The organism is Microbacterium xanthum (assembly GCF_034531355.1).
Classification (GTDB): Bacteria; Actinomycetota; Actinomycetes; order Actinomycetales; family Microbacteriaceae; genus Microbacterium; species Microbacterium xanthum.
In genome coordinates, this window is the sequence record NZ_JAWHUE010000003.1 from 112,992 (window position 1) to 168,989 (window position 55,998).

53 protein-coding genes and 2 tRNA genes (1 of these 55 cut by a window edge) are annotated in these 55,998 nt (G+C 69.4%); 12 read left to right on the forward strand and 43 right to left on the reverse strand.

What is annotated here, in order from left to right:
* From RZO50_RS10580 to smc, 3 genes are all read right to left on the reverse strand, one after another.
* Positions 1 to 452: the 5' portion of a DUF2004 domain-containing protein gene (locus RZO50_RS10580; RefSeq protein ID WP_322599698.1), read on the reverse strand. The gene continues 49 nt to the left of window position 1, outside the view; 452 of the gene's 501 nt are visible here — the first part of the coding sequence; it begins with the start codon at positions 450 to 452; its stop codon lies off the left edge, out of view.
* Positions 453 to 513: 61 nt separating this feature from the next.
* Positions 514 to 1,386 carry a signal recognition particle-docking protein FtsY gene (ftsY, locus tag RZO50_RS10585; RefSeq protein ID WP_322599699.1) on the reverse strand — a complete coding sequence of 291 codons (873 nt, stop codon included), beginning with the start codon at positions 1,384 to 1,386 and terminating at the stop codon, positions 514 to 516.
* A gap of 46 nt (positions 1,387 to 1,432) precedes the next feature.
* Positions 1,433 to 4,999, reverse strand: coding sequence for a chromosome segregation protein SMC (smc, locus tag RZO50_RS10590; RefSeq protein ID WP_322599700.1), 3,567 nt, complete (start codon positions 4,997 to 4,999; stop codon positions 1,433 to 1,435).
* A 454-nt stretch (positions 5,000 to 5,453) separates the two neighbouring features.
* On the opposite strand from smc, the gene RZO50_RS10595 reads away from it, so the two are divergent.
* On the forward strand, positions 5,454 to 5,699 hold the full coding sequence (locus RZO50_RS10595) for a hypothetical protein (protein WP_322599701.1): 246 nt from the start codon (positions 5,454 to 5,456) through the stop codon (positions 5,697 to 5,699).
* A gap of 28 nt (positions 5,700 to 5,727) precedes the next feature.
* On the forward strand, positions 5,728 to 6,831 hold the full coding sequence (locus RZO50_RS10600; RefSeq protein WP_322599702.1) for a GNAT family N-acetyltransferase: 1,104 nt from the start codon (positions 5,728 to 5,730) through the stop codon (positions 6,829 to 6,831).
* A gap of 3 nt (positions 6,832 to 6,834) precedes the next feature.
* On the opposite strand, the gene mutM is transcribed toward RZO50_RS10600, so the two are convergent.
* From mutM to RZO50_RS10630, 6 genes are all read right to left on the reverse strand, one after another.
* On the reverse strand, positions 6,835 to 7,743 hold the full coding sequence (gene mutM / locus RZO50_RS10605) for a bifunctional DNA-formamidopyrimidine glycosylase/DNA-(apurinic or apyrimidinic site) lyase (RefSeq protein WP_322599703.1): 909 nt from the start codon (positions 7,741 to 7,743) through the stop codon (positions 6,835 to 6,837).
* Entirely contained in the window at positions 7,736 to 8,449 is a 714-nt protein-coding gene (gene rnc / locus RZO50_RS10610) for a ribonuclease III (protein WP_322599704.1), read from the reverse strand. The genes mutM and rnc overlap by 8 nt, the downstream gene beginning before the upstream one ends.
* 17 nt (positions 8,450 to 8,466) lie before the next feature.
* A complete protein-coding gene (gene rpmF, locus RZO50_RS10615; RefSeq protein ID WP_045297913.1) occupies positions 8,467 to 8,676 on the reverse strand; it encodes a 50S ribosomal protein L32 in 210 nt (69 codons plus the stop codon).
* Positions 8,677 to 8,715: 39 nt separating this feature from the next.
* The gene (locus RZO50_RS10620) at positions 8,716 to 9,189 is read right to left on the reverse strand and encodes a YceD family protein (protein WP_322599705.1); all 474 of its coding nucleotides are present in this window, start codon (positions 9,187 to 9,189) and stop codon (positions 8,716 to 8,718) included.
* A gap of 114 nt (positions 9,190 to 9,303) precedes the next feature.
* Positions 9,304 to 9,801 carry a pantetheine-phosphate adenylyltransferase gene (gene coaD / locus RZO50_RS10625; RefSeq protein WP_322599706.1) on the reverse strand — a complete coding sequence of 166 codons (498 nt, stop codon included), beginning with the start codon at positions 9,799 to 9,801 and terminating at the stop codon, positions 9,304 to 9,306.
* A gap of 27 nt (positions 9,802 to 9,828) precedes the next feature.
* A complete protein-coding gene (locus tag RZO50_RS10630; protein WP_322599707.1) occupies positions 9,829 to 12,000 on the reverse strand; it encodes an ATP-dependent DNA helicase RecG in 2,172 nt (723 codons plus the stop codon).
* A gap of 52 nt (positions 12,001 to 12,052) precedes the next feature.
* Between RZO50_RS10630 and RZO50_RS10635 the strand changes: the two genes are divergently transcribed.
* Positions 12,053 to 12,613 (forward strand): RsmD family RNA methyltransferase, encoded by a 561-nt coding sequence (locus tag RZO50_RS10635; RefSeq protein WP_322599708.1) that lies wholly within the window; start codon positions 12,053 to 12,055, stop codon positions 12,611 to 12,613.
* A gap of 13 nt (positions 12,614 to 12,626) precedes the next feature.
* On the opposite strand, the gene thiL is transcribed toward RZO50_RS10635, so the two are convergent.
* Entirely contained in the window at positions 12,627 to 13,607 is a 981-nt protein-coding gene (gene thiL / locus RZO50_RS10640; protein WP_322599709.1) for a thiamine-phosphate kinase, read from the reverse strand.
* Between the two features lie 52 nt (positions 13,608 to 13,659).
* Between thiL and RZO50_RS10645 the strand changes: the two genes are divergently transcribed.
* A complete protein-coding gene (locus tag RZO50_RS10645; protein ID WP_322599710.1) occupies positions 13,660 to 14,148 on the forward strand; it encodes a DUF3515 family protein in 489 nt (162 codons plus the stop codon).
* A gap of 15 nt (positions 14,149 to 14,163) precedes the next feature.
* Here the strand turns inward: RZO50_RS10645 and RZO50_RS10650 are convergent, their stop codons facing one another.
* From RZO50_RS10650 to RZO50_RS10680, 7 genes are all read right to left on the reverse strand, one after another.
* The gene (locus RZO50_RS10650; protein ID WP_322599711.1) at positions 14,164 to 15,246 is read right to left on the reverse strand and encodes a D-alanine--D-alanine ligase family protein; all 1,083 of its coding nucleotides are present in this window, start codon (positions 15,244 to 15,246) and stop codon (positions 14,164 to 14,166) included.
* On the reverse strand, positions 15,152 to 16,258 hold the full coding sequence (locus tag RZO50_RS10655; RefSeq protein ID WP_416211593.1) for an NAD(P)H-dependent glycerol-3-phosphate dehydrogenase: 1,107 nt from the start codon (positions 16,256 to 16,258) through the stop codon (positions 15,152 to 15,154). Before RZO50_RS10655 ends, RZO50_RS10650 begins: the two co-directional genes overlap by 95 nt.
* Positions 16,259 to 16,271: 13 nt before the next feature.
* Positions 16,272 to 17,033 carry a lysophospholipid acyltransferase family protein gene (locus tag RZO50_RS10660; RefSeq protein ID WP_322599713.1) on the reverse strand — a complete coding sequence of 254 codons (762 nt, stop codon included), beginning with the start codon at positions 17,031 to 17,033 and terminating at the stop codon, positions 16,272 to 16,274.
* 4 nt (positions 17,034 to 17,037) lie between these two features.
* Complete coding sequence (gene murA / locus RZO50_RS10665) at positions 17,038 to 18,408, reverse strand: UDP-N-acetylglucosamine 1-carboxyvinyltransferase (RefSeq protein WP_322599714.1); 1,371 nt, start codon at positions 18,406 to 18,408, stop codon at positions 17,038 to 17,040.
* A gap of 67 nt (positions 18,409 to 18,475) precedes the next feature.
* Positions 18,476 to 19,072, reverse strand: a complete 597-nt coding sequence (gene leuD, locus RZO50_RS10670; protein ID WP_322599715.1) for a 3-isopropylmalate dehydratase small subunit — start codon at positions 19,070 to 19,072, stop codon at positions 18,476 to 18,478.
* A gap of 1 nt (position 19,073) precedes the next feature.
* On the reverse strand, positions 19,074 to 20,558 hold the full coding sequence (gene leuC, locus RZO50_RS10675) for a 3-isopropylmalate dehydratase large subunit (RefSeq protein WP_322599716.1): 1,485 nt from the start codon (positions 20,556 to 20,558) through the stop codon (positions 19,074 to 19,076).
* Positions 20,559 to 20,713: 155 nt separating this feature from the next.
* On the reverse strand, positions 20,714 to 21,826 hold the full coding sequence (locus RZO50_RS10680; RefSeq protein ID WP_322599717.1) for a TerC family protein: 1,113 nt from the start codon (positions 21,824 to 21,826) through the stop codon (positions 20,714 to 20,716).
* Positions 21,827 to 22,057: 231 nt separating this feature from the next.
* Between RZO50_RS10680 and RZO50_RS10685 the strand changes: the two genes are divergently transcribed.
* Both RZO50_RS10685 and RZO50_RS10690 read left to right on the forward strand, forming a co-directional pair.
* Complete coding sequence (locus RZO50_RS10685; protein ID WP_322599718.1) at positions 22,058 to 22,612, forward strand: RNA polymerase sigma factor; 555 nt, start codon at positions 22,058 to 22,060, stop codon at positions 22,610 to 22,612.
* Positions 22,609 to 23,748 carry a DUF4349 domain-containing protein gene (locus RZO50_RS10690; protein ID WP_322599719.1) on the forward strand — a complete coding sequence of 380 codons (1,140 nt, stop codon included), beginning with the start codon at positions 22,609 to 22,611 and terminating at the stop codon, positions 23,746 to 23,748. The genes RZO50_RS10685 and RZO50_RS10690 overlap by 4 nt, the downstream gene beginning before the upstream one ends.
* 12 nt (positions 23,749 to 23,760) lie before the next feature.
* On the opposite strand, the gene RZO50_RS10695 is transcribed toward RZO50_RS10690, so the two are convergent.
* On the reverse strand, positions 23,761 to 24,408 hold the full coding sequence (locus RZO50_RS10695) for a response regulator transcription factor (RefSeq protein WP_322599720.1): 648 nt from the start codon (positions 24,406 to 24,408) through the stop codon (positions 23,761 to 23,763).
* Complete coding sequence (locus RZO50_RS10700; RefSeq protein ID WP_322599721.1) at positions 24,396 to 26,093, reverse strand: sensor histidine kinase; 1,698 nt, start codon at positions 26,091 to 26,093, stop codon at positions 24,396 to 24,398. Before RZO50_RS10700 ends, RZO50_RS10695 begins: the two co-directional genes overlap by 13 nt.
* Positions 26,094 to 26,232: 139 nt before the next feature.
* Here RZO50_RS10700 and RZO50_RS10705 point away from each other — a divergent pair, with 139 nt between their 5' ends.
* Complete coding sequence (locus RZO50_RS10705) at positions 26,233 to 27,831, forward strand: serine hydrolase (RefSeq protein WP_322599722.1); 1,599 nt, start codon at positions 26,233 to 26,235, stop codon at positions 27,829 to 27,831.
* Positions 27,832 to 28,077: 246 nt separating this feature from the next.
* On the opposite strand, the gene RZO50_RS10710 is transcribed toward RZO50_RS10705, so the two are convergent.
* Positions 28,078 to 28,150: transfer RNA gene (locus tag RZO50_RS10710), tRNA-Glu, on the reverse strand.
* A gap of 107 nt (positions 28,151 to 28,257) precedes the next feature.
* Between RZO50_RS10710 and RZO50_RS10715 the strand changes: the two genes are divergently transcribed.
* Positions 28,258 to 28,893 carry an MBL fold metallo-hydrolase gene (locus RZO50_RS10715; protein WP_322599723.1) on the forward strand — a complete coding sequence of 212 codons (636 nt, stop codon included), beginning with the start codon at positions 28,258 to 28,260 and terminating at the stop codon, positions 28,891 to 28,893.
* Positions 28,894 to 28,951: 58 nt separating this feature from the next.
* On the opposite strand, the gene RZO50_RS10720 is transcribed toward RZO50_RS10715, so the two are convergent.
* From RZO50_RS10720 to RZO50_RS10730, 3 genes are read right to left on the reverse strand one after another with little or no spacing between them, the layout of a single operon-like run.
* Positions 28,952 to 30,994, reverse strand: coding sequence for a PTS fructose transporter subunit IIABC (locus RZO50_RS10720; RefSeq protein WP_322599724.1), 2,043 nt, complete (start codon positions 30,992 to 30,994; stop codon positions 28,952 to 28,954).
* A gap of 27 nt (positions 30,995 to 31,021) precedes the next feature.
* Positions 31,022 to 31,966 (reverse strand): 1-phosphofructokinase family hexose kinase, encoded by a 945-nt coding sequence (locus RZO50_RS10725; RefSeq protein ID WP_322599725.1) that lies wholly within the window; start codon positions 31,964 to 31,966, stop codon positions 31,022 to 31,024.
* Positions 31,963 to 32,736, reverse strand: a complete 774-nt coding sequence (locus RZO50_RS10730; RefSeq protein ID WP_322599726.1) for a DeoR/GlpR family DNA-binding transcription regulator — start codon at positions 32,734 to 32,736, stop codon at positions 31,963 to 31,965. The genes RZO50_RS10725 and RZO50_RS10730 overlap by 4 nt, the downstream gene beginning before the upstream one ends.
* A gap of 121 nt (positions 32,737 to 32,857) precedes the next feature.
* Between RZO50_RS10730 and RZO50_RS10735 the strand changes: the two genes are divergently transcribed.
* The gene (locus RZO50_RS10735; RefSeq protein WP_322599727.1) at positions 32,858 to 33,184 is read left to right on the forward strand and encodes a YchJ family protein; all 327 of its coding nucleotides are present in this window, start codon (positions 32,858 to 32,860) and stop codon (positions 33,182 to 33,184) included.
* Between the two features lie 12 nt (positions 33,185 to 33,196).
* Here RZO50_RS10735 and RZO50_RS10740 read toward each other — a convergent pair whose 3' ends face one another.
* The 3 genes from RZO50_RS10740 to gltX all read right to left on the reverse strand — a co-directional run bounded on the left by RZO50_RS10740 (position 33,197) and on the right by gltX (position 35,569).
* The gene (locus tag RZO50_RS10740) at positions 33,197 to 33,829 is read right to left on the reverse strand and encodes a hypothetical protein (protein WP_322599728.1); all 633 of its coding nucleotides are present in this window, start codon (positions 33,827 to 33,829) and stop codon (positions 33,197 to 33,199) included.
* An 85-nt stretch (positions 33,830 to 33,914) separates the two neighbouring features.
* Positions 33,915 to 33,989 (reverse strand) — tRNA-Gln (locus tag RZO50_RS10745).
* Positions 33,990 to 34,060: 71 nt separating this feature from the next.
* Positions 34,061 to 35,569 (reverse strand): glutamate--tRNA ligase, encoded by a 1,509-nt coding sequence (gene gltX / locus RZO50_RS10750; protein ID WP_322599729.1) that lies wholly within the window; start codon positions 35,567 to 35,569, stop codon positions 34,061 to 34,063.
* A 66-nt stretch (positions 35,570 to 35,635) separates the two neighbouring features.
* Between gltX and RZO50_RS10755 the strand changes: the two genes are divergently transcribed.
* A complete protein-coding gene (locus tag RZO50_RS10755) occupies positions 35,636 to 35,947 on the forward strand; it encodes a hypothetical protein (protein ID WP_322599730.1) in 312 nt (103 codons plus the stop codon).
* On the opposite strand, the gene RZO50_RS10760 is transcribed toward RZO50_RS10755, so the two are convergent.
* Genes RZO50_RS10760 through RZO50_RS10780 form a run of 5 tightly spaced genes read right to left on the reverse strand, consistent with a single transcriptional unit; the run spans position 35,913 to position 41,776 of the window.
* Positions 35,913 to 37,184 carry an MFS transporter gene (locus RZO50_RS10760; RefSeq protein ID WP_322599731.1) on the reverse strand — a complete coding sequence of 424 codons (1,272 nt, stop codon included), beginning with the start codon at positions 37,182 to 37,184 and terminating at the stop codon, positions 35,913 to 35,915. The two genes, RZO50_RS10755 and RZO50_RS10760, sit on opposite strands and share 35 nt — an antisense overlap.
* Positions 37,177 to 37,944 carry a fumarylacetoacetate hydrolase family protein gene (locus tag RZO50_RS10765; RefSeq protein WP_322599732.1) on the reverse strand — a complete coding sequence of 256 codons (768 nt, stop codon included), beginning with the start codon at positions 37,942 to 37,944 and terminating at the stop codon, positions 37,177 to 37,179. The genes RZO50_RS10760 and RZO50_RS10765 overlap by 8 nt, the downstream gene beginning before the upstream one ends.
* A gap of 27 nt (positions 37,945 to 37,971) precedes the next feature.
* Positions 37,972 to 39,078: a branched-chain amino acid aminotransferase gene (locus tag RZO50_RS10770; RefSeq protein ID WP_322599733.1), complete on the reverse strand. Its 1,107-nt coding sequence runs from the start codon at positions 39,076 to 39,078 to the stop codon at positions 37,972 to 37,974.
* A 43-nt stretch (positions 39,079 to 39,121) separates the two neighbouring features.
* Positions 39,122 to 40,174, reverse strand: a complete 1,053-nt coding sequence (locus RZO50_RS10775) for a 3-isopropylmalate dehydrogenase (RefSeq protein WP_322599734.1) — start codon at positions 40,172 to 40,174, stop codon at positions 39,122 to 39,124.
* A gap of 54 nt (positions 40,175 to 40,228) precedes the next feature.
* Positions 40,229 to 41,776 (reverse strand): MFS transporter, encoded by a 1,548-nt coding sequence (locus tag RZO50_RS10780; protein WP_322599735.1) that lies wholly within the window; start codon positions 41,774 to 41,776, stop codon positions 40,229 to 40,231.
* Positions 41,777 to 41,850: 74 nt separating this feature from the next.
* Here RZO50_RS10780 and RZO50_RS10785 point away from each other — a divergent pair, with 74 nt between their 5' ends.
* Positions 41,851 to 42,399, forward strand: a complete 549-nt coding sequence (locus tag RZO50_RS10785; protein ID WP_322599736.1) for a TetR/AcrR family transcriptional regulator — start codon at positions 41,851 to 41,853, stop codon at positions 42,397 to 42,399.
* Positions 42,400 to 42,405: 6 nt separating this feature from the next.
* Here RZO50_RS10785 and serA read toward each other — a convergent pair whose 3' ends face one another.
* From serA to RZO50_RS10830, 9 genes are all read right to left on the reverse strand, one after another.
* A complete protein-coding gene (gene serA, locus RZO50_RS10790; protein WP_322599737.1) occupies positions 42,406 to 44,010 on the reverse strand; it encodes a phosphoglycerate dehydrogenase in 1,605 nt (534 codons plus the stop codon).
* A 164-nt stretch (positions 44,011 to 44,174) separates the two neighbouring features.
* On the reverse strand, positions 44,175 to 44,531 hold the full coding sequence (locus RZO50_RS10795; protein ID WP_322599738.1) for a hypothetical protein: 357 nt from the start codon (positions 44,529 to 44,531) through the stop codon (positions 44,175 to 44,177).
* The gene (locus RZO50_RS10800) at positions 44,528 to 45,118 is read right to left on the reverse strand and encodes a DNA polymerase III subunit gamma/tau (protein ID WP_322599739.1); all 591 of its coding nucleotides are present in this window, start codon (positions 45,116 to 45,118) and stop codon (positions 44,528 to 44,530) included. Before RZO50_RS10800 ends, RZO50_RS10795 begins: the two co-directional genes overlap by 4 nt.
* A 392-nt stretch (positions 45,119 to 45,510) precedes the next feature.
* Positions 45,511 to 46,536 (reverse strand): ketol-acid reductoisomerase, encoded by a 1,026-nt coding sequence (ilvC, locus tag RZO50_RS10805; protein ID WP_322599740.1) that lies wholly within the window; start codon positions 46,534 to 46,536, stop codon positions 45,511 to 45,513.
* A gap of 88 nt (positions 46,537 to 46,624) precedes the next feature.
* A complete protein-coding gene (gene ilvN / locus RZO50_RS10810) occupies positions 46,625 to 47,134 on the reverse strand; it encodes an acetolactate synthase small subunit (RefSeq protein WP_322599741.1) in 510 nt (169 codons plus the stop codon).
* Between the two features lies 1 nt (position 47,135).
* Positions 47,136 to 48,938, reverse strand: coding sequence for an acetolactate synthase large subunit (locus RZO50_RS10815; protein WP_322599742.1), 1,803 nt, complete (start codon positions 48,936 to 48,938; stop codon positions 47,136 to 47,138).
* 42 nt (positions 48,939 to 48,980) lie between these two features.
* A complete protein-coding gene (gene ilvD / locus RZO50_RS10820) occupies positions 48,981 to 50,687 on the reverse strand; it encodes a dihydroxy-acid dehydratase (protein ID WP_322599743.1) in 1,707 nt (568 codons plus the stop codon).
* 26 nt (positions 50,688 to 50,713) lie between these two features.
* Entirely contained in the window at positions 50,714 to 51,484 is a 771-nt protein-coding gene (gene otsB, locus RZO50_RS10825; protein WP_322599744.1) for a trehalose-phosphatase, read from the reverse strand.
* Positions 51,481 to 52,908 carry an alpha,alpha-trehalose-phosphate synthase (UDP-forming) gene (locus tag RZO50_RS10830; RefSeq protein ID WP_322599745.1) on the reverse strand — a complete coding sequence of 476 codons (1,428 nt, stop codon included), beginning with the start codon at positions 52,906 to 52,908 and terminating at the stop codon, positions 51,481 to 51,483. The genes otsB and RZO50_RS10830 overlap by 4 nt, the downstream gene beginning before the upstream one ends.
* Before the next feature lie 128 nt (positions 52,909 to 53,036).
* Between RZO50_RS10830 and RZO50_RS10835 the strand changes: the two genes are divergently transcribed.
* A complete protein-coding gene (locus RZO50_RS10835) occupies positions 53,037 to 53,297 on the forward strand; it encodes a hypothetical protein (RefSeq protein ID WP_322599746.1) in 261 nt (86 codons plus the stop codon).
* Positions 53,298 to 53,318: 21 nt separating this feature from the next.
* Here RZO50_RS10835 and RZO50_RS10840 read toward each other — a convergent pair whose 3' ends face one another.
* Genes RZO50_RS10840 through RZO50_RS10850 form a run of 3 tightly spaced genes read right to left on the reverse strand, consistent with a single transcriptional unit; the run spans position 53,319 to position 55,961 of the window.
* Positions 53,319 to 54,503, reverse strand: a complete 1,185-nt coding sequence (locus tag RZO50_RS10840; protein WP_322599747.1) for an acetyl-CoA C-acetyltransferase — start codon at positions 54,501 to 54,503, stop codon at positions 53,319 to 53,321.
* The gene (locus RZO50_RS10845; RefSeq protein WP_322599748.1) at positions 54,500 to 55,183 is read right to left on the reverse strand and encodes a CoA transferase subunit B; all 684 of its coding nucleotides are present in this window, start codon (positions 55,181 to 55,183) and stop codon (positions 54,500 to 54,502) included. The genes RZO50_RS10840 and RZO50_RS10845 overlap by 4 nt, the downstream gene beginning before the upstream one ends.
* Position 55,184: 1 nt before the next feature.
* Entirely contained in the window at positions 55,185 to 55,961 is a 777-nt protein-coding gene (locus tag RZO50_RS10850; RefSeq protein ID WP_322599749.1) for a CoA transferase subunit A, read from the reverse strand.
* Positions 55,962 to 55,998: the final 37 nt, after the last annotated feature.

The following is a 55,998-nucleotide window of genomic DNA, read 5'->3' on the forward strand; positions in this document are numbered from 1 at the left end:
ACGAGCAGGACGTCGTCGGTCGCATCGGGGTCCAAAGCGTACTCGAGCACCGCGAACGGGTCCTTCCCGCCGAGCTCGTCGGCGAGGATCGTCATGCTCATGATCTGCAACGACCGGATGATGTCCACATGGGTGTCCCCGCTGATGTCCACGAGCATGTCCTCGAGGTCATCGCCCAAGGTCTCCTGCTGTTGCAGGATGTATTCGATGACCTCGCTGGTGCGATCCCCCAGCTCGGAGACCATCGCGCCACGCGCCTTGAGGTCCACCGTCTCGAGCGCGGCGATGAGGGACGCCGCCACATCCAGCGCTGTCGGTGACACGTCATCCTGATCGGGCGCGGTCAGATCCACCGTCACGGCCTGGTCGCCGAGCTCGACGACCTCCGACCAGAAGAGCGACCCGTCGGGGCCGGACTCGAGAAGGCCGAAATAGTCGTGCTCGATCGCCATGACTCCATGAAACCAGCAGGCCCGCCTCGGCGATAGTTCTGCGAGTCGTGTGTCGGACCGATCACTCCACGAGCGCGGCGGCGAACACGTGCGGGGTGAACCCGGTGAGGTCGCCGATCCCCTCGCCCTGGCCGAGCAGCTTCACGGGGATACCCGTCCGTTCCTGGACGTTCAGCACGAAACCGCCCTTGGCCGACCCGTCGAGCTTCGTGATCACCAGACCGGTGACGCCGGCGTGCTGCAAGAACGCTTCGGCTTGCATGACGCCGTTCTGTCCCGTGGTCGCGTCCAGCACCAGCAGCACTTCGCTGATCGGAGCCTGCTTCTCCACGACCCGGCGGATCTTGGTGAGCTCGTCCATGAGGCCGCCCTTGGTGTGCAGACGCCCGGCGGTGTCGATGAGCACGATCTCGGTACCGGTCTGCTTGGCATGGTCGATCGTCTGGAACGCCACCGATGCCGGGTCCTGCCCCTCCTGCTGCGGGCGCACGATCGTCGCCCCGCCGCGCTGAGCCCACGTCGCGAGCTGATCCACCGCCGCCGCGCGGAACGTGTCGGCCGCTCCGACGACCACCGAACGCCCGTAGCGCTGGAGGAACTTCGCGAACTTGCCGATCGTCGTCGTCTTGCCCACCCCGTTGACGCCCACCACGAGCACGACCGCAGGTCGCTCGGTGAGCTTGAGGGTCGTGTCGAACTTCGCGAAGTGCTCCTCGAGGGTCTCGCGCAGCATCCGCTGGAGATCCCGCGGATCGGTCGTGCGGTAGCGCTCCACCTTCTCGCGCAGCTCATCGACGATGCGTTCGGTGATGTCGGGGCCGAAGTCGGCTGTGATCAACGCGGTCTCGAGGTCATCCCACGTCGTCTCGTCGATCGTCGGCTTCACGAACATGCCGCGCAGGGCGCGGCCGAGCGACCAGGAACTCTCTGCCATGCCTCCAGCCTAGAACGCCGCACGCCCGGGACGCGGGCCCGAACGCTCAGACGGAGGTGCGTTCGCGGACACGCTGGCCCACGACCGCCGACACCCCGTCCTGACGCATCGACACGCCGTAGAGCGCGTCTGCGATCTCCATCGTCCGCTTCTGGTGGGTGATCACGATCAGCTGGCTGCTCTCGCGCAGCTGCTCGAACACCCCCAGCAGGCGACCGAGGTTCGCGTCGTCGAGCGCCGCCTCCACCTCGTCGAGGATGTAGAACGGGCTCGGACGCGCCTTGAAGATCGCCGTGAGCAGCGCGACCGCCGCCAGCGACCGTTCCCCGCCCGACAGGAGAGACAGTCGTTCGATCTTCTTGCCGACGGGCCTGACCGCGACCTCGATCCCGGTCGTGAGGGGCGCATCCGGGTCGGTCAGCGAGATACTGCCGGTGCCGCCCGGGAACAGGATCGGGAACACCTCGCCGAATGCCACGCGCGTGTCCTCGAAGGCCTCGAGGAAGATCGATCGCATGCGCTCGTCGAGCTCCTCGATGATCGTCAGGAGATCCTTGCGGGTGCGGGTCAGATCGTCGAGCTGGTCGACCAGGAACTTGTGGCGCTGCTCGAGCGCGGCGAACTCCTCGAGGGCGAGGGGGTTCACTCGGCCGAGCTGCGCGAGCTTTCGCTCCGCGTCCCTGAGTCGCTTTCGTTGCGCATCGCGGTCATATGCGATGGAGGGCATGTCGCCGTCATCGGCCGCGGCGCGCCCGTCTCCTGCACCGGCCTCGGCGGAGGACAGCAGCGCGGAGTCGTCGGGGATCATCTGATCGGGGCCGTATTCCGCAACCAGGATGCTCTCGTCGAGGCCGAGCTCGCCGGCAACGCGGTCGAGAAGACCTGTGACGTGCAGCTTCTTTTCGTGGATCTTCAGCTCGAGGCCGTGGACGCTCTCGGTGAGTCCAGCGAGGCGCTCGCGGGTGCTCGACTCGGCACGGCGCAGATCCGTGAGTTCGGCCGTCACCGCGGTGCGTGCCGACTCCGCGGCGGCGAGCTCCACACGGGCCTGACTCAACGATCGGTCCACGGCGTCCAGGACGGCGGGCAACGCATCGGACACGCCCTGAGCCTGGCGTCGCTGCGCGCGCCGGACGACGGCGCGACGCGCTGCCTCCTCCGCGGCTGCCCGCTCCCGCTCGCGCTGACGCTGAAGCTGCTGGACACGGCCCTCACCGGCACGGACCCGCTCTCGAAGAGTCTCGACGTCCAGGCGCGCCCGCATCTCCGCATCGCGCGCAGCCTCGAGCGCCGCCAGGAGACCCTCGCGCGCCGAGGCGTCGAGGATCGGACGCGGTGCCTCCAGCGCGTGCGCGAGCTGATCGTTCGCGGAGCGGGCGGAGGCCTCGGCGTCTTCGACCGCCGCCTCGGCCTGCCGCAGCCCGACGCTCAGCCGGTCACACTCGGCCGAAGCGGACTCATGCCGCACGGTGGCTCGGTTCACCTGCTCCGCGTGCGCCGCAAGGGCGGCATCATGTTCACGGAGTGCCGCCAGGGTGGCCTTCGTCTCGGCGCGCGCCTGGGTGAGCGATCCCGACGCGTCCGAGAGCGCCTGACGGAGCGATTCGACGACGACGGTCATCTCGGCCCGCCGCTCGGCGGCCGCGTCCCGCTCAGCGGCCAGCTCCAGCCGCGATCTCCCTTGGCCGGATCCCGCGCGCAGCGTCGACCCCGTGAACAGCTCGCCATCGCGCGTGACGATCGTCATGCGCGGATCCATGCCGCCCTCCACAGCAGTCGCGCTGCGAACAGCGTCGAGGTCGTCGGCGATCACGACGCTGCTCAAGACGCGGCGTACTCCGGGCGGCGCCACCACCACCTCCGTGGCGGGCCGCATGCTTGCCGGCACAGGAGATGCCATCGAGGTCTCGGCCGCGTCCGCGACGACGATGTCGACGACGCCGAGGTCGCGCCCTCGAAGCTCCGCGGCCAGCGAGAAGGCGGCGTCGTGGTCGGCGGCGAGCACCCCTTCGGCCAGGGGGCCGAGCACCGCCGCGATCGCGGCTTCGAAGCCGGGCGTGACCTGCACCGCGTCACCGACGAGACCCATGAGGCCCGTCGCTCCTTCGGACAGGAGTTCCGATGCGGCGTTACGCACATCCAGCGCGCGCGAGAGCGCTGTCGTCTGGGCCGAGAGCGCCTCCACTTCACGTTCCGCGGCGTGGAGCCGATCACGGAGGTCGGCGACGTCGACTTCGAGGTCCGCGGCGGAGCGCTGGGCGCGATCGTACGCGGCGGCATGCTCGTCAGCGGTTGTCGTCGGTGCATCGGCGGGGTCGATCCCGGCCAGCTCCGCCTCTGCCTCGGCGCGACGGGTCAGTGCCGCGTCGAGCGCCCGCTGCTGTCGTTCGACGGCGCCCCGCACCGCGGCCAGCGCGGAGTCGGCGGCCTCCGCCGTGCCACGCATCGCGGTGATCTTCATGTCGTGCTCCGACACGAGCGCGCTCTGTTCGGCGATGTCGGCGTCGAGCGCGTCCAACTCGGCGCGCGCGCGGACGACATCCCGCGCGGCGGCCTCTGCGGCGTCCTGTGCGTCGCCGAGCCCGGCCGCGATGTCGTCGATCTCGGAACGTGCCTCGTCGATCACCGACTGCGTGATGGTGGTCGCGTCAGCCGTTTCCCCCTGCTCGGGCTCCGCGAGCAGCGCCAGTCGCTGGCCCGCGAGCGCGTAGAGGGATCGGAGCCGCTCCTGCACACGTTCGAGCCCATGTGCGACGCGACGCGCCTCATCGACGGCCTCGGAGCGCTGCTCGGCCTCCAGTCGGGCGATGCGCGCGCGCACGGTGTCGAGCTGTTCCTGCAAAGCACCGCGCTCGGTGTGACGTTCCTGTTCGGTGCGGGCGAACCCGTCGAGCTCGGCCCGCAGCGCGACGAGGTCGTCGGCGAGCAGCCGCGCCTTCGCATCGCGCACGATCGCCGCGATCGACTGTGCCTGCCGGGCGATCTCGGCCTGCCGACCGAGCGGTTTGAGCTGACGACGCAACTCCCCGGCCAGGTCGCTGAGCCGGGTGAGGTTCGCCTCCATCGCCTCGAGCTTGCGGAGGGTCTTCTCCTTGCGACGCCGGTGCTTCAGGATGCCGGCGGCCTCTTCGATGAAGCCGCGTCGATCCTCCGGCGACGCCTGGAGCACCGCGTCGAGCCGCCCCTGGCCGACGATGACGTGCATCTCCCGACCGAGGCCGGAATCGCTCAGAAGCTCCTGCACGTCGAGGAGCCGGCACCCCTCTCCGTTGATCGCGTACTCGCTGGATCCGTTGCGGAACAGCGTGCGGCGGATGCTCACCTCGGAGTACTCGATCGGCAGCGCACCGTCGCTGTTGTCGATCGTCAGCTGCACTTCGGCGCGCCCGAGCGGACCCCGGGTCGCGGTGCCCGCGAAGATGACGTCTTCCATCTTGCCGCCGCGGAGGGTCTTCGCGCCCTGCTCCCCCATGACCCAGGCGAGGCCGTCGACGACGTTGGACTTGCCCGAGCCGTTCGGGCCGACGATGCAGGTCACACCGGGCTCGAGCTCGAAGGTCGTCGGTTGCGCGAACGACTTGAACCCTTTGAGCGTCACGCTCTTCAGGTGCATGGGTGCGTCCTCCGGCCTGTGTGGATCACCGAGCAACGCTACCCGACCGGCGGTGCTCTCTCCGCGCGACAGGCAGGCTGCCGGCCCGATCGACACGCCCACTCGCCGCCGAAACCGGGAATCCTCTTGACGTCGACGACGAGGGGCACTAGCGTTCTGTTCGCATCTCACGGAAGGAGGTCACCGATGATGAACATGATCGCGACGTTCGCGCCCACCACCCGCGCCGGGATTCGTTCCCCGTACCGCGCCGCCGCTCCGGTGGCCGGATTCCGCGGTGTCATCGCCCCCATCGCGGGCTGACCGCCGCCGACGAATCCTCATGCGCCTTCCGTGCGCGCCGTTTCTCGGCACCTCGGCCGGACCTCATCCCCGCCTGTCGGCGGATCGATGCTCCACAGCCGATCGATGATCCCGCGCGCTCCGCGCGAACCCTTCTGGAAGAACCTCACCCGTGATCACCCTCAACACGACCGTGCACCGGCACGATCGCAACACCCTCACCGCCCCGGCGGACATCCGACACCTGACCGCCCTCGACCGGATCGAACTCCGCATCGGCCTGTGGCTCCTGCTGCGGGGCGCGCGGAGGCGAGAAGCCGCCGCCGCGCGTCGGCGTCGGCGCACCGTCCTCGCCGCCTGCGCCGAGCGCGAGTGGCAGGCGCACCGCGCGCATCTCACGCGATTCCCGCGTCTGTGACCGCGCACGAGACGAAGGAGACGCCCTCATGTCCGATCCATACGACGGCATCGCCGCCGTCGCCGGTGCACGCGCGCGCCGCGTCGGGATCCCCCGTTCCGTGGCGGATGCCGACGCGGCGGACTTCCTGGCCACTGCCGAGGTCCGCAACATCGTCTACCGCGAGTCCTCGGGCACCGACGACCACACGCGAACCCCGGCGGAGCTGCTGCCCCACTACCAGGCAGACCGCTACGAGATCCGCCACCTCTGGCTCCTGACCGATGCACACGATCGCCCGATCGGTCGCATCGGGGTGGACATCCCGCTCGAGTCCGGTTCGACCGTGGCCTTCTGGCAGATCGAGCTCGTGCGCCGGGTGTGGGGTCACGGTATCGGTTCGGCGGCATACGACCTCGTCGAGCGCACCGCGCGCGAGCACGGCAGGACGGTGCTGCAGTCGTGGGCCGACCACCCCGATGCGCCGGGCGAACGACTGACCCCGCCGACGGGAGCGGGCAGCATCCCCTTCGACCATGTCGCACGGTTCTACCGCCGCCACGGGTACACCCTCGAGCAGATCGAACGGTGCAGCGCCTACGACCTCACGACGCCGACCGATCGTCTCGCCGAACTCTTCGCCGATGCCGAACGCGCGGCTGCGGGCTATCGCGTGGTGCACTGGATGCTCCCCACACCGCCCGATCGAATTCCGGGGTATGCGTGGATGAAGTCGCGCATGTCCACCGATGTCCCGGCGGCGGCGTTGACCGTCGACGAGGAGGTCTGGGACACCGCGCGCGTCGAACGCCACGACGCCCTGTGGGTCGACGGCGGCCACCAGGTCCTGGTCACGGCCGCCGAGCAATCGGCGACCGGGGAACTGTGCGCCTTCAACGAGCTGGTGCGCAGCGGCACACCCGGCTCGGTGACGTTCCAGGAGGACACGCTGGTGCTCGCAGAGCACCGCGGCCACCGGCTGGGGATGCTCGTCAAGTGCGCGGGCCTGCTGCAGTGGCGCAGCCTGGCCCCCGACTCCCCCCGCGTGATCACGTACAACGCCGAAGAGAACCGCCCGATGCTCGACATCAATGAAGCCCTCGGCTTCGCGCCGGTGATGTACGACGGCGCCTGGAAGAAGACGCTCGTCTGAGGGTCAACCGGCCCGACGTTGACATCGCGCGCAGTAGTGACTGCTGCGGTTGGTGAACGAGACCCGCACGATGGGGTGACCGCAGCGCGGGCACGGGCTGCCGGTGCGTCCGTAGGCGTTGAGGGAGTGGGCGAAGTAGCCGGCCTGCCCGTTGACGTTGACGTACTGCGCGTCGAAGCTCGTGCCGCCTTCCGCCAGGGCTTTCGCGAGCACGGCACGCACCTCGTGCAGCAACCGTCGGACCGCTCGCGTCGACAACGCCTTCGCTTCGGTCTCGGGATGGACTCGCGCCGCCCAGAGCGCCTCGTCCGCGTAGATGTTCCCGATGCCGCTGACGACCGTCTGGTCCAGGAGCACGCGCTTGATGGCGGAGCCCTTGCGCGACAGCGCCTCGCGGAACGCCCCGTCCTCGAACGCGGGATCCAGTGGATCGCGCGCGATGTGTGCGACCTGGGTCGGCACGGCCGCCGCCGGCCAGCCGGCGCCGGCGGGCGCACCGTCTGGAGTCGGTATCACCGTGTCCCACGAGAGAGAGCCGAAGGTGCGCTGGTCGGCGAAGACGACGGCGAGGTCGCCGTGCGCCGGGTGGTGCACATCGAGTCGGACGCGCTCGTGGCGTTGGGTCGCCGCGCCGGCCTCGCGCAACAGCAGCTGTCCGCTCATACCCAGGTGCGCCACCACACACGCACGATCGTCGTCGCCCAGCGGGCCGAGCGGCAGCCACAGGAACTTTCCCCGTCGGGCGGCGGCCTGAAAGGTACGGCCGGTCAGACGCGTCTCGAAGTCCAGCCCCGTCCCGGGGTGTCGGGTCAGAGCCCGCTCGTCCAGCACACTCACGCCGGTGACCACGGCGCCGGTGACCGCGGGCTCGAGACCTGCTCGAACGACCTCGACCTCGGGAAGCTCAGGCACGCGCGCTGAGCTCGCGCCACGCGGTGAGGGCCGCAGCCATCTCGGCCTGCTTCTTGCTCGTCCCGGCCCCCGTGGACGAGTGGTCGCCGACCGTGACGACGGCGGTGAAGACGCGGTCGTGATCAGGGCCGGTCGAATCGACCGCGTACACCGGAGCGGGCCGGTCGAGGCTCGCAGCAAGCTCCTGCAGCCCGGTCTTCGGGTCCATCGCGACCCCGTACCGCTCGGGATCGGCCAGCAGGGGTTCGACCAGACGCAGCACGAGGGAGGTCGCGGCGTCGGGTCCGGCGGACAGATAGGTCGCGCCGATGACCGCCTCCATCGTGTCCGCGAGGATCGAGTCCTTGTCGCGACCGCCGGTGCGATCCTCGCCCACGCCGAGACGCAGGTAGTCCCCCAGACCGATCGTGCGGGCGACCTCTGCGAGAGCGACCGTCGAGACCACGCTTGCGCGACGCTTGGCCAGGGCGCCCTCGTCGAGATCGGGATGCCGCGTGTACAGCCGCACGGTCACGGCCTGCCCCAGCACGCTGTCGCCGAGGAATTCCAAGCGCTCGTTGTGGGGTACCTGGCCGTTCTCGTACGCCCAGGAGCGGTGCGTCAGCGCGAGCGACAGAAGCTCGGGGTCGATCTCGGCCCCGAGCTTCTCGAGAAGGGACGCGTCAGACGATGTCGAGGACGACGCACGCGTGCCGCTTTTCGCCATGATCAGCCGAGGGCCGATCAGACGTCGGCGACCTTGCGGCCCTTGTACTCCAGGAACAGCTCCGTGCCCTGCGAGTCGGTGACGACCTTCGCCTGGTGCGGACGGCTGTAGACGGTCTTGCCGTTCTCGACGGTCTTGACGAGCGTGGGGGCCTCGGCCTTCCACTGCGCGCGACGCGAGCGCGTGTTGGAACGGGAGACCTTCCGCTTCGGGGGGTTACCTGCCATGGCTGACTCTCTTCTGTGTTCTCGCCGACCCGCCGACCCTCACGGGCGCGACGTGTCGTCGTGGTCTGTGGTGTAGTCCTGCAACGCGGCCCAGCGCGGATCGATCGGAGCGGGCTGCTCCTGAACGGTGCGCTCCGTCAGCTTCTCGCCCGTGACCGGGTCGAGCCCGGGGCAATCCGGCTGACAGACCGGCTGGAACGGAAGCGACAAGACGATCGCCTCCCTGACCGGAGGTTCAAGATCCACGTGGTCGTCTTGAACCTCGAAGTCAGTTTGCTCCGAACCAGGATACGCGAAAAGCTCCTGAAACTCGACTTCGAGCGGCTCCGACACGTCCGTGAGGCAGCGACCGCATACTCCGCGGTAGTCGGTGTCGATCTCAGCGGAGACGAGAATGCCTTCGTGCACCGACTCCAGACGGACGTCGACGGTGACCGGTTCACCCTGCGGGATCGCCACGAGCCCCTCGCCCCACTTCTCGGGGGCTGCCACGTCGATCTCGAACTCGCGCATCTCGCCGGGGCGGTGCGTGATGTCACGGACGGGGAGGACGAAGGGTCCTTGAGTGTGCTTGACCACGGTCGACCATGCTACCCGCGCCACACCGGATGCGGGTCGCAGACAGCGTCAGATTCCCCGCGCTCCCGTGTCGAGGAAGCGAGCCACCGGTCCGGGGACGAAAGGCGACACATCGCCCCCGAGGGAAGCGACCTGCCGCACGAGCGAACTCGAGACCATCGCATGGGCGGGGTCGGGCAGGAGGAACACCGTCTCGATGTGCGCGAGATGGCGGTTGACGATCGCCATGGGCGTCTCGTAGGCGACGTCGACCTGCGAACGGATCCCCTTGACCAGGACCCCGGCACCGACGTCGACGGCGTAATCGACCAGCAGCCCCACGCTCCACGCCGCGACCACGACGTCCCCGTCCACGTCCGCCTCGGCGATCGAGTCCTCCAGGAGCGTCAGCCGCTGGGCGATCGGAAGCATCGCCTCCTTGTCGGGGTTGTGCACGACCAGCACGTGGAGTTGGTCGTAGAGCCCGGCTGCGCGCCGGATCACATCGAGGTGTCCGAGGGTCGGCGGATCGAACGAACCCGGGACGACGGCGATCCGGCTGCTCATGGGCCCAGCCTAGCGGTCGACGCGAGCTCAGTTCTTGGCGAGAGCGGCGCGTTCGGCGCGTCCCACCCGCCGCTCGATCGCCTCCAGCAGTGCCGGGTGACGCAGGAGCGCCGGGTCGTCTTCGAGAAGACGCTCTGCGGCCTCGCGCGCCTCGGCGATCATGTCGGCGTCGGTGATGACGCGAAGCAGCCGCAGGGACGAGCGAACACCCGATTGGGCGTCGCCGAGCACGTCGCCCTCGCCGCGCAGTTCCAGGTCGACCTCGGCCAGTTCGAACCCGTCGAGCGTGCGCGCGACCGCCTCCACACGGGCGCGGGCGGGGGTGCCGGGGTCGGACTCGGTGACGAGCAGGCACAGGCCCGGCACACCGCCGCGCCCCACGCGACCGCGCAGCTGGTGGAGCTGAGAGACCCCGAAGCGGTCGGCTTCGAGGATCACCATCGTCGAGGCGTTGGGGACGTCGACCCCGACTTCGATCACCGTGGTCGCCACGAGCACATCAACCTCTCCTCGCGCGAAAGCCTGCATGATCGCATCCTTGTGCTCCGCGGGCATCTTGCCGTGCAGCGTCTCGACGCGCAGCGATCCGTACGCGGGGTGCCCGGACAGCAGTTCGGCGACCTGCACGACCCCCCAGCGAGTCCGGGTGGGGGCCGCGTCCGCCGGCTCGGAGGCTGACGGCGGACCATCGGCATCGTCGCTGAACCCGCTGCCGCCCCCCGCATCGGCGTCGATCGCGGGACACACGACGAATGCCTGGCGGCCCTGGGCCACCTCCTCGGCAACGCGGTCCCACACCCGCGCGAACCAGGCGGGCCGTTCGGCGACGGGCGCCACATGCGTCTGGATACCGGCTCGACCGGCGGGCAGGGAACGGATGGTGGACACGTCGAGGTCCCCGAAGACCGTCATCGCAACCGTGCGGGGGATGGGCGTCGCCGTCAGGACCAAGGCGTGGGGCGAGGACCCCTTCGCGCGCAGGGAATCCCGCTGGTCGACGCCGAACCGGTGCTGTTCGTCGACGACGACCAGACCGAGGTCGGCGAAGGTCGTACTCGCGCTGAGAAGCGCGTGCGTACCCACCACGATGAGCGACTGGCCGGATGCCACCCGCAGCGCGGCCCGCCGCCGCTCTGCGGCGGTCAGCTGGCCGGTGAGGAGAGTCGGCATGAGGCGCGGCGCGAGGTCCGGGCCGAGCATGCGCGTGATCGAGCGCAGATGCTGCGCGGCGAGCACCTCGGTCGGGGCGATCAGGGCTGACTGCCCCCCGGTCTCGGCGACCTGCAACATCGCCCGCAGCGCGACGAGCGTCTTTCCCGAACCCACTTCTCCCTGGACCAGGCGGTTCATCGGCCAGGCGCCGGACAGATCCGCGCGGATGCGTCGTCCGACGTCGACCTGGTCGACGGTCAGCTCGAACGGCAACCTGGCGTCGAAGTCGGCCAGCAGCTCCCCCGGCTCCCGGGAGGTCGCCGACATCGCGCGCACGAACTGACGCTGTTGCAGCAAGGCGGCTTGAAGCACGAACGCCTCGTGCATGCGCAGGGTCCGTCGCGCGGGTTCGATCTGCTCGTCGAAGTCCGGGCGGTGGATGCGTTCGAGCGCTGTGCCGAGCGGCAGGAGCCCGGCCGTGGTGCGCAGGTCCTCCGGGAGGGGATCCGGTACCGGGTCGAGCACATCGAGGGCGTGCTGGACCAGTTTGGTGATCTGCCAGCTGGTGAGCGCGCTCGTGGCCGGATAGATCGGGATCGGGAGCCGTGCCCACGCCTCGGCGGACATCAGAGCCGTGTCGATGTCGTCGAACAGCTCGTAGGCAGGGTGCGCGAGCTGCAGCGAGCGGCGGTATTCGCCGACCTTTCCCGAAAAGGTCCCTCGTCGCCCCGGGCGCAGCTCCTTGGCCCGCCAAGCCTGGTTGAAGAAGGTCAGCGACAGCTCGCCGTTGCCGTCGCTGATGACCACTTCGAGCAGGCTTCCGCGGCGGTTTCGCATGGGCCGGTCGCTCACGGAACGCACTTCGGCCACGATGGTCACCGACTCCCCCACCGGCAGCGACGCGATCGGGGTGAGTTCGCCGCGCCGGGCATAGCGGCGCGGGTAGTGCCCGAGCAGATCCGCCACGGTCTTCATGCCGAACGCGCGGTCGAGGGTCTTGGCGGCGGTGCCGACGACCCCGTCGAGGCGAGAGTCGAGCGTGGGCATGTCAGAAGTCTAGGCACCACCGCCGACGTCCCCCGCTTTGTAGGGTGGAGCCGTGACCCGCATCATCTCCGGTGGCGCCGGATCCCTCGCGCTGGAGGTTCCCGGCGCCGGCACCCGCCCGACATCCGACCGTGTCCGCGAGTCGGTGGTGGGCGCGCTCGAGTCGGCAGGGGTCGTCGAGGCAGCCGCGGTCCTCGATCTCTTCGCCGGATCCGGAGCTCTGGGCCTGGAGTGCCTGTCGCGAGGGGCAGCCTCAGCAGACCTCGTCGAGAAGTCCCCGAAGGCCGCTGCCGTGACCGCTCGCAACGCACGCAAGGTCGCGAGCGCCCTCGGCGGCGCGCCCGCACGCGTGCACCGCGCCAGCGCCGATGCGTTCCTCCGCGGCACCACACAGCGCTTCGACCTCGTTTTCCTCGATCCCCCGTACGATCTGGCCGACGGGGACCTCGCCGAAACCCTCGGCCTGCTGCGCGCGGCCTTGTCGGAGGATGCCGACGTGGTCATCGAACGAGCGACGCGCTCGGGGGAGCCCCCGCTTCCCGCCGGGCTGCGATGGGAGAGATCGCGCAGGCACGGCGACACCACGATCTGGTGGGCACGCACCGACCGATGATCGGCCGGCACGTTCAGCCACGCGCCGCGTCCCAATCCGCATAGGGGTCCCATCCACCGCGGCCGAGGGGCCGCTCCCCCTCCACGAGGACACGGTCGGCGCCGGGTGGTACGACGCGTCCGATGCGGCGGAACATGTCGAGGAGGGGCACGTCGGCCGGGAATGTCGCCAGCAGGGCATGGTCCTCGCCCCCGGAAAGGGCCGGTTCGCCGCCGATCGCCGCCCCGTCGAGGTCGAGCGAGACCCCGGAGGCGGTCGCCAGGCGTGTCGCGTCGAGGATGAGCCCGTCCGAAACGTCCATCATGGCCGTCGCTCCCGCCTCCGCCGCCGCGACGCCCGCGGCGATGGGCGGCACGGGGCGGAGCTGTCGGGAGAGATCGAGGCGTTCGGCGGCGTCCAGCGTCTCCTCACGGACGGCGACGGGCGTGCCCTCCGCATCCCGGAAGCGTTCGAACAGGAGCGCGAGCCCACGCGCCGCCGGCCCGAGCTCGCCGGCGACGGCGACGATGTCACCCGGCCGTGCACCGGCGCGTCGCACCGGCTCGCGACCGTCGAGCGCGCCGAGGGCGGTCACGGCGATGGTGAGGGTGTCGGAGGCCGCCAGGTCGCCGCCTTCCACACGACACCCGGGCGCGAGGGCGTCGCAGGCGTCGCGGAGACCGTCGGCGAGTGCCTCCACGGTCCCGATGGGAGTCTCATCGGGCATCGCGAGCGCGACGAGGAGCGCAACGGGCCGGGCACCCATCGCCGCCACGTCCGCGAGGTTGACCGCGGCGGCCTTCCAGCCGAGGTCGTAGCCGCTGGACCATGCGAGACGGAAGTCCGGGCCGTGCACGAGCGTGTCGGTGGTGGCCACGACCCGCGGGTCGGCCAGCGCCAGCACGGCGGCGTCGTCGCCGGGCCCCACGAGGGACTCGGAGGGTCCGAGGCGGTCGAGGATGCGCGCGAGGACATCCGCCTCGCCCATCCTCCCCACGACAGGGCTCTGGGTCATCCCTCCACGCTAGCGTCGGGACGCTCCACGCATCGACGGGTAGCGTGGTGGAGTGGCACACCCCTTCACCGCGGTCCGGACCGCTCTCGCCCTCGCAGCCATCGCCGCGACGGCGGCTCTTCTGGCGGGCTGCACCGCGTCGACGGTGTCCCTCGACCCTGCACCGGATGCGAACGACCCGCTGTGCGCCGACATCATCGTTCGCCTGCCGGACGCCGTCGACGGCCAGGAGCGTCGATGGACCGACGCACAGGCGACGGGCGCCTGGGGCGATCCGGCGGCGGTGCTCCTCACGTGCGGGGTCACCCCGCCCGGGCCGACCGAGGCGCAGTGCATCGAGATCGGGGGCGTCGACTGGATCGTCGACGACTCCCAGGAGCCGAACTACCTCATCACCACGTACGGTCGCACACCGGCGGTGCAGCTGTTCGTCGACAACGAACGGGTCTCACCGAACGACGTGCTGGCCGCCATGGCGCCCCACGTGGTCGAGTTCCCGCAGGACGCCGCCTGCGTGGGCACCCAGACCCGGCTGCCGTGATCCCGTCACCGGTGTTCAGCGGTCGCGCGCTCCGTCGATGAGCTCGGTGATGAGGTCCGTGTAGGTCATGCCCGTGGCGATCCAGCACTTCGGGAACATCGAGATCGGTGTGAAACCGGGCATCGTGTTGACTTCGTTGACGTAGAAATCGGTGCCGGTGAAGAAGAAGTCCACGCGCGCGAGCCCCTCGCCACCGACGGCCTCGAAGGCGCGGGCCGCGACCCGCTGCATCTCCGCGAGCTCGCCGTCGTGCAGTTCCGCGGGACACACGAGGTCGATGCCCGGGGCGCCGAGGTACTTCGCTTCGAAGTCGTAGAACTCCCGACCCGAGATGACGATCTCGCCCGGCAGGCTCACCCTCGGCAGCCCACCGTCCCGCCCGGGGAGGACACCGCACTCGATCTCACGCCCTGTCACCGCCTGCTCGATGAGCACCGTATCGTCTTCCGCGAAGGCGACCTCGAGCGCGGCATCGAGATCGGACAGCGCCGCGACCTTCGTGACGCCGACACTCGACCCCGCACGCGCGGGCTTGACGAAGACCGGCAGCCCCAGGGCCCGAACACGATGCTCGATCTGCGGCCGGTCCCGAGCGAGGTCCGCCCGGGTCACCGTCACCCACGGCACCACGGGCACGTCCGCCGCCTTCAGCACACTCTTGGTGGTGTGCTTGTCCATGCCGATCGCCGACATGAGGACCCCGGCACCGGCGTAGGGGATGCCGAGCAGTTCGAGGAAGCCCTGCACGGTGCCGTCCTCGCCGAAGCGCCCGTGAAGAATGGGCAAGACGACGTCGACGGAGCCGAGCGAGCGCTCGCCGGCGGCGTCTGAGACCCGCAGCTCGCGGCTCGCCGTCGAATCCGGCCAGACGATCCGCGTGCCGTTGTCCACGACCTCCGGCATGCTCTCGGGATCCAACGCGAACTTGTCGGGGTCATCGTCCTCGAGCACGTAGGCGCCCTCGCGCGTGATGCCGACCGGGATCACGTCGAACCGGTCGCGGTCAATCGCGCGGAGGACGCCGCCCGCCGTCGCGGAGCTGATCGAGTGCTCGCTGGAGCGACCGCCAAAGAGCACCACCACTGCCCGCTTGTCCATTCTGGGTCCTCTCCCCCTGGGGGTCATCGTCGTCCGTCGTCAGATGCGGCGCGATTTCGCGCGGGTCCATCGTCCCGTCGAGCACACGCTTGACCTGTTCGACGATGGGCATCTGAATGCCGGCCTCGCGTGCCAGCTGGAGTACGGGAGCCACCGATGCGAGACCTTCGGCGGTCTGCTCCATCTGCTTGACCACGTCTTGAAAGCTGTAGCCCTGTCCGAGCAGTCGGCCGGCGGTGTTGTTGCGGCTCAGCGGCGACTGGCAGGTCGCGATGAGATCGCCGAGGCCGGCCAATCCCTGCAGCGTCTCGGGCTGCGCACCCTGCGCGACAGCGAAGTCGGTCATCTCCACGAGTCCGCGGGTGATGATCGACGCCTTCGTGTTCTCGCCGTACCCGACACCGTCGACGATGCCGATGGCGACGGCGATGAGGTTCTTCAGCACCCCGCCGAACTCGGTGCCGATCACGTCGGTGTTCACGAAGCTCCGGAAGTACCGGTTCCGGGATCGCCGCGCGACAGCGTCGGCGGTCTCCTGACTGATCGAGGAGATCACCGCTGCCGTCGGCTGCTCGCGCGCGATCTCCAGCGCCAGGTTCGGGCCGGAGGCCACCGCGATGCGCGCGGGATCGCATCGCAGCTCCTGCTCGATCACCTGACTCATGCGCAGACCGCTGCGTCGCTCGACCCCCTTCATCAGCGACACGATCGGGACATCGGTCGCCGCCACGAGAGGACGAAGCGCCTTGAGATTCTGCCGCGCGGACTGGCTCGGGATCGACAGGTAGATCTGCTCGGCGCCCTCGACGGCTTCGGACAGGTGCGGCGTCGCGCTCATGTCGCGGGGCAGGTTGACCCCCGCCAGGTATCGGCTGTTGCGCTTGCCCTCGTCGATCTCGTGCGCCAGCTCGGCGCGGCGGGCCCACATCGTCACGTGCGCTCCGCCGTCGGCGAGGATCTTTCCGAAGGTCGTGCCCCAGCTGCCCGCTCCGATGACGGTGACGCGCGGCAAGGACGCGTCGTGTCTACGACTCAAGGCGCCCGGTCTCTTTCTGCCCGTGCGCGCTCGGGTCCCACCGCGTGGCCGGCGCCGGCTCGCCGCGGAGCTGGGCGAGAAGCTCGGAGATCTCCCCCATCACGACGTCGGTCGCGGCCACCAGGGCCGGCGACTGCCCGTCCTTCCCGATGTAAGCGGAGAGGTCGACCGGATCTCCGACGATCACCTGCACGCGCCGGCGGAGGGGCCACAGCTTCAGCTTGCCGTAGCGCGGAAGAATCTGCTGCGTGCCCCACTGCGCCATCGGGATCACGGGGATCCCGCCGGCCAGCGCCAGCCGCACCGCGCCGGTCTTGCCTCGCATCGGCCACAGGTCCGGGTCACGCGTCAGAGACCCCTCCGGATAGACGATGACGCCGCGGCCGTTCTCGACGATCTCGGTGGAGGCGTCGAGGGTCGCGCGCGAGGCGGATGCCGATGCGGACCGCGCCACCGGCACCATCCCGGTCGCGCGGAGCGCCCACCCGAGCACCGGCACGCGGAACAGGCTCTCCTTGGCCATGAAGCGCGGGGCGCGTCCCATCCGCCACGTCGCCACGGCGACGATGATCGGATCGAACTCGCTGTTGTGGTTGGGAGCGAGGACGTACGCGCCTTCGCGCGGAAGCTTCTCGCCGCCGATCACCTCGATCTTCGCGATCAGGCCGGTCAGCGGCACGATGATGGCCGCGAGGGGCCAGAACACACTGGGACGCGACTTCTCCGTCGAGGCGCGCGGGCGGGGGGTCACCGGGTCATCCGATGATGTCGTAGTCGGCGCCGAGCGTGTCCAGCTTGGCGAAGAGCTTCTCGTAGCCGCGACGCAGGATGTCGACGTTGCGGACGATCGACTCGCCCTCGGCGGCCAGCGCAGCGATGAGGTAGCTGTACCCGCCGCGAAGATCGGGCACGACGACATCGGCGCCGTGGAGGGGGGTCGGACCGTTGATGACGGCGGCCTGCTCGAGCGCACGGCGGGGAACGCGGCGGTCCGGGGTGTCCAGACCGTCCGGGTGCACGACGATGTCGGCCCCCATCTGGTTGAGCGCGGCGGTGAAGCCGAGCCGGTTCTCGTAGACGGTCTCGTGCACGATCGAGCGGCCCTCCGCCTGCGTCAGCGCGACGATCAGCGGCTGCTGCCAGTCGGTCATGAACCCGGGGTGGACATCGGTCTCGACCATGACGGGCTTGAGGGATCCGTCCCGTCGGAACAGGATGCCGTCTTCGTGCACGTCGAACCAACCACCCGCCTTGCGGAAGACGTTGAGGAAGACGAGCATCTCCTGCTGCTTGGCACCGCCGACGAAGATCTCGCCGTCGGTCGCGAGCGCCGCGCACGCCCACGAGGCGGCCTCGTTGCGGTCGAAGATGCACCGGTGATCGTACCCGCGCAGGGTGTCGACGCCCTCGATCAGGATGACGCGGTTGGGCTCGTACGAGATGATCGCGCCCATCTTCTGCAGCACGGCGATCAGGTCCATGATCTCGGGCTCGATCGCGGCGTTTCGCAGTTCCGTCGTGCCCTTGGCGCGTACGGCGGTCAGCAGCACCTGCTCGGTGGCGCCGACGCTGGGGTAGGGCAGTTCGATCGACGCGCCGTGGAGACCCTCGGGTGCCGTGATCCGGATGCCCTCATAGCTCTTGTCGACCACCGCACCGAAGGCGCGCAGCGCATCCATATGGAAGTTGATGGGCCGATCACCGATGCGGCATCCGCCGAGGTCGGGGATCAACGCCTCGCCGAGGAGGTGCAGGAGCGGTCCGCAGAACAGGATCGGGATGCGCGACGCGCCGGCGTGGGCGTCGATCTCCTCGAAGTGCGCCGCGACCGCGCCGCGCGGATCGAAGGTGAGGCTGCCGGGCTCCGGTCCCTCCTCGACGGTCACACCGTGGACCTCGAGGAGCGAGCGGACGACCTGGACGTCGCTGATGTCCGGGACATCGCGCAGAACGCTCGTCGTCTCACCGAGCAGAGCCGCCACCATCGCCTTGGTGGCGAGGTTCTTCGCGCCCTTCACCTCGACGCGGCCGCGCAACGGTCGGCCGCCGGTGATCCGCAGCGTTTCTCCGGTCATGTGCTTCTCTCCTGACGTGGGCTCGGCCGTGTCGTTGAGAAGTGTCTTCATCCGGTGAACCTCACTTGCGTGTTCGAGGGGCGCTTGTCGCCGGCTCCCCGATCGGGGGAACCCGGGCTCAACGGACGGGTGTCGTCCGCGGCCGCCACGCCTCGCGGCGAGCCTCGAACTCTGCGATCCGGTGTTCGTTTCGCAGGGTGAGCCCGATGTCATCGAGCCCCTCGAGAAGCCGCCACCTAGTGTAATCGTCGATCTCGAATCGAGCTTCGAGATCGCCGAGTACGGCGGTTCGCGCCTCGAGATCGACTGTCATCTGCGCTCCCGGCTCCGCTTCCATGGCCGCCCAGAACGCCTCCAGCTCGGCCTCGGTGATCACGCCGGTGAGCAGACCCTGTTTGCCGGAGTTGCCACGGAAGATGTCGGCGAACTTGGTGCTCAGCACCACCTTGAAACCGTAGTCCCGCAACGCCCAGACCGCGTGCTCGCGGCTGGATCCGGTGCCGAAGTCGGGGCCGGCGACGAGGATGGAAGCCGCGGTGTAGGCGGGCTGATTGAGAACGAAATCGGGGTCCTGACGCCAGTTGGCGAACAGCGCGTCGTGGAAGCCGGTCTTGGTGACCCGCTTGAGGTAGACGGCCGGGATGATCTGGTCGGTGTCGACCGCTGAACGGCGCAGCGGTGCGGCGACACCGGTGTGGGTGGTGAACGTGTCCATGTCAGGCCTCCGCTCCGGTGGTGGCAGGCACGCTGTCGGCGGCGCCCTCCAGATCCGACGGGCTGGACAACGTGCCGCGGACCGCCGTCGCCGCCGCCACGAGGGGGGAGACGAGGTGCGTTCGCCCGCCCTTGCCCTGACGACCTTCGAAGTTGCGGTTGCTCGTCGACGCGCAGCGTTCGCCCGGGCTGAGTTGATCGGGGTTCATGCCGAGGCACATCGAGCACCCGGCGAAACGCCACTCGGCACCGAAGTCGGTGATGATCTTGTCCAGACCTTCGGCTTCCGCCTCCAGGCGGACACGCGCCGAGCCCGGAACGACCATCACGCGGACGCCCGGGGCTTTCGTGCGTCCCTGGATCACCGACGCGAACTCCCGCAGGTCCTCGATACGGCTGTTGGTGCACGATCCCATGAACACGGCGTCCACGGGGATCTCCTTCATCGGAGTGCCGGCGGCCAGATCCATGTACTCCAGCGCGCGTTCGGCCGCGATGCGTTCGTTCGGGTCGGTGAAATCGGCGGGCGTGGGCACACGGTCGTTCAGCGAGACGCCCTGACCGGGGTTGGTCCCCCACGTCACGAACGGTTCGAGCTCGGCGGCGTCGAGGAAGACTTCCGCGTCGTACACCGCCCCCTCATCCGAGGGCAGCGTGCGCCAGTAGGCGACCGCGTCGTCCCAGTCCTGCCCGGTCGGGGCGTGGTCGCGTCCCTTCAGATAGGCGAAGGTCGTCTCATCGGGGGCGACCATGCCGGCGCGCGCGCCGGCCTCGATGGACATGTTGCACATCGTCATGCGCCCTTCCATCGACAGGCCTCGGATCGCGCTGCCGCGGTACTCCAGCACGTATCCCTGACCGCCGTTGGTGCCGATCCTGGCGATCACGGCGAGGATGATGTCCTTTGCCGTCACGCCCGGCTTGAGCTCTCCTTCGACGGTGATCGCCATCGTCTTGAACGGCTTCAGCGGCAGCGTCTGGGTGGCCAGCACGTGCTCGACCTCGCTCGTGCCGATGCCGAAGGCCATGGCCCCGAACGCGCCGTGGGTCGAGGTGTGCGAGTCACCGCAGACCACCGTGATACCGGGCATCGTCAGGCCCAGCTGCGGGCCCACCACATGAACGATCCCCTGCTCTTTGTCACCGAGCGAATGCAACCGCACGTTGAATTCCTCCGCGTTGCGGCGCAGCGTCTCGATCTGGGTGCGGCTGGTGAGATCGGCGATCGGCTTGTGGATCTCGAGGGTCGGCGTGTTGTGATCCTCGGTGGCGATCGTGTGCTCGAGACGCCGGACCGGACGCCCCTCCGCCCGCAGACCGTCGAAGGCCTGGGGACTGGTGACCTCGTGGACCAGGTGGAGGTCGATGTAGATGAGGTCGGGCTGTCCGTCCTCGCCCTTGACCACCAGGTGGTCGTCCCACACCTTCTCGGCGAGGGTGCGCGGGCGATCGGGGATGACGGACGCGTCAGGGGTGGGTGTGCTCATAGCGTTCTCCTCGGGATGGGGGATCAAGCCCGCGACGAAACTCCGCGACGAGTGAGGCCTGGTTACGAGGACTCGCCGCGGCCGCTAAGGAGAAGGCGAGCGATCCGCACAGAGCCAGGCTACCACCGCGCCTCGGTGTCCTCGACGATGGCGCGTCAGCCCCGATCGTTCTGAGGCGGCTCGACGGTCGGGGGCATCGCGTGCTCGCCGGCGACGTCGGAGGCGGCTCTCTCCGCGCCCGACTCGCCGCTTCCATCCGCAACGCTGGGGCTCTCGGCGAACGACACAGGCGGGTCGCGGCGCGCAGCGATCACGCTCGCGACGGTGGCCACGAGCATCGAGAGCACGATCACGGCCAGCGAAACCCACGTGGAGATCTCCGGCGCCCACTCGACGTGCTCGCCGCCGTTGATGAACGGGAGCTCGTTGACGTGGAGGGCGTGCAGGAAGAGCTTCACACCGATGAAAGCCAGGATGAAAGCGATTCCGTAGTGCAGGTAGCGCAGCCGGTCGAGCAGGCCCCCCAGGAGGAAGTACAGCTGGCGCAGCCCCATGAGGGCGAACAGGTTCGCGGTGAAGACGATGAACGCGCTCTGGGTGATGCCGAAGATCGCCGGGATCGAATCGATCGCGAAGACGAGATCGGTGAAGCCGATCGCGACGAACACGAGGATCATCGGCGTCCACACCTTCTTACCCCCGACGAGCGTGCGCAGCTTCGGCCCGTCGTAGGTGTCGGAGATGTTGAAGAAGCGCCGCATGAAGCGCACCAGGCCCGTTTCGGTCTGCGCGTCGTCCTCGTGCTTTCCGGGGAACGCCTGGCGCCACGCCGTGTAGACGAGGAACAGGCCGAACACATAGAAGATCCAGCTCAGGTTCTCGATGAGCACCGCACCGAGCATGATGAAGATCGCACGGAGGACCAGCGCGATGATGATCCCGACCATCAGCACCTCTTGCTGATAGCGCCGTGGCACCGCGAATTGACTCATCAGCAGGACGAAGACGAAGAGGTTGTCCACGGACAGGCTGTACTCGGTCAGCCAGCCGGCCACGAACTCGCCCATGGCGTCGTGGCTGCCGGTGACCCACAGCAGCACACCCGCGAACACCAGTGCCAGACTCACGTAGAACACGACCCACAGCGTCGCCTCTCGCATCGACGGGATGTGCGGGCGTTTGAGGATGAGCAGGAGGTCGGCGATCAGGATGATCACCAGCACCGACAGTGCCGCGATCTGGAACCACGCGGGGATCTCGTAACCCATGGGGGCCTTTCGAAGGGAGGACGAAGCATCGAAAGTCTCTCCCCCGCAGACGCGGCGCGCGCCCGGGGTCGCTCCCGACCCGTGATGACGGACGCGCGAGGACGGGATACTCCCTCTCGCGCCGTCAACGATACCCGCCGACGAGGAGGGGTCCGATCCGTGTGAGACGATCACGCTCGCGCCGACACTCTCTCTGTGAAGGACACCTCGGCCCCGAAGGAGCCAGACCGGATGACCCCGCCCGCACCCACCGACGCCACGCTCGTCGCCCGCGCGTCCAGCGGCAGCGAGCATGCCTTCCGTACGCTGTACCGCGCGTACGCGACGCCGCTGTACCGGATCGCCTACGCGCTTCTGGGTGATGCCGCGGACGCCGAGGACGTGCTGCAGGAGACGTTCCTCGTCGCGTGGCGGAAGCTGCCGACGCTGCGGCTGGCGGGTGAATCGCTGTTGCCGTGGCTCGTCACGATCTGCCGGTGGCAGTCGGCGAACCGCATGCGGTCGCAGCGCCGCGATCGCGAGCATCGCGGCGAGCTGACCGACGCGGCGCCCGCCGGCACCGACGTCGAGCAGCAGGTCATCGGCGCCGACCTCGCCCGACGCATCGGTGACGAGGTCGACGGGCTCGGCGAGTTGGACCGCGGGATCTTCCTGCTGTGCGCCGTCGACGGGCTCGACTACGCCGCCGCCGCCGCGCGACTGGGCGTGACCCACGGGGTGGTCCGCAATCGCCTGTCCCGCATCCGCGCACGATTGCGGGCGACTGTGAAGGAGAGCACGCCATGACCGCCAACGACCCCCTTCCCGACCTGTCCGCGCCGAGCCTGGACCGCATCGAGGATTCGGTGTTCGCCCGGATCGGCGACGAACGTGCGCGACGTCGCACCCGTCGGGCGCGCTGGTGGGCCGGTGGGACCGCCGCGGTGGCTGCGATCGTGGTGGCCGCCGTCGTCGGCCCCGCCGTCGTGACCGCGACCGCTCCCTCCACGGGAGGCGGTGCGGTGATCGCGGGCGAGGCGATGGAGCGCGTCGAGGGGGACGACGCAGATCACTCCGCCGGCGAGGAGTTCGAGTCCGGCGTGGGCGCCGCGGACGCGGCGACGTCTCAGATCATCGGCGAGCCCGACCGCGAGGTCGTCGCCTCCGCCTCAGCCACCCTCGACGTCGAGGATGCCGTCGTGGCCGCCGAGGCGATCGCCGAGAGGGCCCGCACCCGCGACGGCTGGGTCGAGTCCGCCGCGATCACACGCGAGCACAGTGGCGATGCGACCGTCGACCCCGCCACCTCCGAGATCGTCGATACCTCCTTCCCGGTGCCGTACGCCGCCGGTTCGTGGATCACGGTGCGCGTGCCGGCCGCTCAGCTGGATGCGATGGTGGCCGACCTGTCCGAGATCGGTGAGGTGCGATCGACCTCGATCGACAGCTACGACGTGACCGAGCAGACCGTCGACCTCCGCGCCCGCATCGATGCGACGGAAGCATCCGTCGAGCGGCTCTCCGAGCTACTGGATGAGGCCGGCGACCTCTCCGATCTCATCGCGGCCGAAGCGGCGCTCGCCGAGCGGCAGGCGATTCTGGAGTCGTACCGGGCGCAGCTCGAGGACCTCGAGACGCGCGTGGCGACCTCGAGTCTCACCGTCACGCTGGTGGAACCGGCAGAACAGGTCACCGCGGACCCCGCGGGGTTCGGCGACGGGCTCGCGGCGGGGTGGAACGGATTGGTCGCCACCCTCAACGGCATCGTCGTCGGACTCGGGTTCCTCGTGCCGTGGCTCCTTGTGATCGGAGTGGCCGTCGGCGTGGTGTGGCTGGTCCTCGCGCTGGTCCGTCGGCACCGCGGGACCGCCGCCGGAACGTCTGAGGTCGAGGGGACCGAGAACGGCGGCGCGGAGGGGGCCGATGACTCGCGCGAGTCCTGACGCGCACCCGACTCAGTGCGTCAGGTAATGGATGACCGCGAGCACCCGGCGGTGGTCGTCGGCGTGCACCGCGAGTCCGAGCATGTCGTAGATGTTCGAGGTGTGCTGCACGATCGCCTTCTCGGAGAGCCCGAGCTCCGCCGCGATCGCGGCGTTGCTGCGCCCCTGCGCCATGAGAGCGAGGACCTCGCGCTGACGCGGAGTGAGGGCCTCCACTCCCCCGCCGAGCATGCGGGCGCGGGCGACCATGATCTCCACCACATCGGGGTCCAGTGCCGTGCCGCCGCGCACGACCCGCCGGAGGTCGGCGGTGAACGTGCGCACATCGGCGATGCGCTGCTTGAGGAGGTATCCGACGCCCGCACCCCCGTGGCGGACGAGCTCTTCGGCGTAGCGCCGCTGGACATGCTGCGAGAGGACGACGACCGGCATCGAGGGTCGCCGTCTCCGGATCCGGACCGCCGCCGCCAACCCCTCATCGGTGAACGAGGGCGGCATGCGGATGTCGGTGATGACGAGGTCAGGCTCGTGCGCGTCGACAGCCGCTTCGAGGTCGGCGCCGTCGGCTGCCGCGGCGACCACGTCGAAACCGTCCTGTTGCAGCAGCAACGCGAGGCCCTGCCGAAGCAGCGCTTCGTCTTCTCCGATCACGACGCGCATGGCAGCCGCACCTCCACCCGTGTGCCCCCGCCTGCCGGCGAGGACAGGAACCATGCGCCGCCTATGGCGTCGACGCGGTCCGCTAGACCGCGCAGGCCGCGGCCGTTCGCATCTGCGCCTCCGGCCCCGTCATCGACGACGGTGATGTGCAGCGTCGGCCCGTCCTGCGAAAGCGTCACGGTCGCCCGTTCGGCGTCGGCGTGCTTGATGGCGTTGGCCAGCGTCTCGGCCACGACGAAGTAGGCGGTCGTGCCGGTCGCGTCCGGCAGCGCTCCCGGCTCCACGTGCGCGGAGAGCGTCGTCGGGATCGGCATCCGATCGACGAGGTCTTCCACAGCGGGGATGACGCCGCCCTCCATCAACGGCATCGGCAGGACGTCGTGGACGAGGCGGCGCAGGTCTCCAGCGGCATCGTCGATGCGGCGTCGCAGCGCGGTGGCGGCCTCGGCCACCTCGGCGCTGACCTCCCCCGCGTGCGCGATCTGCTGGGCCTCGACGCCGAGGAGGACGAGCCGAGCCTGCAGCCCGTCATGAAGATCCCGTGCGATCCGGAAGCGTTCGCGGTCGGCGGCTTCGACGATGCGGATGCGGGAGGCCATCACCTCGCGACGGCTCTGCCGGAGCTCGGCACTCAGGCGGGCGCGGTCGATCGCGACCGCGATGATCCGTCCCGCGCGGCGCACCCGCGCCTCGTCGATCTCGGATCGTCTGTCGTACTCGATCGCGCCGACGGTGCGCCCGTCGACGTCGACGTCGACGACGCCGCGGTCGGGGTGCGCCGAGACCCGGGCCGGATCGCCGTCCTCGTCGACGAGGCCCTCCCCGGACCGCAGCAGCACCCGCAGCGAGGGGTCGCCGAGTGTCTCGGCGACCGCGTCCGAGAGCGATCCGTCCCCCGGTGTCGTCGTCGACAGCCTCTCGCCGAGGTCGGCCAGTTCGCGCGTCGCGGCGAATCCGCCGGCGAGCACACCGATCAGGAAGGCGATCGGAACGCCGAGCAGGAGCAGCAGCTGCAGGCCCGCCCGGAGGACGGCCTGGTCGCTCGGCAGGAGAGCCGGGAGCGCCACCAGGGCCGGGACGGCCACGATCCCGTACGTGTACAGCGGCAGCAGCACCCGCCGTGCACGTCGGTCGGCACCCCGGAGCCGGACGGCCAGCAGAGCGGCGGTCGCGATCATCAGGACCAGCCCGGCCGCGCTCTGCACGATCGCGACCGCTTCCGCCCCGGTGCCCAGCACGAGCGACGGGAGCGGGACGAGGATCGCGATCGCATATGCCGCGCCGGCAAGCACCCGCGGGACCGCCCCGTTCAGTCGCCCGGTCGGGAAGGCCAGCAGCAGGTGCACGATCACCGCGAGCACGGCGGTGGCGAAGACGTCACCGAGCGCCGCAAGCGCCGCCACGGGCGCGTTGGCGAGGTTGGCGGCGGTCAACGCCACGCCACCCCACACCAGCAGCACCCCGATCGCGTTCGCAGGGCGTCGCAGCCACGCGACACCCCCGGCGATGAAGTAGACGACCGCCACGACGGCGAACAGCGCGATCGCCACAGCTCCGCCCCCGGCGTCGGGCAGCACCATCGCCGATACGACCATCGACAGCATCGAGCCGAGGAGGACCAGGATGCTCAGCGCCCACCACAGCGAACGGATCGAGGGTGCGCGATAGCGCGTCGACGTCGACATCCGTCCTCCCGGTCCTCGTGGCGGATTCGACTATCCTCCCGCATCCTCCGCGTGCGGAATGGACCTGGGTCCATGTCCCTTCCGTGCGGGACCGGGAAGACTGAGACTGCCCCTTTTCTGTCTTTTCTCAGGAGGCCCCATGCCCCGTGTCCTCGCCCCCGCCGCCGCACTCGTCGCCCTGGGTGTCGCCCTGGCCGCATGCGCGCCCGAGCCCGCCGACGAGAGGGTCGGGGTCGAGGTCGCAGCGGCACCGCCCGCGGACGCGATCGCCGTCGTCGGTGGCGACGTCGATACCGCGATCGCCGACGCACTCGGCGCCCTTCCGGAGATCATCGACGCCGACCTCGAGGAGACGGGCGTTCCCGGACTGGCCGTCGCCGTCGTGCACGACGGCGAGGTGATCTACGCCGAGGGCTACGGGGTGAAGACCGCCGGGGGCGAGGACGCGGTCGATGCCGAGACCGTCTTTCAGATCGCGTCGGTGTCGAAGGCGATCTCCTCGACGGCGGTCACGGCCGCGATCAACGAAGGAGCCTTGACCTGGGAGACCCCGGTCTCCTCCCTCCTGCCCGACTTCGCCCTCGCCGACCCGTATGTGACCGACAACGCCACCGTCGCCGACTACTTCTCCCACCGTTCGGGTCTTGCCACCGGCGCGGGAGACGACCTCGAAGACCTCGGCTACGAGCGGACGTACGTGCTGGACCACCTTCAGCTGCTCCCGCTGGATCCCTTCCGGTCGACGTACCACTACTCCAACTACGGCATCACGGTCGGTGCCGAAGCAGCCGCAGCGGCCGTGGGGTTGCCGTGGGAGGACGCCGTCGACGAGCTCGTGTACGAGCCGCTCGGGATGACGCACACCAGCTCGCGCTACGACGACTTCCTCGCCCGGGAGAACCGGGCCGACATCCACGCCTTCGTGGACGGCGGCTTCGAGCCCGAGTTCGCACGAGACCCCGACCCTCAGGCGCCCGCCGGAGGGGTCTCCTCGAACGTGCTCGACCTGGCCGTATGGATGAACACCGTTCTGGCCGGCGGGGAGCACGACGGCAGGCAGATCTTCGACCCGGACGCCCTGATCGCGGCGACCACCGGCGAGATGGTCTCCGGACACCCGATGGACAACACGTGGCGCACCAGCCTGTACGGCTACGGATTCAACACCGAATCGGCCGCGGGAGGCCGCACGGTGATCGGCCACTCGGGCGGATTCGTCCTGGGCGCCGCCACGAACATCCGCATGATCCCGAGCCTCGACCTCGGGATCGTGACACTCAGCAACGGTGCGCCGTACGGGCTTCCCGAGGCGGTCAACGCGCAGTTCCTCGACCTGGTCCAGTACGGCGAGGTGACGCGCGATTGGGTCGACGACTATCGCGGTGCGGTCGCGAGTCTCACCGCGCCGGTGGGCGACCTCGTCGACGTCGCCCCGCCGTCCGACCCGCAGCCTTCCGGCGCCGCGTCGGAGTACACCGGCACATACGCCAATGACTACTTCGGAGAGCTGACGGTGTCCGAGGCAGCCGAGGGTCTCGCGGTGGCGATGGGTCCCGGTAAGGACTACGTCATCGAGTTGGCGCCCTGGGACGGCGACGTGTTCTCTTTCGCGCCGACCGGGGAGAACGCGCCCGAGGGCTCCCTGTCGTCGGCGACCTTCGGTCGGGGCGGCGACGGGGTCGCGACGCTCACCCTCGACTTCTTCGACCATCAGGGGCTCGGGACGTGGAGACGCTGACGTCGCCGTCCGCCGGTGCGGTCTGCGCGATGCCGCGGTGAGCAGCCCGTGATCGGGCGCGGGGCGCCGTCGATCGGGGGTGAGCCGGAACTGGGGCCGGCTCACCCCCGTCGCCGCGTCCCCAGCGGCCCGACCGATACGCCTCACGGCGTGTGCACGGGTACCGGTGGACGGCAGCGGAAAAAGAACGAAGCCCCTCGGAGAACCGAGGGGCTTCGTGGTTGCCGGAGACGATCTCTCGTCTTGTGACCCCAGCGGGATTCGAACCCGCGTTACCGCCGTGAGAGGGCGGCGTACTAGGCCGCTATACGATGGGGCCGGAAGGCAACCGTTCGATTATGGCACGGGTTTTCCCGTTCCGACAAATCGAGGCCGGAAGACCTCGGCGCGCTTGCCCAGGCACCCCGGCGAGGGTTGACTCGAAGCATGCGAGTGACCAAGTTCGAGCATGCCACGCTCACTCTCCGTGAGTCCGGGAAGACCCTCATCGTCGACCCGGGCTCGTTCACCTCTCCGCTGACCGACCTCGAGGACGTCGTCGGCGTGGTGGTCACCCATGAGCATCCCGACCACTGGACTCCGCAGCACCTCGACCGCATCCTGAAGGCGTTCCCCGGGACGCCCGTCTTCGGCCCGCAAGGCGTGTCGGACGCGGCAGCGGACCACGACATCACCGTGGTCGCGCCCGGCGACGTCGTGGCGGCGGGGCCGTTCGCACTGCGGTTCTTCGGCGGCCGTCACGCGGTGATCCACGAGTCGATCCCGGTCATCGACAACGTCGGGGTCCTGGTCAACGACACGGTCTATTACCCGGGCGATTCCTACGCTGTGCCGGATACGCCGGTGAAGCTCCTGGCTGCTCCCGTCGGTGCGCCGTGGCTGAAGATCGGCGAGGCCATGGACTTCGTGTTGGCCGTGAAGCCGCGCAGCGCCTTCGGAACGCACGACATGACCCTCTCGGTGGCCGGACGCCAGATGGGCCGGGCACGCCTGACATGGGCTGTCGAACAGAACGGCGGAGAGTTCTTCGAACTCGACCCGGGTGATTCCGTAGACGTGTGAATCCGACGAGCGGCCGGCCCCGCAGGGAACCGGCCGCTCGTTGCGGTGGGAGGACGGATCAGGCGCGGGCCATCTCCGGCTCGGCGGCAGCCTCGGCCTGCTGCAGCTCCTTCCGGCCGACGAAGCGCTTCAGCCCCACGACCGCGAACGCGGTGACGACGGTACCCGCGGCGAGGGCGATCAGGAAGCCCCACACCGGGCTGATCGCGAAGAACACGAAGATGCCCCCGTGCGGTGCAAGCGACTGCACCCCGAACGCCATCGTCAACGCACCGGTGACCGCACCGCCGAGCATCGACGCCGGGATCACGCGCAGCGGGTCCGCCGCCGCGAAGGGGATGGCCCCTTCGCTGATGAAGGCGGCGCCCAGCAGCCAGGCCGCCTTGCCGTTCTCCCGCTCGACGGGCGTGAAGGATCCGCGGGCGAGCACGGTCGAGGCCAGTGCCATCGCGAGCGGCGGCACCATGCCCGCGGCCATCACGGCGGCCATGATCAGGTACGGCGTGGGATTCTCCGGGGAGCCCGCCGCAAGGCCGGCGGTGGCGAATGCGTACGCGACCTTGTTGACGGGACCGCCCAGGTCGAAGCACATCATGAGGCCGAGGATGATGCCGACCACGATGATGCCCGACGTGCCGGCCAGCTCGTTCAGGCCGGTGTTCAGCGCATCCATGAGAGAGGCGATCGGGCGGCCGAGGAACAGGATCATCAGCCCCGAGGCGACGATCGAGGCGATGAGGGGGATGATCACGACCGGCATGAGACCGCGCAGCCAGCGCGGCGCGTCGAGGCGCCCCAGCCACCAGGCGACGAATCCGGCGAGCAGACCGCCGATGATGCCGCCGATGAACCCGGCGTTCATGAGCACCGCCACCGCTCCGGCGACGAAACCGGGGGCGATCCCGGGGCGATCGGCGATCGCGAAGGCGATGTAGCCGGCCAACGCCGAGACGAGGAAGCCCATCGACGTGGCACCGATCATGAAGAAGACCGAGCCGATGTAGAGGCCGACGTTCCCCAGCAGCAGGTCCTCACCGCCGGTGGGAAGATTCCACAGCGCGTTCTGGGTGATGATCGTGCCGGCGTTGTCGGTCACGTCGTACCCGCCGAAGAGGAAGCCCAGGGCGATCAGCAGACCGCCTCCGGCCACGAACGGGATCATGTAGCTGACACCGGTGAGCAGGATCCGCTGGATCTTCGCGGGCCAGGACATCGATTCCGCGGCGGGCGCGTCCGAGGCGGTCATTTCGGCGGTGACGGACACGCGGTTCGCGTTCGGGTCGGATGCGGCGGAGACGGCCTCGGCGATGAGCTGGTCGGGCTGCTCGATGCCGCGCTTGACCCCGGATCGGACAACGGGCTTGCCGGCGAACCGCTGGGACTCACGAACGTCGACGTCGGTGGCGAAGATCACCGCGTCGGCGCGCTCGATGACCTCGCGCGGGAGCGCCTTGTATCCACTGGAGCCCTGCGGCTCGACGACGAGCTCGACTCCGTCGGTCTTGCCACCGGCGGCGGAGAGGGCATCGGCGGCCATGAACGTGTGGGCGATGCCGGTTGCGCATGCCGTGACGGCGACGATGCGCAGCGGCTCGCCGGCCGTCGTCGGCGCGTCGGCAGGCGCGGGGGCCGCCGAGGAGGCCGCCTCCTCCTCGCCGATCGCGACGCGGACGATCGAGACGATCTCTTCGGCCGTGGTCGCTGCGCGAAGGCTGTCGGTGAAGGCCTCCTGCATGAGGTGGCGCGCGAGCTTGGACAGGACCGCGAGGTGCGCCTCCGCGGCGTCGTCCGGGGCGGCGATGAGGAACACCAGGTCGGCGCCGCCGTCGGGTGCACCGAAGTCCACCCCCGGCGACAGGCGTGCGAACGCGAGGGACGGCGTGGTCACGGCCGAGCTCTTGGCGTGCGGGATGGCGATACCGCCGGGCAGGCCGGTCTCGTCTTTCTCTTCACGGGCCCACGCGTCGTCATAGAGCTTTCCGGCGTCGGTGGCGCGGCCCTGCGCGGCGACGCGGGCGGTCAGCGCGCGGATGACGGCGGCCTTGTCGCCGCCGAGGGGCTGGTCGAGGCTGACCAGCTCCGGGGTGATGGTGTCGATCATGGTGGTCTCCGTTGATCAGGGTGGGGGTCAGGAAAGGACTGTGACGGTGACGGCGACCTCGGGGAGGTCCGCCGGGGTCGGCGGGAGGGTCCCGGGGAGCGTCGCGGCGGCGGCGCCGTACCGGATCGCAGACAGCAGGCGCTCCTCGGGGCTGCGCCCGGCGACGTCGGCGATCAGCAATCCGGCGAGCGAGCTGTCGCCCGCCCCCACCGTGCTGGCGACGCGGATGCTCGGCGCCGTGGCGAATCGCGCGCCGTCCGCGTCGACGAGGACAGCACCGCGTGAACCGAGCGTGATCAGCGCGGCCCCGACGAGGTCGGGCACGAGCGAACGCGATGCCTCGCGCACCGCACGCGGAAGGTCTTCGCCCTCCAACGAGGAGCCGACGAGGTCGGCCAGCTCTTCGTCGTTCGGCTTGATGAGGTCGGGATACCCCTGCCTCACGACGGCCTCGAGAGCCGCTCCCGACGTGTCGACGGCGATGCGCGGGGAGCTCTGACCGTGCGCGGCCCGGACGGCGCGGATGATCTCGACGTAGAAGTCCTCGGGCGCTCCCGGGGGCAGAGATCCCGCCAGCACCAGCCAATCGGCTCCGGCACAGACCGACACCGTCGCGTCCACCAGCGCGGAACGCTCCGCGTCCGACAGGACCGCTCCCGGGAGGTTCAGTTTGGTCGTCACCCCGTCGGGATCGGTGATCGTCAGATTCGCACGGGCGGCACCCGCCACCGGAACCCGTGTCGCCTCGATCGCGCCGGCTCGCAGCGCGGCATCGAAGGGGTCACCTTCGGCCACCGGCACGACGGCGCGCGTGGACACCCCGGCCGCACGGAGCACCCGCGCGACGTTCACGCCCTTGCCCCCGGCGTCCTCCCGCGAGGCGGCGGCAGGTTGCACGTCCCCCACCCGCAGCGGGCCGTCGAGGGCGACGGCGCGATCGAGGGAAGGGTGGGCGGTCACGGTGACGATCATGCGATCCACACCTCCACACCGGCGTCCTCGAGCGCTGCGGCCAGAAGCGGGTCGGGCGACGCGTCGGTGACGAGCACGTCGATGTCGGCGAGAGCAGCGAATCCCACGAGTCGGTCGGCACCGAGCTTCTCGGCGTCGGCCAGCACGATCACCCGGCGGGCGCTGCGGACGATCTGGCGCTTGACCGAGGCTTCGTCGGGGTCGGGGGTGCTCAGGCCGAAGTCGGCCGAGACGCCGTTGGTGCCGACGAAGGCGACGTCGGGACGGAGGCCGGATATGGCATCGACGGTCGCGGCTCCGACGGCGGCGCCGGTGACGCCGCGGACGCGGCCCCCGATGACGGTGAGGTCGATCTCCTGGGACCCCGAGAGGGTCTGTGCGATCGACAGGGCGTGCGTGACCGCCTCGATGCGGGCTCCCGAAGCGTCCAGGCGCTCCGCGACGGCGGCCGTCGTCGTGCCGGCATCGAGGTAGACGGAGCCGCGAAACTCCCTCCCCAGGGCCGTGATCGCCCGGGCGGCGATCGCCGCCTTCGCGTCGGCAGCTCTTCCGAGTCGCTCTGTCAAGGTCGGCTCGACGGTGCTCCCCCGATCGCTCTTGACAGCTCCACCGTGGACACGTCGCAGGGAACCGGCGCCTTCGAGCTGCGCGAGATCGCGGCGGACCGTCTCGGTGGTCACCCCGAACCGGCGCGCGAGGTCGACGACGCTGACGCGTCCGTCGTCGGTGAGCAGTCGCTCGATGAGCTCGTGGCGCTCCGTTGCGTACATGTCGTGGCACTCCTCTGTGGATTTCCACAGATTACAACACGAAACCACATAAAACAAGATTCACAACAACATGTCCCCACAACCCCCTCGGCACCCGCGCGCCTCGTGGTGAGATGGGCACGTGAACGTCCCCCGCGTCGAACCGACGACAGCAGTGCACCTCATGCGTTCACGCTTCGAGGCCTTCCGGAGCGGCGACGTCGAGTGGCTTCTGCGCACGTGGCACCCGGACACGCGTCCGCCTCGGCTGGACCTCGGCGACATCCGCTGGCGGGGTCTGCAGATCGTCGACGTCGTCGCCGGCGGCCCGGATGACACGCGCGGCACGGTCGAATTCCGCGCGACCTACCTCACCGACGACGGGCTGGGCATCCTCCACGAGCGCTCACGATTCGTGCGCGCGGACGGCCGGTGGTTCTATGTGGACGGCGAAGTGACGGCGTCATGATGCGCGGCGTCCTCAGTAGGAACCCGTCCTGGTCTCACCCTCGATGACAGCCACCCACCCCTGCAGACCGGACTCGCTCTCCCACGTGTAGCTGACGGCACTCCCGGGCGGCAGCCCCGGGCCGATGCGGGGGTCGACGGCAGAGAACCCGGACCCCGCCGCGGGCGCGGTCGAGGAAGAGCCGGTGTCGGGCGGCGTCTCGGACGGGACGACAGGCAGCCCCGTGGTCTCGACATCGGGAGCGACCGAGTCCAGTGCGACGCCCGGGGGCGGCGCGGACAGCGCCCAGGCTCCCGCCACGAGTGCGGCTCCGACGGCGCCACCGCCGGCCGCCCACAGCCAGCGACCGCCGGTTGCAAGACGTTCGCGGGGCGGGTCGCCCCCCACGACGTCGAGGACGACCCCCTCGGTCGCGACCGGAGGGGACTCTCCCGCCGCGCGATGCTCCGCCGATGGCGCGCGTGGCGTCGAGTCCCCCACGCCCGTGGAGGGAAGCAAGGACGCGGCACGCTCCATGACGACGCGCTCTTCGAGACCCTGCAACAGCACTGCCTGCTCCGCGGTGAACTCAGACGCCGGGCCGTACACACGCCGCCGCAGGTCGGCGAACTCCTCCGGTGTCGACGAGGGCGACTGTGCGCTCATCTCCCCATTATCCAAGGCACAAGGAGGACGCGGGCCGCTTGTCGGAACAACGCGAAAACCCCCGCTGAACGGGGGTTTTCGAACGTGGCTGGGGTACCTGGACTCGAACCAAGAACAACTGAACCAGAATCAGCCGTGTTGCCAATTACACCATACCCCACCGGTTTCGACCGGGGTCGTGCCGAAGATCGAGTCTAGACGACTCGGGGCCCGGTGACAAACCGACCGGCGTCAGCGACGGTGCGCCACCAACGCCTCCAGGCGCCGCAGGGTTTCCGCCTTGCCCAGCAGTTCCATCGACTCGAACAGCGGCGGCGAAACGCGCCGTCCGCTGAGGGCCACACGGAGCGGCCCGTAGGCCACGCGTGGCTTCAGCCCCAGACCCTCGACGAGTGCGGCCGCGAGCGCCTCCTGGATGGCCGCCGCGGCGAACTCTGCATCGGCGATGAGCTCGAGGGCACCCACCGACGCGACCAGAACCTCGTCGGCGTTCTCGGGAAGCCCCGCGAGCGCGTCCTCCTGGTAGCCCACCTCGTTGACGAACAGGAAACCGAGCAGACCCGGCGCATCCCCGAGGAGCGGCATGCGCTCCTGCACGAGAGGCGCCGCGGCCGAGATCAGACGGTGCTGTTCCTCGGTCGGCGGGTCCGAAACCAGGCCGTCGGCGACCAGGTAGGGAACGATCCGCGCGGCGAAGTCCGCCGGCTGCAACATGCGGATGTGGTCGCCGTTGATCGACTCCGCCTTCTTCTGGTCGAAACGGGCGGGGTTGGGGTTGACGTCGGCGATGTCGAACGCGTCGACGAGCTCATCGAGCGTGAAGACGTCGCGATCGGGCGCGATCGACCACCCGAGCAGAGCCAGGTAGTTCAGCAGCCCCTCGTGGGTGAAGCCCTTCTCGCGCTGGAGGAACAGGTCCGCGCGCGGATCGCGCTTGGACAGCTTCTTCGTGCCCTCACCGAGCACGAGCGGCATGTGCCCGAAGCGCGGGATGAAGTCGGTCACACCCGCGTCGACGAGCGCACGGTACAGAGACAGCTGACGGGCGGTGGAGGGCATCAGGTCCTCCCCCCGGAGGACGTGGGTGATGCCCATGAGGGCGTCATCGACGGGGTTGACGAAGGTGTAGAGCGGCACGCCGCCGGCCCGGACGATGACGAAGTCCGGGAAGGACCCGGCCGGGAAGGTGACCTCACCGCGGATCAGGTCGACGTAGGTGAGGTCCTCGTCCGGCACGCGGAGCCGATATGCCGGCTCGCGTCCCTCGGCGCGGAACGCGGCCTTCTGCTCCTCCGTCAGGTGGCGGTCGAAGTTGTCGTAGCCGAGCTGCTTGGCACGCCCGTTCGCCTCGTTGCGTGCATCGATCTCCGCAGCGGTCGAGTAGCTCTCGTAGACCACACCCGCCGCCAGCAGCTTGTCGAGCACCCCTCGGTAGAGGTCGTGCCGCTGCGATTGCCGGTACGGCGCGTGCGGACCGCCCACCTCCACACCCTCGTCCCAGTCGATCTTCAACCAGCGCAGCGCGTCGAGCAGCTGCAGGTAGCTCTCCTCGCTGTCGCGCGCGGCGTCGGTGTCTTCGATGCGGAAGACCATCTTGCCGCCGTTGTGCCGGGCGTACGCCCAGTTGAACAGCGCGGTGCGCACCAGGCCGACGTGGGGCAGGCCGGTGGGCGAGGGGCAGAAGCGCACCCGGACGTCGGAGCCGGTTGCGGTGGTGGTGCGGGGGTCAACGGAAGCCATCCCCCCCAGTCTAAGTCGGCGCCGCCCCACCGCCGTCTTCCCTGTCATCACGACGGCGCCGATTTCATGCGGAAGGCTTCTGCCTCGGCCGCGTACGGTCTCGGCTGCGACTGGATTCTCGAGGAGGTCGCGGGCGTCTTGCTGCTCATCAGCGATGTCGACGCCGCGGACGCCGCCGCACACGTCTCCGACCTCGCGGCTCAGGGATGGACCTGCGAGGAGACCGGTGACGAGACGATCTGCACGACCGGTGATCCGACGGCGGGCGAGCCCGTGTCCACGATCGTAAGCCGCGACGAGACCTGGATCTTCGTCGACGCGTACAACGTCGACGCGGAACCTCTCATCTCCGATCTGATCGCTCAGATGTGGAGCTGAGACCGAGGCGATCAGACCGGCCGATCGGCGCGAGTGCCGCGACGGCCACCACCGCCACACCGACCACGAGCGCCAGTCCGCCGTAACCGATCCATGCGAGCACGACGCCGGCGACGACGGCCCCGACCGCGCCGACGAGACTCATGACGGTGTCACTGAGGCCCTGACGGCGGGTGCGACGGTCTTCATCGCTCGCCTCGGTCAGCAGGGCCGCCCCCGCAACCGTGGCGGCACTCCAGCCCAGACCGAGCAACACCAGCGCGACGGTGACCAGCACGGTGGAATCCTGCCCGACGAAGGCCAGCACGAGCGACGCGCCCAGGAGGACCTGACCCAGGAGGATCGTCGGCATCCTCCCCCAACGATCGGCGAGCACACCGAAGACCGGCGCCAACGCGTACATCCCCGCGATGTGGAGGCTGATCGTCAGGCCGACGACGGTGAGGGTGGCACCGTGGTGGAGCAGATGGACCGGGGTCATCGCCATGATCGAGACCATGACCCCGTGCGCGGCCGCGACGGCGAGGATGGCGAACCGGGCCACGCGGGGGCGGTCGACCCCGGCGATCACCGTCGCCCCGCGCGCGCGATCGGCGGCCACAGCCGCCTGCGCGGTGACGAGCGGGTCGGGTCGCAGGGCGACGAGGTACAGAATGATCGCCAGGCCCTGGCCGACGACGGTGAACAGGTACGGGCCGGTGAGAGTCGGCATGCCGACCATTGCGCCGAGTGCCTCGCCCGGGCCGACGAGGTTCGGCCCGAGGACCGCGCCGAGGGTCGTCGCCCACACGACGACGGACAGATCGCGGCCGCGGGAGGCCGCCGTCGCGAGGTCGGTGGCGGCGAACCGGGACTGCAGATTGGCCGCCTGTCCGGCCCCGATGAGGGCGAAAGCGAGCAGGAGGACCGGGAAGACCGATGTCGCGGTGCCGAAGACGACCAGCACGACCCCGAGCAGGGCGATGGCCATGCCGGTGGCAAGCGCCGGACGCCGACCGAGACGTCGGGCAAAGACGGCGAGCGGTGCGGCGAACGCGGCTGTTCCGAGTGTCACCGCGGCGGTGGCGAGCCCCGAGTACGCGTCGTCGCCGCTGATCTTCGCGGCCAGGACCGCTCCCAGCGAAATCGTGGCACCGAACGCGATACCGCCGAGGACCTGTCCGAGCGAGAGCACGACGACCGTTCGCCGTTGCACACGGCGCACGTCGGCGGGCGGGAAGGGCGACGCCTCAGGCATCGCGGGCGGGGTTCCGAAGGATCCCCAGCCCGGTGATCTCGACCTCCACCGCCTGGCCGGCGCGGATGCGTCCGACACCGGAGGGTGTACCGGTGAGGATGACATCTCCCGGCAGCAGCGTGAATGCCGCCGACGCATAGGCGATGACGTCGGCCACACCGTGCACCATGTCGGTCAACGGCGCCTGTTGGTGCACCTCACCGTCCACACGGGTGGTCAGGATGGCGCCGCCGGTCGGATCGAACTCGGTCTCGATGATCGGGCCCAGCGGGCAGAAGGTGTCGAAACCCTTCGCGCGCGCCCACTGTCCATCCGTGCGCTGCAGATCGCGGGCGGTCACATCGTTGGCGTTGGTGTAGCCGAAGACGTAGTCCAGTGCATCCTTCGCCGCCACGTTCTTCGCGATGCGCCCGATGACGACCGCCAGCTCGCCCTCGAAATCGACGCGCTCGGACTGCGGCGGCAGGATGATCGAGTCGTCGGGGCCGATCACCGACGTATTCGGCTTGAAGAACAGCAACGGCTCTGCGGGAACCTCGTTGTCGAACTCGGCGGCATGATCGCGGTAGTTGCGCCCCACCGCGATGACCTTCGAACGCGGGATGACCGGAGCGAGCAGAGCGACATCGCCGAGCGGCACCCGCTCCCCCGTCGTGTCGTACCCCGCGAACATCGGGTCTCCGGCGAGCACGACGAGCTCACGCTCGTCGACGATGCCGTACTTGATGGCGTCCTGGTGGCTGAAGCGGGCGATCCTCACCCGTCCACCCTACGATCTGCCGGCCCCTCAGGCGTCCAGTCGATACAGCCAGCCGTGCTTGTCCTCTCGCCGGCCGTACTGGATGTCGGTCAGTTCCTCGCGCAGCGACAGGGCGAGCTCGCCGAGCGGCTGCTGATCTTCGAAAGACGCGCCCTTGAGGGTTCCGATGGGTGTGACCACCGCGGCGGTGCCGCACGCGAACACTTCCACGATGTCGCCCGAGGCCACGCCGTCGCGCCACTCGGCCAGGGTGACGCCACGCGCTTCGACCCGGTGTCCGCGGTCGCGCGCGAGCTGCAGGATCGAGTTCCGCGTGATGCCGTCGAGGATGCTGGGCGACTCGGGCGTCACGAGTGTGCCGTCCTTGTGCACGAACACGACGTTCATGCCGCCGAGTTCCTCGACGTTTCCGTCGGCGTCGAGGAAGACCACCTGGTCACAACCCTGCTCGTACGCCTCCGACTGCGGGAGGAGGCTCGCGGCGTAGTTCCCACCGGTCTTGGCCGCCCCGGTGCCGCCCTTGCCGGCGCGCGCGTAATTCTCACTCAGCCAGATCGAGACCGGCTGCACTCCGCCCTTGAAATAGGCGGCGGCGGGGCTGGCGATGACGTAGTAGCCGACCTTGTGCGCCGGACGCACGCCGAGGAACGCCTCTTTGGCGAACATGAACGGGCGCAGATACAGGCTCTGGTCGTCCCCCGAGGGCACCCAGTCGAGGTCGGCGCGGACGAGTTCGGTCAGGGACTGCAGGAAGTACGGCACCGGCAGCTCCGGCAGCGCGAGCCGTCGCGCACTCCGCTGCAAGCGACGACCGTTCTGATCCGGGCGGAAGGTGTGCACCGATCCGTCGGCGTGACGGTAGGCCTTGATCCCCTCGAAGATCTCCTGGCCGTAATGGAGAACGGCCGCGGCGGGGTCGAGCGACAGGGGGCCGTAGGGCTGGACGCGCGGTCGATGCCACCCACCCTTGACCGACCAGCACACGTCGACCATGTGGTCGGTGAAATGGGTGCCGAAACCGGGGTCGGCGAGGATCTCCGCGCGGCGCTCGGAGGAGGCGCCGTTGAGGTTGCGGGAGACGGTGAACTCAAGGGGCTCGAGGTCGGCGTCGATGTCGGAGTCGATGAGGGTCATGTCACGTCCTGGCGTTCGAGGCGCGGGTGCGCCTGGTGAAAGGTTACGCCTGCACCCGGGCGGCGATGGCGTCGCCGATCTCGGCGGTGGTGCGGGGCGAGCCGTCCCGCGCAGCGACGTCATCCTCGACCGCGCGGGTCACGCGGGCCGACTCCTCCGTCAATCCGAGGTGCTCGAGCATGAGGGCGACGGAGATGATCGCTGCCGACGGATCGGCCTTCTGCTGTCCGGCGATGTCGGGGGCCGATCCGTGTACGGGCTCGAACATCGACGGGAACGCGCCGTCGGGGTTGATGTTGCCCGAGGCGGCGAGGCCGATGCCACCGGTGACGGCGCCGGCCAGGTCTGTGAGGATGTCGCCGAAGAGGTTGTCGGTGACGATCACGTCGAAACGGCTGGGGTCGGTCACGAGGAAGATCGTGGCCGCGTCGACGTGGAGGTAGTCTACGGCCACGTCGGGGAATTCCGCGGCGACCTCGTCGACCAGGCGCTTCCAGATCGAGCCCGCATGCACGAGCACGTTGGTCTTGTGGACCAGCGTGAGCGCCCGTCGCCGCGCCTGCGCGAGAGCGAACGCGTACCGCACGACGCGCTCGACGCCGAACGCCGTGTTGACCGACACCTCATTGGCGACCTCGGCCGGGGTGCCCTTCCGAATCGCCCCGCCGTTTCCGACGTAGGGCCCCTCGGTCCCCTCCCGCACGACGACGAAGTCGATGACGCCGGGCTCGGCCAGGGGGCTCGTCGATCCTGCGTGCAGCTTCGAGGGACGGAGGTTGACGTAGTGGTCCAGCTCGAAACGCAGCTTCAGCAGCAGTCCGCGCTCGATGTTCGCGCCCGCCAGGCGCGGATCTCCCGGAACGCCTCCGACTGCGCCCAGCAGGATCGCGTCGTGCTCGGCGATCGCGGCGAGGTCGTCGTCGGTGAGGGTGTCGCCGGTCTCGAGGTAGCGGGCGGCACCCAGCGAGAAGTGCGTCGCGTCGAAGCGCGTCGGGCCGCCCGCGGTGACGGCGGCGAGCACCTTCTCCGCTTCGGCGACGACTTCCGGACCGATGCCGTCACCGGGGATGACGGCGAGCTTGACGACGCGCGACATCGCTCTCCTTGGGTGCATGGCCCGGGTGAGCGGGCGAGGCGGGCTGCGGCTCCGTCAGTGCTCGACGCGGGACGGGGCTCGGGACCCTCTTAGGGTAGCGGCGGCGATGACCGCCGCGATGACCACCAGCGCCGCACCCATGACCGCGGTCACCCCGACGCCGGCCCCGAACGCGCTCGCAGCCGCCTCTCGCAGTGCCTCGCCGAGGGCACCACCGAGCCGATCGGCTTCCTGCATCGCCCCCGCGAGCGTTTCCCGCGCGGGACCGAGCGCCTCGCGGGGCAACGCGGCGGGCAGCTCGAGGTGGCCCCGGTAGAGGGCCGTGACCGCGCCGCCGAGCACCGCGGTCCCCAACACCGCGCCGAGTTCGTACGCCGTCTCCGAGACCGCGCTGGCTGCCCCCGCCTTCGCGGGGGGAGCGCTGGCCAGGATGAGCTCGTTGGCCACGGTCTCGGCCGCGCCGATACCGAGGCCGAGCGAGACGAACGCGACGATGAGCGTGGTCGGGGCCGCATCCGCGCCGGAGAGCCCGACGACGGCGTAGCCGAGCGCGGAGAAAGCGAGCGCCGCCGGTACGAGCACGCGAGGGGCGATGCGGCGGCCGAGTGGCACGACGAGGAACCCGGCGATGATCATGGCGGCGAGGCCGGGCACCAGGGCCAGTCCGGCATCCAGGGGCGACAGGCCGAGCACCAGTTGCAGGTACTGCGCGACGAAGAAGAGGAAACCGACGAGTCCGACCACGGACAGGAGGTTCACCAGCAGCGCACCGGTGAAGGTGCCGTCTCGGAACAGCCGCATGTCGAGCATGGGCACGCGCATGCACAGCTGACGCCGGACGAACACCACGCCGAACAGCGCTCCGATGGCGAGGAACGCCCACGCGGCGCTGCCGACACCGTGCACCGCGAGCTCCTTGATGGCGAAGACGATCGGCACCATCGTCGCCATCGACAGCACGATGCTCGGCGGATCGATGCGGCCGGGATGCGGGTCGCGGCTCTCCGGCACGAGGAATGGCGCGAGCACCAGGAGCGGAACGAGGACGGGGAGGGCGAGCAGGAACACCGACCCCCACGAGAAATGCTCCAGGAGGACTCCGCCCACGATCGGCCCGAGCGCAGCCCCGGCCGAGAACATCGAAGCCCACACCGCGATCGCGAGCCGCCGCTGGTCGCGATCGGTGAAGATGCTGCGCAGGAGCGACAGCGTCGAGGGCATGAGCATTGCGCCGAAGAACCCCATCGCCGCGCGGGCGAGGATCAGCAGTTCGGCCGTGGGCGCGAAGGCGGCGAGGGCCGAGATCGTCGCGAAGCCGGTCGCCCCGATCAGCAGCATCCGACGACGTCCGAAGCGGTCGCCCATCGTCCCCATGGTGACCAGAAGCGCCGCCAGCACCAGCGGGTACACGTCGACGATCCAGAGCTGCTGGGCGCTGGTGGGTTCGAGGTCGCGGCCGATGGCGGGCAGAGCGAAGCTGAGCACCGTGTTGTCGACCGATACCAGGATCACGGGGAGCATCAGCACCGCGAGGGCCACCCACCCGCGCCACCCCACACGGGTGCCTGCGTCGGGCACGATCTCCACCGCCTGCGTCGTCACGTCACACCTCTTTTCTGTACCGTCCAGCCGGTATAGTATCAGGAGGGCACCGGCCCGTCGATACGATCGAGGACATGAGTCGTCCGCCACTGGCCCGCGAGAAGGTCCTCGACGCGTACGAGTCGATCCTCATCGCCGACGGCGAACGCGCGGCGACCATGGATGCCATCGCCCGCGAAGCGGGGGTGTCGAAGGGCGGCCTGCTGTACCACTTCGAGTCGAAAGAGGCTCTGGAAACCGCCCTGGTCGACCGGATGACGGCGCTCGCCCTCGTCGACATCGCCGAGCTCGCCGCCGCTCCCGACGGGCCCGTGGCCGCGTTCGTCCGCACGTCGGTCATGACCGGCCACCCTCTGGACCGCGCCATCACCGCGACGTCGAAACTGGCCCAGACGGGGAACGTCGCCGCCTCGGACGCCCTTCGGAGCATCCGCGACCGGTGGGCCGACATGGTGCGCCCGCACGTTCGCGACGACGCCGCCGTGCAGTTGGTTCTGCTGGTCAGCGACGGACTCTACTTCAACAACGCCCTTGTGACCGGAGTGCTGCCGGGCCCGCTGCCGCGCGGCGACGACCTGGACGCGCTCGTGGAGCTGGTGGTCCAGGCGACGCGCGGCGCGTGAAGCCGATCAGGCCTCGGTGATCTCGATCTGACGGAACAGGTCGGCGTGGATGGCCGAGCTGACCTCTTCGAGAAGCGCATCGTCGACGGGCGAGTCGACCGTGAGCACCGACAGCGCCTGACCACCCGCGGTCTCGCGGGCGATCTGCATGCCCGCGATGTTGATGCCGGCCTCGCCGAACTTCTGCCCGTAGACCGCCACGATTCCGGGACGGTCGGTGTAGAGCATCACCACATGGTGCTTCTCGATCGGCAGCTCGATCGCGTGCCCGTTGATGCCGACGAGCTTCTCGACCTGCTTGGGGCCGGTGAGGGTGCCCGAAACCGACAGCTGCGAGCCGTCACTGAGGGCTCCACGGAGCGTGATGACGTTGCGGTACTCGGGACTGTCATCGTCGACGATCAGACGCACCTCCACACCGCGCTGCTCGGCGAGAAGCGGCGCGTTCACGTACGACACGGTCTCGCTGACCACGTTCGTGAAGACCCCCTTGAGAGCGGCGAGTTTGAGCACACCCACCTCGTAGTCCTTCAATTCGCCGTGCACCTCGACGTCGAGGCTGGTCAGCGGGGAGTGGGACAGTGCCGAGAAGATCTGCCCGAGCTTCTCCACCAGAGCGATGCCGGGTCGCACGTAGGGGTCGATGACGCCACCGGCGACGTTGACCGCGTCGGGTACGAGCTCACCGCCGAGGGCCAGGCGCACCGAACGGGCGACGGACACCCCGGCCTTCTCCTGCGCCTCCTCGGTGGAGGCGCCCAGGTGCGGGGTCACCACCACGTTCGGCAGATCCAGCAGCCGGTGTGCGGTGCCGCCCTCGAGCGGCGGCTCCGAGGTGAACACATCCAGGCCCGCGCCGGCGATCTCGCCCGAGGTCAGGGCCTCGAACAGGGCCTCCTCGTCGATGAGTCCGCCTCGCGCGACGTTGACGACGTAGGACGTCGGCTTCATGCGCTTCAGCTGGGCGGTGCCGATCATCCCGGTCGTCTCGGGGGTCTTGGGCATGTGGATGGTGACGAAGTCGCTCTGCTCGAGCAGCTCGTCCAAGGTGAGCAGCTGGACACCGAGCTGCTGGGCGCGCGCGCTGGTGACGTACGGGTCGTAGGCGACGACCTTCATGTCGAACGCCTGCAGACGCGCGGCGATGAGCGCGCCGATACGGCCGAGGCCGATGATGCCGACCGTCTTCTCGAACAGCTCGGTGCCGGTGTACGAGCTGCGCTTCCACGCTCCGCCCGCGAGCGAGGCGTGCGCCGCCGGGATGCGTCGGGCCAGGCTGAGGATGTGGCCGACGGTCAGTTCGGCGGCCGAGATGATGTTGGAGGTCGGGGCGTTGACGACCATGACCCCCGCGGTCGTCGCCTGCTTGATGTCGACGTTGTCGAGTCCGACCCCCGCGCGCGCGACGACCTTCAGGTGCGGTGCCGCCGCGAGGGCTTCGGCGTCGATCTTCGTCGCGGAGCGCACGAGCACGGCGTTCGAGTCTGCCAAGGCTTCGAGGAGTGCCGGACGATCGGTGCCGTCGACATGGCGGACCTCGAAGTCCGGACCCAGGGCGTCGATGGTGGCGGGAGAGAGCTGTTCGGCGATGAGCACGACGGGCTTCGACACGTGGATTTTCCTTCGGTGGCGGTGCGCGAGATGCGCGGTGCAATGCGGAATGCCGCGCCGCACGCGGCGGGGGCGAGGCCGGACTCAGCCTATCGCGCGGGTGGGGAGCCGACGAACCGTGTGACGCGGCTGCCCCTTCCGATTCACGTCTCGAGGGGGCCGATTCACGTCTCGAGGGGGTTCAGCAGCGCGTCGGTGATCGAGGAATAGGCGAGGACATCGAGCCAGAACACCGCGACCAGTCCGAGCCCGACCAGCAGCATCAGCGACAGAGCGCGGGCCCCGCGTCGTCGACCCATCCCGAAGGTCACGGCGAAGACGATGATCGGGAACAGCACCGCGAAACCGAGGACGAGCCAGCCGAGACCGTTCAGACCGCGCAGACCCGATGCCTGGAGGATCAGGAAATCCAGGGCGTTCCATACCGCGTAGGCATAGAGCAGTCCGAACGCGCCGGTGATCGTCCCGGTCAACCAGGTGGGGATGCGGCGGCTGCGCTCCGATGCCGTCTCAGTACTCATTGTCCGATCGCTCCGATCATCGCGAAGGGCCACGGCACGAGAAGGACGACTCCTACGGCGAGCCACACGAAGCGGATCCACGTGCGTGAGCGGCGGGTCAGCAGGACGGTCCCCGCAAACCACAGGGCGGGCGTGGCGACGGCGATCCAGAGCGCGAACGTGTAGGCGACTCGCGCCACGGCCGTCTCCGGCAGGAGGAACGGGATGACATCCTGCAGGCGCAGCCCGCCCACGATCCACCCGACCGTGTAGAGCAGGTACACCCCGCCCAGCACGCCGAGGGCGATCAGTGCGGCGTTCCCGATGGGCGCAGGCTCTTCGTCCGCCCCCGACGAGTCGTCCCGGGCGTCGTCGGACGGCGCGGGCTCGGCCCCCTCGGCGGACTCGCGGTCCGGGGTGCCGATGCCGTCGGACCCTCGACCGACGGCCGTGTAGCCGGGAGGCAGGTCGAGGGGCCTGGCATTGCCCGCGGACGATTCGGACGCCTCCTCGGGGACATCGACCGGATCCGCCGCTGACGCTCCCACATCGAGGGTCGGGTCGTCATCGCCGTCCCAGCTCAGGGCGTCTCGCTCGCGGGGGGTCACTCCCCCAGCCTAGCCGCGCCGTACCCGACCGTGCCCGCTGCGCCGATGTCCGCCGTTCATCTGTCACCGGTGGTCGTGATCCGGACCGCGAACCGACATCACGCGGCACGTGAACGGCCACGTGCGGACACGACGGAGGGCGGGCACCGAAGCACCCGCCCTCCGTTCACGACCTCGGTCAGCGCGCGGCGCTGCCCTGGTTTCGATACGCGGCTGAGCCACTACTCAACCCAAGGGTTTCGATACGCGGCTGAGCCACTACTCAACCCAAGGGTTTCGATACGCGGCTGAGCCACTACTCAACCCAAGGGTTTCGATACGCGGCCGAGCCACTACTCAACCCAAGGGTTTCGATACGCGGCTGAGCCACTACTCAACCCAAGCTACCTCGGTCAGCGCGCGGCGCTGCCCTCGGTGTAGTCCTCGTCCTGCTGCTTCCAGGCGAAGAGCGAGCGCAGGTCCTTGCCGACCGCCTCGATGGGGTGCGATGCGGCCTTCTCGCGCAGCTGCATGAACTCGGTCGCACCGTTGTCCTGGTCGTCGATGAACCGCTTGGCGAACGCGCCCGACTGGATGTCGGCGAGAACGGCCTGCATGTTCTCCTTGACGCTGGGATCGATCACGCGGGGACCCGAGACGTAGTCGCCGTACTCCGCGGTGTCCGACACGCTCCAGCGCTGCTTGGCGATGCCGCCCTCCCACATCAGGTCGACGATGAGCTTGAGCTCGTGGAGGACCTCGAAGTACGCGATCTGCGGCTGGTAGCCGGCCTCGGTCAGGGTCTCGAAGCCGTACTGGACGAGCTGCGAGACGCCACCGCAGAGCACGGCCTGCTCGCCGAACAGGTCGCTCTCGGTCTCCTCCGTGAAGGTCGTCTTGATGACACCGGCACGGGTGCCGCCGATCGCCTTCGCGTAGGACAGCGCGGTGGCCCAGGCCGAGCCCGAGGCGTCGCGCTCGACGGCGATGATGTCGGGGATGCCGCGACCGGCGACGTACTCGCGGCGCACGGTGTGGCCGGGGGCCTTCGGGGCGACGAGGATGACGTCCACGCCCTCGGGCGCGTCGATGTAGCCGAAGCGGATGTTGAAGCCGTGCGCGAAGGCGAGGGTCTTGCCCGCGGTGAGCTTGTCCTTGATGCTGTCGGTGAAGATCGAGCGCTGGTGCTGGTCGGGCGCCAGGATCATGATGAGGTCGGCCCACTCGGCGGCGTCGGCGACCGACTTCACCTCGAAGCCTTCCTCCTGCGCCTTCTGGGTCGACTTCGAGCCGTCCTTGAGGCCGATGACGACCTCGACACCCGAGTCGCGCAGGTTCTGCGCGTGGGCGTGGCCCTGCGAGCCGTAGCCCACGATCGCCACCTTCTTGCCCTGGATGATGCTCAGGTCGGCGTCGTCGTCGTAGAAGATCTCAGCCATTCTCCGTGTCTCCTTCAGTGTGGGTCGTTGCGTATGGTCTCGCTTCGCGCGCTCAACGACCGGGGAGCGAGAAGCGAAAGGGGGTGTGTCAGCCGCGCAGGACGCGCTCGGTGATGCTCTTGGGTCCGCGGCCGATCGCGAGCAGGCCCGACTGGGCGAGCTCCTTGACGCCGAACGGCTCGATGGCGCGCAAGAAGGCCTCGACCTTCCCCTGGTCGCCGGTGATCTCCACCACGACCGCGTCGGGGGCGTAGTCGACCACAGACGCGCGGAAGAGGTTGACGACCTCCAAGACGTTCGAGCGCGTCTGGTTGTCGGCGCGCACCTTCACGAGCATGTGCTCGCGCTGCACCGACGCGGCCGGCTCCAGCTCGACGATCTTGATGACGTTGACCAGCTTGTTCAGCTGCTTGGTCACCTGCTCGAGGGGAAGCCCCTCGACGTCGACGACGACGGTGATGCGCGACAGCCCAGGCACCTCCGTGACGCCGACGGCGAGCGACTCGATGTTGAATCCGCGACGGGCGAACAGTCCCGCGACGCGGGTCAACAGGCCGGGCTTGTCCTCGACGAGGAGGCTCAGGACGTGCTTCGACATCTCACTCGTCCCCTTCGAACGACGGCGCGTGCTCGCGGGCGTACTGGATGTAGCTGTTGCTGACGCCCTGCGGGACCATCGGCCACACCATGGCGTCGGCGCTCACGACGAAGTCGATCACGACCGGCCGGTCGTTGGTCTCCAGCGCCAGCCTGATCGCGTCGTCCACCTGGTCTTCGCTCTCGACGCGGATGGCGAGGCATCCGTACGCTTCGGCGAGCTTCACGAAGTCGGGGATGCGCGCCGTGCCGTGTCCGGTGTTCAGGTCGGTGTTGGAGTGACGTCCGTCGTAGAACAGCGTCTGCCACTGCCTCACCATGCCCAGCGAGGAGTTGTTGATGACGGCGACCTTGATCGGGATGCCGTTGATCGCGCAGGTCGCCAGCTCCTGGTTGGTCATCTGGAAGCATCCGTCGCCGTCGATCGCCCACACCTGACGGTGCGGCTCGGCGACCTTCGCGCCCATCGCGGCCGGAACGGCGTAGCCCATCGTGCCGGCCCCGCCGGAGTTGAGCCATGCGTTGGGGCGCTCGTACTTGATGAACTGGGCAGCCCACATCTGGTGCTGCCCGACCCCCGCGGCGTACACGCCTTCCGGGCCGGTGAGCTCGCCGATGCGCTGGATCACGTGCTGCGGCGAGAGCAGGCCGTCGGAGGTGGGGGCGAAGCCGAGCGGGAATTCGTCCCGCAGCCCGTCGAGGAACGACCACCACTGGTCGATCTCGGGCTTCTGCCCGTCGGCGACGCCGCGGAAGGCGGTGTCCAGATCGACCAGCACATCCTTCAGGTCGCCCACGATGGGCACGTCGGCGGTGCGGATCTTGGAGATCTCGGCCGGGTCGATGTCGACGTGGATGACCTTCGCACCGGGAGCGAACAGCGCCGCCTTCCCGGTGACGCGGTCATCGAACCGGGCACCGAGGGTGATGAGAAGGTCCGCCTCCTGCAGCGCCAGGACGGCGGGCACCGTTCCGTGCATGCCCGGCATGCCGAGGTGCTGGGAGTGCGAGTCGGGGAAGGCACCGCGCGCCATCAGGGTGGTCACGACCGGAGCTCCGGTCGACTCGGCGAGGGTGAGCAGCTCGGCGGAGGCTCCGGCGCGGATCACTCCGCCGCCTACGTAGAGCACCGGCTTCTTGGCCTCGGCGATCAGCTGGGCCGCGGCCTGGATCTGCTTGCCGTGCGCCTTGGTCACGGGTCGGTACCCGGGCAGGTCGTACTTCGGCGGCCAGACGAAGGGCACTTCGGCCTGCTGGGCGTCCTTGGTGATGTCCACCAGGACGGGTCCGGGACGACCCGTCGTGGCGATCTCGAACGCCGCGGCGATCGCGCCGGGGATCTCCGAGGCGTCTTTGACGAGGAAGGAGTGCTTGGTGATCGGCATCGTGATGCCGACGATGTCCGCTTCCTGGAACGCGTCCGTGCCCATGAGGTGCGAGAAGACCTGACCGGTGATGCACACCAGCGGGACGGAGTCCATGTAGGCGTCGGCGATCGCGGTGACGAGGTTCGTGGCGCCGGGGCCCGAGGTCGCGATGGCGACACCGGGACGACCCGACGCCGACGCGTACCCCTCGGCGGCGTGCCCGGCCCCCTGCTCGTGGCGCACGAGGATGTGGCGCAGCTCGCTGGCGTCCATGAGCGGGTCGTAGAAGTGCATGATGGCACCACCGGGGATGCCGAACACGTCGGTGACGCCCAGCAGTTCGAGCGAGCGGACCATGGCCTGGGCGCCCGAGAGCACGGGCGCCGAAGCGCTGCGAGCGGGTGGCCGCGGCACGGCGGCGGCGGTTTCTGAAGGCATGGTGGTTCCTCTGTCGAGAACGAGCAGATGAGTCGGAGGCCGCTACCCGGTGACGGCTCCGTGCGCGGCGGAGCGCACGAGCTTGGAGTACTTGGCCAGGACGCCACGGGTGTAGCGCGGGGGAAGGGGCTCCCAGCCAGAGCGGCGGGAGTCCAGCTCCGCGTCATCGACGAGTAGGTCGAGACTGCGAGCTGCGATATCGACCCGTATCAGATCACCATCGCGCACGAACGCGATGGGACCTGCGTCCACCGCCTCGGGTGCTATGTGGCCGATGCACAGGCCGGTTGTGCCGCCTGAGAATCTGCCGTCCGTCAAGAGTAGTACATCTTTTCCGAGCCCTGCGCCCTTGATCGCGGCGGTGATGGCGAGCATCTCACGCATGCCCGGGCCGCCCTTGGGACCCTCGTATCGGATGACGATGACCGTTCCGGGGGCGATGTCACCGGACGCGACGGCGTCCATGGCGGCGCGTTCCCGCTCGAAGACCCGAGCGGGTCCTTCGAAGACCGTCGCGTCGAAGCCGGCGGTCTTGACCACGGCGCCCTCGGGCGCGAGCGAGCCGTGGAGGATCGTGATGCCACCGCTGGCGTGGATCGGGTCATCGAAGGTGTGGATGACCTTCCCGTCGATCGGGTCGGGATCCAGGTCGCGCAGGTTCTCGGCGACGGTCTTGCCCGTCACGGTGAGGGCGTCCCCGTGGATGAGCCCTTCGTCGAGCATCGCCTTCATCACCACGGGGATGCCGCCGTGGCGATCGACGTCGTTCATCACGTACTGGCCGAACGGCTTCATGTCTGCCACGTGGGGCGTCTTGTCGCCGATGCGGTTGAAGTCGTGCAGGGTCAGGTCCACCTCGGCCTCGCGGGCGATGGCCAGCAGGTGAAGCACCGCGTTGGTCGAACCGCCGAGAGCCATCACGAGGGCGATCGCGTTCTCGAACGCTTCCTTGGTGAGGATGTCTTTGGTGGTGATGCCCTGACGGAGCAGGTTGACCACGGCCTCACCCGAGCGGTGCGCGTAGTAGTCGCGTCGACGGTCCGCCGACGGCGGAGCGGCGGAACCCGGCAAGCTCAGGCCCAGCGCCTCCCCCACGGAGGCCATCGTGTTGGCGGTGTACATTCCGCCGCACGCGCCTTCGCCGGGGACGATGGCGCATTCGATGCGCTTGAGGTCCTCTTCGCTCATCTTGCCCGCGCGGCACGCCCCGACGCCCTCGAAGGAGTCGATGATCGTCACGTCCTTCTCCGTGCCGTCGCTGAGCTTGACCCATCCGGGCATCGTCGACCCGGCGTAGAGGAACACGCTCGACAGGCCGAGGCGGGCACTGGCCATCATCATGCCGGGGATCGACTTGTCGCATCCGGCCAGCAGCACGGTGCCGTCCAGACGCTCGGCCATGATGACCGCCTCGACCGAGTCGGCGATGACCTCGCGGCTCACCAGGGAGAAGTGCATTCCCTCGTGTCCCATCGAGATCCCGTCCGAGACCGAGATGGTGCCGAACTGCAGCGGATACCCGCCGCCGCCGTGCACACCCTCCTTGGCGCCCTGCGCCAAGCGGTCGAGGCTGAGGTTGCAGGGGGTGATCTCGTTCCAGCTCGACGCGATGCCGATCTGAGGCTTGTCCCAGTCCTCGTCCCCCATGCCGACCGCGCGGAGCATGCCCCGTGACGTGGTGGCTTCGATGCCGTCGGTGACGGCGCGACTGCGGGGCTTGATGTCGATCGATTCGTCGGGGTGGGCCATACTCCGAGTCTATGGCCGACCGGGGTCTAACGAAGACCCGCGGCGCGCTCGTCGGCGAGACGACGAAGCAGGCGGGCGAACGCGGCGATATCGGGTACCGACACCGTCGCGTGGGTGTCGCGACGGCCGATGTGCACGCCGACATCTGACGGGCCCAGGCTCGCCAGGGCATCCTCGTCGGTCACGTCATCCCCGGCGAAGAGCACGCCGGTGGCGCCGACGGCCTCGCGCAGGTGGGCGACCGCGGAATCCTTGCCCTCGTGCCGGAAGGCGTACTCGACGATGTTGTGCCCGGTGCGTCGACGCCAGTGCGGCGCCTCGGCCTCGACGATGGCGTCCACGGCCGCGTTCGCCTTCGCGGCGTCCTCTCGCGAGGCCGTGCGCGTGTGCACGCCGAACCCGAAGCTCTTCGGCTCGATGAAGACGCCCTCCAGACCCGCGGTCACACGTTCGGCGTGGGCGCGGAGCGTGTCGCGCAGATTCGCGTCGACGGCGTCGGCGGCGGTGTCCTGCACGCCGGCTCCGGGCTGCCAGAACTCCGCACCGTGGGAGCCTGCCAGCCACACCGGCGACGTCTCGTCGTGCTCGGCGATGACGCGCAGATCGTGCAGACTGCGCCCGGAGACCAGCGCCACGGTGGTGCGCGGCGTCGCCACGAGCGCGTCCAGCGCCGCGCGCGCCTCGGGAAGCATGCGGGCCGCCATCGGCTCGTCCTGGAGCGGCGAGAGCGTGCCGTCGAAGTCGAGGGCGACCAGCAGCTCGTCGGTGCCGGCGAGGGCCGAGATCGAGTCGGTCATCGGGCGGCACGCTCCTTCGCGGTGCGGGCGTCGTCGAGCGCCGCCAGGAACGAATCCGACCAGGCCTTGACGTCGTGCTCGATGACCCGCTTGCGCAGCGAGCGCATCCGCCGTGCCTGATCGGCTTCGGGCATCTCGATGGCCTGGATGATGACGTCCTTGAGCGTGTCGATGTCGTGCGGGTTGACCTTCAGCGCCGACCCGAGTTCGTCGGCCGCGCCGGCGAACTCCGACAGCACGAGGACCCCGCGGTTGTCGTTGCGGGTGGCGACGTACTCCTTCGCGACGAGGTTCATGCCGTCGCGGAGGGCCGTGACCAGCATCACGTCGGCGGCGAGGAACAGGGCGACCATCTCTTCTCGCGGGTACCCCTGGTGGAGGTAGCGGATGGCACTGTGCCCGAAGGTGTCGTAGTCGCCGTTGATGCGGGCGACGGTCAGCTCGATCTCGTCGCGCAGCTGCACATACGCCTCGACGCGCTCACGACTCGGGCTCGCGACCTGCACGAGAGTGACGTCGTCGACGGTCACGCGGCCGTCCTCGAGGAGCTCGCCGAAGGCCTTCAGACGATGACGGATGCCCTTGGTGTAGTCGAGGCGGTCGACGCCCAGCAGAATCGCCTTGGGGTTCCCGAGCCCCTCCCGGATCTCTTTCGCACGCGCCTGGACCTCGGGCTTCTCGGCCAGCTGCATATAGGTGTCGGCGGCGATCGAGATCGGGAAGGCCTTGGCCAACGCGACGTGGGCGGTCCCGTCCTCGGCGGGGACCGTGATGCGCCCGGCGCGGGTCTCGTAGCGGAACAGGCGCCGCACGGCGCGGGCGAAGTTGCCGGCATCGGCCACACGCTGGAATCCGATCACATCGGCCCCGAGCAGCCCCTCGAGCACCAGGCGGCGCCACGGCAGCTGCGAGTACAGACCGTAGGCGGGGAAGGGGATGTGGTGGAAGTAGCCGATCGTGAGGTCGGGGCGCATCTCGCGCAGCATCTTGGGCACGAGCTGCAACTGGTAGTCCTGCACCCAGACCGTGCCGCCTTCCTTGACCGCGTCCGCGGCGGCCTCGGCGAAGCGACGGTTGACGCGAACGTAGGAGTCCCACCACACGCGCCGATACCGGGGAGCGGCGATGACGTCGTGGTAGAGCGGCCAGATCGTGTCGTTGGAGAATCCTTCGTAGTACTTCTCGATCTCGTCCGCGCTGAGGCAGACCGGGATCAGCTGCGTCCCGTCGAACTCGAACGGCTCCAGCTCGAGGTCGGCCTGGCCGGGCCAGCCGACCCAGGCACCATCGGTCTCTTTCATGACCGGCTCGAGCGCGGTGACCAGCCCTCCCGGCGACCGGCGCCAGCCGTCCTCCCCCTCCCCCGGTCCGGCTTTGTCCACGGGCAGGCGGTTGGCGACGACGACGAATTCGGCCTGGGTCACAGGGTGCTCCTGACGGTGATCGGGCCTTCAGGCTAACAGCGCCGTGTTTCGCGAAACCGCTCCTTGACGGCTTCCGCGGTGAGTGTCAAGAGTGCACGGTGGCTGCGTCGTCGCGATAGCGTGGGGCCATGCGCCAGTATCTGTTCGGCACCGGAATCCTCAGCGCCGTCACCGGCGGAATGACCCTGCTGCGGAGCATCCGCAACGACGAGCCCTTCACGTGGCGGACAGCGCTGGCGTGGCTGAGCTGGGGCATCTCGCTCGCTCTGGCGATCGGCGCGATCGTCGACACCCGCCGCGCCGCACGCGGGCACGCGATTCCGCAGGACTCCCCCGTGCACGGCAAAGAGGAGAAGCTCATGAAGAAGCGCCTCGCCCGGGGTCGCTGAGCTCCGGTCCTCACCCCGCCCTCAGCGGGTGAGGATGAGCGCGTCGCCCTGTCCACCGCCGCCGCACAGCGCGACCGCCGCGGTGCCGGAGCCGCGTCGAATCAGTTCGTGTACGGCGTGGACGACCAAGCGGTTGCCCGACGCACCGATCGGATGCCCGATGGCGATGCCGCCGCCGTGCGGATTCACGATCTCGTCGGACAGCCCCAGTTCCGCCTGGGAGTGGGCGACCACGGCCCCGAAAGCCTCGTTGATCTCGACCACATCCAGGTCCCCCGGAGCGATGCCCTGTTTGGTGCAGGCCTTCTCGATCGCACGCGCCGGCTGGGCGTGCAAAGAGTTGTCGGGACCGGCGACCTGCCCGGAGGCGCCCACGACCGCAAGGACCTTCCATCCGTTCTCGTCGGCGTGCGAGCGGGTGGTCAGCACGACCGCGGAGGCGCCGTCGGAGATCTGCGAGGCGTTGCCCGCCGTGATGGAGCCGCCCTCGGCGAACGCAGGACGCAGCTTCGCCAAGGTGTCCACCGTCGTCTCCGGCCGCACACCCTCGTCGCGGGAGACGATCGTCGGGTCCCCCTTGCGCTGCGGGATCTCGATCGCCACGATCTCGGCGTCGAAGATCCCGGCCTCGTGTGCGGCGGCGGCGCGCTGGTGGGAGCGGGCGGCGACGGCATCCTGCCTCTCTCGTGTGAGGCCGAGGCGCTCGTTGTGTCGCTCGGTGGAGGCCCCCATGCTCTCGTCGTCATAGGCGTCGGTGAGTCCGTCGTGGGCCATGTGGTCGATCACCTCGACGGAGCCGTAGGTCCATCCCGCGCGCGAGCCCATCATGAGGTGTGGTGCGCGGGTCATCGACTCCATGCCGGCGGCGACGACCACCGTCGCGTCGCCGAGGGCCAGCATGCGCGCGCCGTCGATGACGGCGGTCAGGCCCGACAGACAGACCTTGTTCACGCTGGAGGCGTGCACGTCCCATCCGATCCCCGCGGCAACCGCGGCTTGCCGGGCGGGGTTCTGGCCCGCACCGGCGGCGAGCACCTGGCCCACCAGCACGGCATCGACGGCCTCGGCGGGGATGTCGCTGCGCTCGAGCGCGCCGCGGATCGCGGCGGCACCCAGTTGCACCGCGGTCAGGGGGGCGAGTTGGCCCTTCAGCCGACCCTGGGGCGTGCGGGCGGCGGCGACGATGACGATGTCGTCGGTGATCATGCGGTGCTCCCTTCGAGCGCGGGGTCGATGGTGACGGCCGCGAGCGACTCCGAGATGCGCAGCGGCGGCTCGGTCGCGGCGGTCACCTCATCGACCGTCACCCCCGGTGCCACCTCGACCAGGACCAGTCCTTCGTCGGTGACGTCGATGACGGCGAGGTCGGTGATGATGCGATCGACCACGCCGCGCCCGGTCAGCGGCAGCGAGCACTCGTCGACGATCTTCGCCGAACCGTCCTTCGCGACGTGCTCCATCAGCACGATGACCTTCCCGGCCCCGTGGACGAGATCCATGGCACCGCCGGGACCTTTGACCATCTTGCCCGGGATCATCCAGTTCGCGAGGTCGCCGGTGCGCGAGACCTGCATGGCGCCGAGGATGGCCGCGTCGATCTTGCCGCCGCGGATCATCCCGAAGCTGGTCGCCGAGTCGAAGAACGCCGTTCCCGGAAGGGTCGTCACCGTCTCCTTGCCCGCGTTGATCAGATCCGGGTCGACGGCGTCCTCAGCCGGGTAGGGGCCGACACCGAGGATGCCGTTCTCGGACTGCAGCACCAACGTCACGCCGTCGGGAACGTGGTTGGGCACCAGCGTGGGCAGTCCGATGCCGAGGTTCACGTACGAGCCGTCGGCGAGCTCGCGCGCGGCGCGCGCGGCCATCTCGATGCGGGTGAGGGCCATCTCACGCCTCCTGTTCAGTGCGGACGGTGCGTCGTTCGATGCGCTTCTCGATGCCTGATCCGACCTCGATCATGCGGTGGACGAAGACGCCGGGCAGGTGCACGTCGTCGGGGTCGATCTGCCCAGGCTCGACGAGTTCCTCCACCTGGGCGATGCAGACACGGCCCGCCATGGCCGCGAGCGGATTGAAGTTGCGAGCGGCCTTGTTGAACACGAGGTTGCCATGCCGGTCCCCGCGCAGCGCGTGCACGAGGGAGAAGTCGGTGGTGATCGCCTCTTCGAGGACGAACTGCTTGGGCGCACCGTCGACGTCGAACGTGCGAACGTCCTTCGGGGGCGACGCGAGCGCGATGCCCCCGCTGCCGTCGTAGCGCTGCGGCAGACCACCCTCGGCGACCTGGGTCCCGACACCGGTCTGGGTGTAGAAGGCCGCGATGCCGGAGCCGCCCGCACGGAGCTTCTCGGCGAGGGTCCCCTGCGGTGTCAGTTCGAGCTCGAGCTCGCCGGAGAGGAACTGGCGTTCGAACTCCTTGTTCTCCCCGACGTAGGACGACGTCATCTTGCGGATGCGCCGGGCGTGCAGGAGGACTCCCAGCCCCCAGTCGTCGACGCCGCAGTTGTTGCTCACGACGCTCAGCTCGCGCGTGCCCTGCGCCAGGAGCGCCTCGATGAGGGCGATGGGGTTGCCGGACAGGCCGAAGCCGCCGACCGCCAGCGAGGCTCCGTCGGGGATGTCGGCGACGGCCTCAGCAGCCGATGGACAGGTCTTGTCGATCACGCGAACTCCTTCGTCGTCCGTATCATCCTCCCGCGTC

Excerpts from the sequence above, each read along its gene's own strand:
- ftsY (WP_322599699.1), bottom strand. The coding sequence starts at position 1,386 with ATGGCAGAGAGTTCCTGGTCGCTCGGCCGCGCCCTGCGCGGCATGTTC.
- smc (WP_322599700.1), bottom strand. The coding sequence starts at position 4,999 with ATGCACCTGAAGAGCGTGACGCTCAAAGGGTTCAAGTCGTTCGCGCAA.
- RZO50_RS10600 (WP_322599702.1), top strand. The coding sequence starts at position 5,728 with ATGTCCGATCCATACGACGGCATCGCCGCCGTCGCCGGTGCACGCGCG.
- rnc (WP_322599704.1), bottom strand. The coding sequence starts at position 8,449 with ATGGCGAAAAGCGGCACGCGTGCGTCGTCCTCGACATCGTCTGACGCG.
- rpmF (WP_045297913.1), bottom strand. The coding sequence starts at position 8,676 with ATGGCAGGTAACCCCCCGAAGCGGAAGGTCTCCCGTTCCAACACGCGC.
- RZO50_RS10620 (WP_322599705.1), bottom strand. The coding sequence starts at position 9,189 with ATGCGCGAGTTCGAGATCGACGTGGCAGCCCCCGAGAAGTGGGGCGAG.
- coaD (WP_322599706.1), bottom strand. The coding sequence starts at position 9,801 with ATGAGCAGCCGGATCGCCGTCGTCCCGGGTTCGTTCGATCCGCCGACC.
- RZO50_RS10630 (WP_322599707.1), bottom strand. The coding sequence starts at position 12,000 with ATGCCCACGCTCGACTCTCGCCTCGACGGGGTCGTCGGCACCGCCGCC.
- thiL (WP_322599709.1), bottom strand. The coding sequence starts at position 13,607 with ATGACCCAGAGCCCTGTCGTGGGGAGGATGGGCGAGGCGGATGTCCTC.
- RZO50_RS10650 (WP_322599711.1), bottom strand. The coding sequence starts at position 15,246 with ATGGACAAGCGGGCAGTGGTGGTGCTCTTTGGCGGTCGCTCCAGCGAG.
- murA (WP_322599714.1), bottom strand. The coding sequence starts at position 18,408 with ATGAAGACACTTCTCAACGACACGGCCGAGCCCACGTCAGGAGAGAAG.
- leuD (WP_322599715.1), bottom strand. The coding sequence starts at position 19,072 with ATGGACACGTTCACCACCCACACCGGTGTCGCCGCACCGCTGCGCCGT.
- leuC (WP_322599716.1), bottom strand. The coding sequence starts at position 20,558 with ATGAGCACACCCACCCCTGACGCGTCCGTCATCCCCGATCGCCCGCGC.
- RZO50_RS10680 (WP_322599717.1), bottom strand. The coding sequence starts at position 21,826 with ATGGGTTACGAGATCCCCGCGTGGTTCCAGATCGCGGCACTGTCGGTG.
- RZO50_RS10685 (WP_322599718.1), top strand. The coding sequence starts at position 22,058 with ATGACCCCGCCCGCACCCACCGACGCCACGCTCGTCGCCCGCGCGTCC.
- RZO50_RS10690 (WP_322599719.1), top strand. The coding sequence starts at position 22,609 with ATGACCGCCAACGACCCCCTTCCCGACCTGTCCGCGCCGAGCCTGGAC.
- RZO50_RS10695 (WP_322599720.1), bottom strand. The coding sequence starts at position 24,408 with ATGCGCGTCGTGATCGGAGAAGACGAAGCGCTGCTTCGGCAGGGCCTC.
- RZO50_RS10700 (WP_322599721.1), bottom strand. The coding sequence starts at position 26,093 with ATGTCGACGTCGACGCGCTATCGCGCACCCTCGATCCGTTCGCTGTGG.
- RZO50_RS10705 (WP_322599722.1), top strand. The coding sequence starts at position 26,233 with ATGCCCCGTGTCCTCGCCCCCGCCGCCGCACTCGTCGCCCTGGGTGTC.
- RZO50_RS10715 (WP_322599723.1), top strand. The coding sequence starts at position 28,258 with ATGCGAGTGACCAAGTTCGAGCATGCCACGCTCACTCTCCGTGAGTCC.
- RZO50_RS10720 (WP_322599724.1), bottom strand. The coding sequence starts at position 30,994 with ATGATCGACACCATCACCCCGGAGCTGGTCAGCCTCGACCAGCCCCTC.
- RZO50_RS10725 (WP_322599725.1), bottom strand. The coding sequence starts at position 31,966 with ATGATCGTCACCGTGACCGCCCACCCTTCCCTCGATCGCGCCGTCGCC.
- RZO50_RS10730 (WP_322599726.1), bottom strand. The coding sequence starts at position 32,736 with ATGTACGCAACGGAGCGCCACGAGCTCATCGAGCGACTGCTCACCGAC.
- RZO50_RS10740 (WP_322599728.1), bottom strand. The coding sequence starts at position 33,829 with ATGAGCGCACAGTCGCCCTCGTCGACACCGGAGGAGTTCGCCGACCTG.
- gltX (WP_322599729.1), bottom strand. The coding sequence starts at position 35,569 with ATGGCTTCCGTTGACCCCCGCACCACCACCGCAACCGGCTCCGACGTC.
- RZO50_RS10755 (WP_322599730.1), top strand. The coding sequence starts at position 35,636 with ATGCGGAAGGCTTCTGCCTCGGCCGCGTACGGTCTCGGCTGCGACTGG.
- RZO50_RS10760 (WP_322599731.1), bottom strand. The coding sequence starts at position 37,184 with ATGCCTGAGGCGTCGCCCTTCCCGCCCGCCGACGTGCGCCGTGTGCAA.
- RZO50_RS10770 (WP_322599733.1), bottom strand. The coding sequence starts at position 39,078 with ATGACCCTCATCGACTCCGACATCGACGCCGACCTCGAGCCCCTTGAG.
- RZO50_RS10775 (WP_322599734.1), bottom strand. The coding sequence starts at position 40,174 with ATGTCGCGCGTCGTCAAGCTCGCCGTCATCCCCGGTGACGGCATCGGT.
- RZO50_RS10785 (WP_322599736.1), top strand. The coding sequence starts at position 41,851 with ATGAGTCGTCCGCCACTGGCCCGCGAGAAGGTCCTCGACGCGTACGAG.
- RZO50_RS10795 (WP_322599738.1), bottom strand. The coding sequence starts at position 44,531 with ATGAGTACTGAGACGGCATCGGAGCGCAGCCGCCGCATCCCCACCTGG.
- ilvC (WP_322599740.1), bottom strand. The coding sequence starts at position 46,536 with ATGGCTGAGATCTTCTACGACGACGACGCCGACCTGAGCATCATCCAG.
- ilvN (WP_322599741.1), bottom strand. The coding sequence starts at position 47,134 with ATGTCGAAGCACGTCCTGAGCCTCCTCGTCGAGGACAAGCCCGGCCTG.
- RZO50_RS10815 (WP_322599742.1), bottom strand. The coding sequence starts at position 48,938 with ATGCCTTCAGAAACCGCCGCCGCCGTGCCGCGGCCACCCGCTCGCAGC.
- ilvD (WP_322599743.1), bottom strand. The coding sequence starts at position 50,687 with ATGGCCCACCCCGACGAATCGATCGACATCAAGCCCCGCAGTCGCGCC.
- otsB (WP_322599744.1), bottom strand. The coding sequence starts at position 51,484 with ATGACCGACTCGATCTCGGCCCTCGCCGGCACCGACGAGCTGCTGGTC.
- RZO50_RS10835 (WP_322599746.1), top strand. The coding sequence starts at position 53,037 with ATGCGCCAGTATCTGTTCGGCACCGGAATCCTCAGCGCCGTCACCGGC.
- RZO50_RS10840 (WP_322599747.1), bottom strand. The coding sequence starts at position 54,503 with ATGATCACCGACGACATCGTCATCGTCGCCGCCGCCCGCACGCCCCAG.
- RZO50_RS10845 (WP_322599748.1), bottom strand. The coding sequence starts at position 55,183 with ATGGCCCTCACCCGCATCGAGATGGCCGCGCGCGCCGCGCGCGAGCTC.